Raw genomic sequence first — 51,339 nt, 5'->3', positions numbered from 1 at the left:
CGGATGCTGGTCGCCCACCAGGACCTCGTAGACGTCGTCGCACCCTACCAGTAAGATGAGTGCACAGTACAATCGCTACGAGAAAGCCCGCATCATCGGTGCGCGCGCGCTGCAGGTGTCGTACGGCGCGCCCGTGCTGGTCGACACCGACCAGACGGAGCCCATCCTCATCGCGGCCGAGGAATACGACGCGGGTGTCCTCCCGTTCACGGTTCGGAGGCACGACTAATGGGGCTCGTCGAGTCCGTGTCGCTGCGGAGCGTCCTCGACTCTCGGGGGAACCCGACGGTCGAGGCGAGCGTCTACACGGAGTCCGGCGGTCACGGCCGCGCGCTCGCGCCCTCCGGGGCGTCGACGGGCGAGTACGAGGCCATCGAACTCCCCGCTGAGGAAGCCATCGCCGCCGCGCGCGAGCACGCCGTTCCCCGACTGGAGGGGCGGGTGTTCGCGGGCGACCAGCGCGAGGTCGACTCGGCGCTCCGTGCCGCGGACGGCACGGACGACTTCTCGCAGATCGGCGCGAACTCGGCGGTCGCCATCTCGATGGCTGCCGCGAAAGCTGGCGCGGACGTCGCCGGACTCCCGCTCTACCAGCACCTCGGCGGCGCGTTCCGCGGTCGGAACTTCCCGGTTCCGCTCGGAAACGTCGTCGGCGGTGGCGAGCACGCGCAGGAGGCGACCGCGATTCAGGAGTTCCTCGCCGCCCCCGTCGGCGCGCCGAACGTGCGCGACGCCGTGTTCGCGAACGCGGCCGTCCACCACGAAGTGAGCGAGATCCTCGAAGACCGCGGCATCGCCGCGGGGCTCGGGGACGAGGGCGCGTGGGCACCACCGCTCTCGGACGCGGACGCGCTCGAACTCGTCGCGGAGGCCGTGGAGACGGTCGCCGACGACTTCGGGTTCGAGGTGAAGTTCGGCCTCGACATGGCCGCCGCGGAACGCTACGACGCGGAGAGCGAGACGTACGTCTTCGGGGACGAAACCCGGAGCACGGCCGAACAGGTCGACTACGTCGCGGGACTCGTCGACGAGTACGGGCTCGCGTACGTCGAAGACCCGCTCGACGAGGACGACTACGAGGGGTTCGCCGCGCTCACGGAGCGCGTGGGCGACCGCACGCTCGTCTGCGGCGACGACCTCTTCGTGACGAACACGGAGCGCCTCCGCACGGGCATCGAGCAGGACGCCGCGAACAGCATCCTCGTGAAGCCGAACCAGATCGGCACGCTCACCGAGGCGTTCGACGCCATCGAACTCGCCGTCTCCAACGGCTACGGCCCTGTCGTCAGCCATCGGAGCGGGGAGACGGAGGACACCACCATCGCTCATCTCGCCGTCGCGACCGACGCGCCGTTCATCAAGACGGGCACGGTCGGCGGTGAACGCACAGCCAAACTGAACGAACTCATCCGAATTGCCGACGAGGCATGACTGAGAACGAAACCGAAACCCAAGACGAAGTGGTCGACGCGGACGTCGACGCCGACGCCGAACCCGAGGAGTCCGAGGTGGCCGAGGAGGCCGCCGCGGAGCCCGAGGAGGAGGTCGAAGCGCCCGCCGCGGGGACCGAGGACGTAATGCCCGACGAGGACGCCGACCTCCTGATTCCGGTCGAGGACTACCTCGCCGCCGGGGTCCACATCGGTACGCAGCAGAAGACCAAGGACATGGAGCGGTTCATCCACCGCGTCCGGACCGACGGTCTCTACGTGCTGGACGTCTCGACGACGGACGACCGCATCCGGACGGCGGCGGACTTCCTCTCGAACTACCGCCCCGACCAGGTGCTCGTCACGTCGAGCCGCCAGTACGGCCGGTTCCCCGCGGAGAAGTTCGCGGACGCCATCGGCGCGCGCGCCCGCACCGGCCGGTTCATCCCCGGGACGCTGACGAACCCGAAGTACGACGGCTACATCGAGCCGGACGTGCTCGTCGTCACCGACCCGATCGGTGACAGCCAAGCTGTGAAGGAAGCGATCACGGTCGGCATCCCCGTGATCGCGATGTGCGACTCGAACAACTCCACGAGCAACGTGGACCTCGTCGTCCCGACGAACAACAAGGGGCGGCGCGCACTCTCCGTCGTCTACTGGCTCCTCGCCAACGAGACGCTCGACCGCCGCGGCGCAGAGCCGACGTACGCGCTCGAGGACTTCGAGAGCGAGATCTGAGCCGACGACGCTTTTCATCCTTCGCGCCAGTCGCCGAGCGGTAGCTACATCCGGCCGGGCGTCGACGAGGCGGACATGCAGGTCGCTGGGAAGTGTCCGCCGACGCGGGAGGCGCTCCGCCGGTCGGCGGACCGGGGGTTCGACGCGGTGGAACTCCACTTACCGCTCGACGTCGTCGAGGAGGGCGCGGAGACGCTGGCGGCGCGCGTCGAGGCGTCGCCGGTGTCGGCGGTGTCGGTACACACGCCGCACGTCCTCCCGGGCGAGCACGGGCCGCTCCGAGTGGCTGACGCGCTGGCGGTCGAGCTGGACGCGTACCTCGTGGTCCACACGCAGTATTCGAACCTGACGCACGTTCCCGAGCTCGAAGGCGCGGGGTTCGAGGCGGCGCACGGTTACGAGAACCCGCCGGGGGCGAGCGTCCGCCACCTGACGAACCTCGTCCTCGACCAGGGACACGGTCTCGTTCTCGACACGGCACATCTCTTCATGGCGCACCCGGACTACCTGACGGAGTTCCAGATGCTCCTCGACCGACACGGCGGCCGTATCGACGTGGTGCATCTCACGGATTCGACGGCGACGCGCGACGGCGTACCGTTCGGCGAGGGCGACATCGAGATGGCGACGCTCTGTCGACTCGTGAAGGGCTCCTTCGACGGGGCGGTCGTCCTAGAGGTGATGCCGGACCACCAGCGAAACGCCCTCCGGCGGTTCCGAGAAGCCTGACTCGTGCCGGTCGACCTCACCATCCCCACGCATCCGGTCGTCCTCGCTCCCGTGCTTCTTTGTCTCAGCTTCGCGCTCGGCCTCCTCGTGCTCGCGCTTCGCCGACGCATTCGCCGGCCGGTCCGCGAGCTCCGCGCGGACGTCGAGGCGTTGCACGCGCGCGTCGAGGAACTCGAAGCCCGACTCGACGACGAGGAGGAGTGAGAGAGCGGGATGTGACGCGGCCGGTCGCCTCGTGGCTTAGTCCGTGAGACGGCGGGCCGCGGGTTAGCGGTCGACGACGGCGAGTTCGCGGTCGAAGCCGTCGACGTAGCGGACGCGGGAGTCGAGGATGGTCGTCGCGTCGCCGAGGGAGTATGAGTGGCGAGCGCCGTCGACGTCGCCGCCGAGGAGGACGGTCGCGGGGACCGCGCCGAAGGCGTCGACGCGGTCGTCGAGGGGGCCGCGGGCGGGTTCGGCGAGGACGACGTTCTCGCCGGGGAAGACGGCGAGGTCGCCGTAGTAGTCGTCGTGGCCGGTGCGGGGTTCGGGGAAGCGGTAGAGGCGAGTGAGCGTTCGGGAAGCGGCGTCGAGGTCGGGGACGGCGATGACGACGTGGGAGATGCCGGAGATGGGCGCGCCGTAGAGGTCGCTGTCGGGGACGCGGAACTCGCGGGGGGTGCGGTCGGCGATGGTGAACGGGAGGAGGCCGTCGTCGCGCGGGCCGAGGTAGGCCATATCCCACTCGGCGCGCTCGCCGGCGGGGGTGTCGCGGGTGCCGCGGAGCGGGCCGTGGACTTCGATGTCCTGCGTGATGGCGCGCTGGCAGGTGGCGTGGACGCTGCCGGAGTCGACGCACCACGCGCAGGGGCCGGCGTCGGCGGCGAGGTGGTCCGGCCAGTAGCCGGGGTCGTCGGCGTCCTCGGCGGGCGCGATAATCTCGAGGTAGGAGCCGTCGGGGAGGACGACCATCGACATCTCCGTGCCCTGCTCGGGGTGACGGCCGCCGTAGGTCGTCGGGAGCCCGGCGTTCTCGAAGCGCTTCACGGCGGCGTCGTGGTCGTTCGCGGCGAACGGCACGTGGTCGATGACGGGCATGGCTGAGTTTGCGCGGCGACGCGGAAAACCCCCGCGAAGCCGGTGGCACGGCGGCAGAGGGTGATGCGTCGGAGCGCCGACGTTCGAGCGCGCGACGTGAGCCGCTGGCGTTCCAGCGGGCGCGGCCGGACGCGTGGCACGACGGACCCAGAGATGACACGTATTAAGTAAATACTCGCGGATAGCTTCTCGTGTCGATGTCGCCGCTCGAATCCGGGAAGTTCCCACCATGACTGGTCCGAATAGCCCCGGTCTGCTCCGCCGAATCGCCGCCGCCGTCGAACGGGTATACCGCTCCGACCACGGGGTCGTCGTGTTCGCTCGCGAGGTCCTCTCGAGTGCGCTCGTCGTCGCCGTCGTCGGCCTCCTGCTCTTCGGGGTGAGTGGGCTCTGGCCGCCGCTCGTCGCCGTCGAATCAGGAAGCATGCAGCCACATATCCAGAAGGGCGACCTCGTCTTCGTCACCGAGGAACACCGGTTCAGCCCGGATTCGGCGTACGGCGACACCGGCGTCGTCACCTATCGGGTGGGAGAGCGAGCGGATTACCGGACGTTCCACGAATACGGGGACGTCGTGGTATACGAGCGCGACGGCAGGAGTCGAACGACGCCGGTGATACACCGCGCTCGGTTCTGGGTGAACGACGGCGAGAACTGGTACGACGAGGCCGACGCGCGGTACGTGGAGGGCGCGCGCAACTGCTCGGAGCTCACGTACTGTCCCGCGCCACACGCCGGCTTCATCACGAAGGGCGACCACAACGGCTACTACGACCAGGCCGACGGCATCAGCTCTCCGGTGAGGCCGTCGTGGGTTCGCGGAACCGCGGAGCTCCGCCTCCCGTGGCTCGGACGGATCCGGTTGCTCTTCTCCGGTGCGACTCTGTCGGCTTCGACGCCGGTCTGACCGCGAGATGTGACGTCGGTCGCTCGCACAGTGAAAGAGACAACACTGAAAGGCGGTGGCGTCCGTCTATGCGGGTATGTCGAGTACGTCGAGCGCGCCGGGGAAGGTCTACCTCTTCGGCGAGCACGCGGTCGTGTACGGGGAGCCGGCGGTTCCCTGCGCGATAGAGCGCCGCGCGACGGTGACGGTGTCGGAACGCGGCGACGACCGCCTGCGGGTGAGTTCGAGCGACCTCTCGCTGGACGGGTTCACCGTGGAGTACGCGGGGTCGGACGGCGGGAAGCCGGACGTGGACGTGCCGACGCCGCTCATCGAGGCGGCGATGGGGTACGTGGACGCGGCGGTCGAGCAGGCGCGAGACGCGGCCGGGCGGCCGGACGCGGGGTTCGACGTCGAGATCGAGAGCGACATCCCGCTGGGCGCGGGGCTCGGGTCGAGCGCGGCGGTCGTGGTGGCGGGTATCGACGCGGCGACGCGCGCGCTCGGCGTCGAACTGGACGCGCGAGAGGTCGCAGAGCGCGCGTACGCGGTCGAACACGAGGTGCAGGAGGGGCAGGCGTCGCGGGCGGACACGTTCTGCTCGGCGATGGGCGGCGCGGTGCGCGTGGAGGGCGGGGACTGCCGGACGCTGGACGCGCCCGCACTCCCGTTCGTCGTCGGGTACGACGGGACGAGTCACGACACGGGCGCGCTCGTCTCGGGCGTGCGCGGGCTCCGCGAGGAGTACGATTTCGCGGCGGACACGGTCGAAGCAATCGGCGACCTCGTGCGGCGGGGCGAGGAGGCGCTCGCCGACGGCGACGTCGAGGAGCTCGGCCGACTGATGGATTTCAACCACGGCCTCCTGTCGGCGCTCGGCGTGTCGGCGCGCTCGCTCGACACGATGGTGTGGGCGGCGCGGGACGCGGGCGCACAGGGCGCGAAGCTGACGGGCGCGGGCGGCGGCGGCTGCATCGTCGCGCTCGACGAGGACGGCGACGCTCTCACGGCGCTCGGGCTGACGCCGGGCTGCGAGCGGTCGTTCCGCGCGGCGCTCGCCACCGACGGCGTCCGCCGGGAGGACGCGTCGTGACGACGCTCCTCTTGAAGCTCGGCGGGAGCGTCATCACGGACAAGGACGAACCAGAGACCGTGGACGAGGACGCGCTCGAAGCGGCGGCGGCGAGCCTCGGAGCCGTCGACTTCGACCGGCTCGTCGTCGTGCACGGCGGCGGGAGTTTCGGCCACCACCACGCGAGCGCGCACGGCGTCTCTCGAACTGACGGGAGCACGGACGCGGGGGCGGTGCGGGACATCCACGGCGCGATGTGCGAGCTGAACGACGCCGTCGTCGACGCGCTCGCCGACGAGGGCGTTCCCGCCGTGCCAGTCCACCCGTTCTCGGCGGCGTATCGCTCGGACGACGGCCACCTCGTCCACCCGACGACGCAGCTCGCGGCGATGCTCGACCAGGGCTGGGTGCCCGTGCTCCACGGCGACGTCGTGACGCACGACGACGCCGGCGCGACCATCCTCTCCGGCGACGAAATCATCGTCGCGCTCGCGGGGAACCTCGGCGCGTCCCGCATCGGCCTCTGCTCGACCGTGCCGGGCGTGCTCGACGACGACGGCGACGTCGTCCCGGAGATCACGGCGTACGAGGAGGTCGCGGACGCGCTCGGCGAGAGCGAATCGACGGACGTGACGGGCGGGATGGCGGCGAAAGTCGAGACGCTCCTCGCGCTCGACTCGGACTCCTACATCTTCGGCCCCGGCGACCTCGACGCGTTCCTCGCCGGCGAAGCCGCCGGTACGCACGTCCGAACGTAGCCGGTCGAATCGTCCGCGTTAGAAGAGGAGGCCGGACTGGATGGCGACGACGAGCGCGGTGAGCGTCGCGACGCTGAGCACGGTCGTGACGAAGATGACCGAGGACATGTAGTCCGCGGTGGAGACGGCGTCGTCGGGCGTGCTGTCGCTGTACGCGATGACGATTGCGAGCGGGGTGACGGCGGCGGGCGTGGCGCATTCGAGGACGAACGTGTTACTGATTCGGGGGTCGGCGAACCCGGCGGCGAGCGCGATACCGACGCCGACGAGCGGCGCGACGACGAGTTTCGTCGCGGTCGGGAAGGCGACGCCGCGGAGGACGCTGAGGTCGACGTTCGAGAGCTGGATGCCGACGACGGTGAGCATCAGCGGGACGGCCGCGGAGCCGACCATGTCGATCGTCGTCATGGCCGTGCCGTCGACGGGCGGGACGAGACCGAGGACGCGGAGGGCGACGGCGAGGAGGACGGCGTAGACGAGCGGGAGGCGGAAGACTTCGCGGACGGCGCTCGCCGCGCCCGCGGTCTCGTCGGCGTCCGCGGAGACGACGTAGACGCCGAGCGTGTAGAGGACGACGCTCTGCACGGTGAGGAAGATGGTGGCGACGGTGCGGCCGAAGTCGCCGAAGAGGAAGCCGGTGAGGGGGATGCCGACGAACCCCGAGTTCGGGAACGCGCTCGCGAGCACGGTGCCGGAGCGCAGGGAGTCCGGAACGTCGAGGAGGCGCGTGCCGGCGAACGCGAGCCCCATCGTGACGGCGAGGTAGGCGACGACGGCGAGGACGAAGACGACCGCGGTGCTGCCGGTGAGCGCGGTCGTGGCGATGCCGTAGAAGACGAGCGCGGGCAGGAAGAACTGGAGAGCGATCGTGTTGAGCGGCTCGATGCGGAGGTTCGTTCGCTCGCCGATGACGTAGCCGACGGCGGCGATGGCGACGATGGGGAGGATGGCCTCCGTGAACGCGCCGGTGACGCTCACGGCCGCGCCTCCGCGCTCACGCGTGAGTGGGGTGCGCGCATGGCGGCTACTGCTCGGCGGAGACGAATAGTGGTTGTGTCACCGGCAGGTCGACGCCGAGCGCGACGACGGCCGCACCGAACGCGAGCGCGGACGGTCGCGGGGCGGAGACGACGAGCGGTCGCAGGGCGTCGGAGGCGGGGACGGCGAACGGTCGCGGCGAGGTGGCGGAGAGGTTCGCCGTTGAATCCCGGGCGTTTTTTCCGGCTCAGGTTTACAAGCCCACCGGTCGTGGGGTGGGTATGGTCGGCATCGACGACTTTCAGGACTTCGAGGGGAGGCTCAGACGCGAGATCGATAAGATCGACCAGTACCAACCGGAGGACCAACCCGCCGTCCGCCGGTTCATCGCCGCGAAGGACGGTCGCATCGAGACGTCGACGCTCGCCGAGTACCTCTCCGAGCTCCGCCTCGCGAGTAGCGTCGCGACGAAGCCCATCAGTGAGTTCGACAAGTTCGACCTCGACGACTTCACGTTCCAGATTCGCCACGACCCAGACCTCGGGCATGGTGGCGGCGGTGTCGCGGACTCGACGGCGCGGAACCGCCAGAAGGTCATCCGCATCTTCCTCAAGACGATTCGAGACGGGGGCGAAGGCACTGACTGGCTGGACGACTACGAGCCGATCCGGGTCAGTGGCTCGACCGTCTCCGAGGAGGATATCCTCACGTCCGAGGACATCAAGGCACTCCGCGACGGCGCGAACAACCTCCGGGACGTCGCGCTCATCGAGTTCCTCGCTGACACCGGGATGCGGATCTCTCTGGCGGCGAGCCTCCGCGTACGCGACGTCGATCTGGAGGGAGACGCGGCGACCTTCCGACCGAACCCGAACGCGAGCGGGCTGAAGGGAGCCGACATCAAGGACTACCCCCTGATCGACTCGCCGGCCGTCCTCCGGACGTACCTGCAGTCGACGCATCCGCGCCCCGATGACTCGGACGTCGCGTTCTTCCACAAGATTCCCGGGCATGGCTACCGGCCGACTGAGGACGACGACGGCGCTCCGGGGCCGACGACGATCAACGAGCAGCTCACGCGAGCCGCCGAACTCGGCGGCGTCGACAAGCCCGTCAACCCCCACAACTTCCGGCACTCCGCTATCACGCGGATGAGCCGGGAGGGGTACACGCGCAGTCAGATCGAGCATCGCGTCTGCTGGACCATCGACTCCTCGATGTGGAGTAACTACGAGCATATCTCCAGCGCCCAGCATAACGACGACATCTTCGCCGCGGCCGGCATCATCGAGTCCGACGACGGCCCCGACTCCGAGCGGCATCCGTGCGGGAATTGTAAGGAGACGCTCGCTCCCCACCACGAGTACTGTCCGCGGTGTGGGCAGCCGGCGACTCCCGAGACGCGGAACCTCCAGCAGGAGGCTGTCGGAGACGTCACGGCGGACATCCCGACGCTCGAAGACGAGGCCGCGCAGGACCTCGCGGTTCGCGTCGCCCAGGAGCTGAATATCGACGCGCGCCATATTCAGCAGTCCCCCTCGTCGAGTGAGTAGGTCGCGACGATCCGCTCGTAGACCCACGCGGACTCGATATCGCTCTCGGCGAGCTCCCGAATCTTCCCGGCGTCCTTGCGGACCCAATCCGGGACGTCGCCGGTGCTCTCCGCCTCCTCTGGTTGTTTCGTGGTGCTCATAGCTGCCTCCGGATGTGCTGTTGTTCGTCGGCGGTGCGATGCCAGATCGGAATGACCGTCGTGATGAGGCCGAGGCGCGCGATAAGTATCGCGCCACTTGGTTTATGGAGTCGGCAGTAGCCGTCAAACCACGGCGCGTCGACGGGGATGCCGTCGGCCCACGCGCCACGGACGTTCTCGCCCTTCCACTCCTCGGGGAGACGCTCGTCCCAGCGCCGGCGGGCGTGCGGGTGGAGCATCTGCCCGTCCTGGTCGCGGTAGGCGTTCGGATCGGCGACCATCACTGACCACCACCCCGCTGGGCCGCGGAGCGTTCCTGGCCGATTTCGAGCGCGGTTTGGAACGCGGAGAAGTCCTGCTCGATGCCGGCGCGCGAGTCGTCGCCCGCGCAGACCGAGCAGTGGTCTCGGTCGGACGTGATGACGTCCACGATCTCGGGCTCGTCCTCGACGTCGACGACACGGCAGCGCTCGGCACGCTCGACGTACCGGCACGCCGGGTCCGTGTGGTAGACTTTTGAGGACGCCGACGTGTACGAGCTGGTCGTGACGTAGATGCGGTCAGACACCCTCGCTCACCTCCGACGGGTCGGCGTCCGCGAGACGGCGAGCGAGCCCCTTCAACGAGTCTCCACCTTGCTTTCGCTGGCGACGGTGAGCGTCGTCGAATCGAGCGCCGCAGCGGCAAACCCAGTTCGACGTGCTTCCCGTGTCACGGCCGCGATTGTTCAGCCGATTGATTTGACTGCTCTCACAGTCAGGGCAGACGAGGATGTCGTCCGAGGAGGGACGCTGCTCACTCATCGCCAGCCTCCTGGACCGCACGGCGGAGGCAGCGACGCCCACAGTAGCGGCCGTCCGTCGAGCCGCGGGCCGTCGCGATGCCGAGACCCGACATGATGTGCGCTCCACAGTGCTCGCACTCAGCGGCCGGCATCGCCTGCCGGAGCTGGGTCGAGATATCGGTCGTCGTCATGGCCGACCCCCGAAGCAGAACCGGCAGTCGTCGTGGAAGATGGTGTGCTCGGGGGCCTTGACGCGCCAGGATGAAGCGGCCGCGCCGTGGTCGCCCTTGCAGTAGGCCTCCGGGTCCTCTGGAGTCGAGTCTGGGTGGAGGCGGTGGACGACTCCCGTGCGCGACGTCGAGAGCAGGACGGCGTCGAGGTCCATCCGGTCGATATCGATAGGGCGGCCCGTCATCGCGTCGAGCCCCTTCGCGCGAGCGCAGTTACTGCAGAGCGGGCGATCAGTCCGTCCTGCGTGCGCCCGGGTCGCGTCGGCGATGGACAGATTGCAGAGTACCGCGTCCGGGTCGGGGTCGCTGTGGTCGCGGAGGTGCGCGGTCGTTCCGTTCCGACTGGCCGCGCACACGACGATGTGGTTGTGCTTGAGGAGCTTCGACACCGGTGGCCGCCCGCCGTCGGACTGTTTCGAGGCTGCCATCACTCACCGCCTCCGAGGGTCTGCTGGTCGTCTGTCGCGTACTGGAGGTATGGCTCGACTTCTTCGGCGACCCAGCGAGCGAACGCTTCGGTCGCCCACGCGTCCGAGTAGACCGCGACGTAGCCGGACTTCGCGAGCATCGCATCCACGAGGAGACCATCCCAGTTGTACGTCACCGCGAGCGCGGACACGCCTTCGGCGGGGATGTCGTCCGTATCGACGGCGTCGTGCCATGCGGAGCCGGCCGCGTCCTCCGGGTAGCCGTCGTCCATCGGCTGGCTGTAGACGACACCGTTGACGCGCGCTGATTCGGTGAGATCGCCGACGAACTCGTCGAGTCGAATCTCGGAGTCCTTGGGGATGACGCCCGCGCTACTGATGAGGTAGTCAGCAAGAAGGCGCGTCCCGTCGCTGGAGTCCGCACCAGCCCAACCAGCTTCGAGGTCGGCGTGGTACGATGCCTTAACGCGGCGAGTAACCTCGTCGCGCTCGGTGTGGATGTCCTCGCTGCCGACGACGGGGACGTCCTTCTCGTCGGTGATCTCGCCGGCGAGCACACCGTAGTTGATGGTGCGGCCGTCGAGGTAGCGTGTCTGCCCCGCGGTCGCGCCAGGGAGTCCGTTCCCGAGACGGTTCGGGAGCTCGGTGACATCCGGATCGCCGTGGAGGATGTGGAGGAGCGCAGCGTGCATCACGCACCACCCTGGTCAAACTTGCGTACGCGGTCGAGGTCGCCGCGGGCGTCGTCGAGGATCGCTTCGATTTCGTCGGCGTCCATCCCGGAGACGAGCGCCTGCCGGATCGCTTCGCGGACGCGTTCCTTCGTCTCCTGCTTCGACTCACTCATCGCCGACACCTCCCTGCCGCTCGTCGGCGAGTCGTTCCGCGACGATTCGCTCGGCGTACGTCCGGACGGCGTCGGGGTCGGGGTAGCCGTCGGCCTGCGTGAGGACGCGGCCGATGAGGAGATCCATCGCGTCCTCGCCGTCGAGCGCGTCGGTGTCGATCTCGGCGTCGAGGATTTCGTCGGCGAGGTCCTTCCACGGTTCACGCTCGTCCTCGCTGACCGAGAGGATATCCGAGTAGCGAGCGTCTGCATCCGGTGTTCGGGGATTTCGACTTCGATGTCGAGTTCCGACGCGTCGATTTTGGGGACGCGGAACGTCGCGGAGACGTCGATGACGTGCTGGTGCATCCCGATATCGTCGGGCTTCGTCTTCCGCGCGCGGACGTCTTCGTCTCGCCAGTCGTAGACGAGGTAGCCGGGGATCGTTTTCTCGATGAACTCCGTCATCACCACCACCCCTCATCTTCGAGGTGGTTCGTGTGGGTGTACACGCCCTCGATAGCGTGCGGCGGGTAGACCTCGAGGCTGTACGACTGCTTGTAGATCGCCTTGACGAACCCGCCGGGAAGGAACTCGATCCGATCGGGGACGTGTGCGTCGCGGTCGTCAGTGAAGTGGATCTCCGCCCCGTCGGGTAGGATGGTCGGGTCGTACTCTTCGTCCGCCATCACTCCTCACCTCCGTCGGTTGCGACCTTCTGGTACTGCTCGACCATCTGCTCCGCGTCGATGGTTTCGTCGAGGAGCTTCCTCGCGGTCGCGCGGCGCTCGTCGTCGGTGACGAACTTGTCGAGCGCCCACGCGAGGTCGTCGATGACGGCGTCGAGGCCGTCGTCGGTGAGTCCGTACTCGTTGGTGCGTTTGTCGAGCTCGCGTTTCTCGACGTAGCCCTTCTGGATGAGGTCGTCGAGGTTCGGGTAGAGGCGGCCGTGGTTGACTTCCTCGCCGTAGTAGTCTTCGAGCGCGCGCTTGATGGCGAGGCCGTAGCGGGATTCCTCTGCGAGGACGTAGAGGATGTTCTTCTGGAAGGCGGTTAGCTGGCGGTGCTGCTGTCGTTTCGTGGTGGTTTCATCTGTCATGCTGGGATGACCGCAGGGCCGACCGGGGCGCTGTCACGCCCGCGTCGTGGTCGGCTGGTTACTGCTCGGTCTCGATCTCGACAGGGTCGTCGGCGTGGAGGATGGCGTCCACGCCGAGTGCCTCGACATCCTCACAGCCGAGCGTGAGTAGCCGCCGGATGACTTCGGGGCGGCGGAGGCCTGTCGCGTCTGCTATCGCGTCGATATTCCCGTCGTGGGTGTCGGTGACGCGAACTGTGATTTTGTTGTCGACTGCCATCCTACACGCTCACTGATGCAGTGCATCAGTATAAACGTTGGGTCGCTGATGCTCCGCCGCGTTGTATCGCTTGACCATAACTATATGTGGTGCAGTGCAATCTGTGCATATATGAAGCGCAGCGAGAGGATTCAGACGAGCGTCACAGAAGCCGAGAAACGGAATTTCCGCGTCGAAGCCGCCACCCGAGACCAAGAAATGGCGGACCTCCTCCGCGACCTCGTCTACCTCTTCCTCGACGTCGAAGGCCACGAGACCAGCAGCGACGCCGACGACCTCCTCGCCGAACTCCTCAACGACTATCTCTCCAGCCAGGGCTACGACGTCGACGCCGACCCCGAAGACCTCCTTCACGACCTCACTGAGTGACACGGCTACCAGACCTCCGACTCCTCGACGGCGTCGAAGACCTCGTCGAGCCACGGCGGGTCGGGCTGCAGTCGCTCCTCAGGCGGGCACCCGCGCTCGCCATCCGAGTATCGCGTCCATGTGTGCCCGCGGAGATGGAGTTTGATGCAGACGCCCGGGACGATCTCCGCCTCCACGATCTGGTGCTCGCGACGAACGTCGAGGCCGAGTCGGTCGAGGTCGATATCCATCGTGACGCGCGTAACCCGTCGCGCTTCAGCCGAGTTATGTGTTCGAGATGCCACGGCAACACGGTCTGACGCCCCACGAGAACTTATGTAGGGGCTGTAATGCCGGAAAATCTACGGACTTCTCAGCCGCTCGTATTCCTCGCGGGACGTCGCCCACTTGTGCTCGACGCCGGGAACTGGGTCGCCGATCCACGCGAGCCAGTTGTCGAGATCGTCGCTCGTCAGTTGGACGTAATTGTGCCAGCGGTCCGCGTCGACGCCGACGTCGCCGAGGAGACGCACGACCCATACGGCCTTCGGGTCGGCTTCGGCGGAGATGCGGCCGATGCGGTACGCGCCGTCGTCGGCGAACTCCAGGTGGCCGCCGTGCGCCCACCAGACCCGACCCGCTCGCGAGGAGAGTTCGTACTCAACGGGCGGGCCGCGGCCACCGGTCCAGTCCTCGTAGCGCTCCAGCTGCCAGTGCGTCGGCGTCTCCAACCGATACATCGGCTGATGCATGGGGTTGTCGTCGGTGACGCGGGTGAGGCTGCCGGCGAGCCACCCCAACGCGTCCACCGTCCACTCGGCGAGGTCGCGGCGGACAGTCTGGATGATGAGGCCGCCGCGATCCGAGACGTGCGCGCCAGCGAGCACCACCCCCTCGACGACCGCGCGCTGCTCGCCGGAGAGGACGGGGTCGCAGCCACTCATCCGCCAGTGCTGCCCGAGCCGACTATACTCGCTGTCGCACTCGCGGCAAGAAAACGGCGGCTCGCGGAGGGTCTCCCGGTCCGTCATGCGCCGTAGAGTGTGAGCGCCTCAAAGACGTGCGTACAGTCGCGACGGCACGCCTCCGGGTCGTCTTGGTACTCGTTGATGTACTCCGCGAGCGATTCGAGCGCGGTCTCCCGGAGTTCGTCGGCGTCGATGCTGACGTCGAACGACTCGACGATAGTGTGCGGGTCGTCGGCTGCCGCAGTCTCCTCGTAGACCGTCGTTTCGCCGTCTTCGTGCTCGCGCACGCGATATTGGAGTTTTGCCTGATTCGCGAACCAGATGATGACCGCCTCATCCTCCATCGGCGTGACGCGGGCGTGCGTCTCGATCTTCGAGACTTCGGGCAGCCGCGCCTTCTTTTTCGCTCTCGACGCCTGGTTGTAGACCGTCTGCTCGCTCTTGTCGAGGCGGTCCTGCGTCTCGGCGACGGTAAGCCCCTCCAGATAGCGGCAGATGTAGACTTCGGCTTCCGAGGTTGTCATGTCACTGCTCTCGACGAACGTTTCGACGGCGAGGTCGAATCGGGATTTCTGAGTCATTGTGGGGTTAGTTGAGGTAGTCGTCGAAGCGGGGGTTGACTGAGCGGCCGTGCCCGCGGAGGACGTTCTCGACGAGGTCGGCGAGCGCCGCGACGATGTCGGCGAACTCGTCGAGCGTGAGCGTCTCAAGGCCGTACTCCTCGACGTTGTCGCGGTTGACGCGGAGATGCGGGACGATAGCGCTGAAGTCGGAGAGGTCGGCTTCGACGACGTCGAGAGTGGTCTGCTCTTCGACCATGAACGTCCAGGCGCGGCCGATGAGGCTCTTGCCGATGCCGAGGTCCTCGCGCTCCTCGACTTTACCGAAGCGGACGGCGGCCTCGACGACGCGGTCGTCGTTGTCGACCATGACGCAGCTCTGGATTTCGTAGTCGGTGTTCGCGTCGATGTCGAAGTCGATGATGCGTTCGTCGCCGAGGGCCTGTTCGTCGATGTTCGTCGCGACCGTCTGGAGTTGGGTGGTTGCCGTCATCGTCCTTCTACACTACTACGTAATACTGGTAGCTACTTATAGTTTACTGTTGTTTTGTGGTAGCTGGTGTGGTTGGTAGCAGCCCCGAACCGTCACGCCTCAACCACGGGCTCGACGAGCGGCTCGACCTCGCCGTCGACGAGCGCATACGACCGGCCCTTACCCTGTCCCTCGCCAGCGAGGAGGTCGTAGTCGATGAGCTTCTGGAGCTTCTTCCGACGCTCCCGCCGCTTAATCGGCGCGAGCGTCCGCCCCTCATAGTACGCCGGTGCACGCTCGTCGTAGTAGTCGTGGAGATCGCCCGCAGACGCGTCGCCCAGCTCGTACATCAACGCATACAAAACCTGATGATGGAACGGAAGCGACTCCAGATTGCTCGCTCGAATCTCCTCCCGAGCGAGCGCATAGCTATCCCGGACGTCCGCGCCGAGAATCCGCGTGTGACCGCGGTTGACAGCGAGCCGCGCGGCCGCCAGAAGCGACTGGATGCCGTAGCGGGCGACGCCGGCAACCTCGTCGGCGATACTCTCTAACTGGCGGTCGTCGACGGCCCCCGGCTCCAAACCGCGGTCGGCGCGCTCCCGAAGGATATCTACGAGCTCGTCGACGTGGTAGCGGTCGAGGGCGACGTGCTCGGCGGCCTCCCAGTGATCGACCCGCGCCAGCCACTCGTCGGGATGATGGACAATCGCGACCGTCGCGATGCCCGCGACACCCGCGAGCGCCTGGAGGACGTCCGTCTCCGGGAGGTCATCGGATTCGTCGAGGATGACGACGTAGGGGTCGGTGACGACGTCGCGGAGCGTCCAGACAAGGTCGTCGACGGGCTCGTTCCCGTGGATTTGGACGCGGGCGGGATAGGCGTCGAGGACGTTCCGGAGGACGTCACCGGTCGTGTCCCCCATCGTCTTCACGTGCGTCCACGGGATGCCGTGCGCGTCTTCGAGCTCGGTGAGCGCGTACCGCGCAAGCACGGTCTTCCCGACTCCGGACGGCCCGGAGATGAGGACGTCCTTAAGCGACTGCCCGTAAGGCGTCGGCCGCCACGCTTGTTCGAGGGCGGCGAGCGGGCCGCCACGGTGGGCGAGCACCCGCGGCAGGTGCTCGTCGGTGAAGACCTGCGGGTGCAGTATCATGACGGCGACTGACGAGAAGGAGGTATAAAAAGAGGGGGTGGAATGCCGGAAAACGAGCTAGTCGTCGAGAACGTGCGCCCGCCACCAATCCGACCGGACAAACCGCTGCGGGCAGTCCTCGGCGTGCGGGATCTCATCGATATTGAGATGGCTGGCCCCACACTCACAGCACCGGACCTCGCCGGTTGGCTCGCCCATCGCGAAGCCGTCGACGGAGACCGGCGTCTCACTCTTGATGATCTGGTAGCGAGTGTCCGGGTCCGAGAACGAACTCACGCTGAACCCCCCTGTTGCGTGTGGAACTTGAGCGTCGGGTCGAGCCGGACGTCCGGGACGTCGCGCTCGCCGAGTCGCATCTCGACACGCCGCACGTGCTTGCAGCCCTCGTCGGGCGCACGATACTGCGCATCCGGACACGTGCACGCACTGAGGTCGACTGCGACCATGTAGACCTCGTCCGTCGTGTAGACGTTCCAGAGGTCCTCCGCGATCTCGACCGCGACCATCGCCTCCCGGGCGGCCGCGACCGTCCGCTTCCCGTGCACGGCTTCCGCGAGCTCCTGTCTCATGCGTCCACACCCTCTTGGATAACGGTCTCAAGAAGGTCGTCGAGCGTGTCTGGGTCGTTCCCGAACGCGTCGAGCGTCGCCTGATCGGGAGCCCTCAGATCGTGGCGCTCCCGGAACCAATCCGGATGGTTGACCCGGCCGGGCTTCGCTCCGATGTGGAGCTGTGGATTCCCCTCCTCGGGCATCCCCATGATGTCCACGCGCTTCCCCATGAGTAGGACGCGCTTCCGCTTCTGGGGGACCCCGTAGTCTGCGGCGTTGACCTTCTCCCAGGTGAGGTGATAGCCGACGTCCGCGAAGGCGTTACAGACCTCGCGGATAGCCTTCCCGCCCTTCATCGTCGCCAGCCCCGAAACGTTCTCCATAACGAAGGTGAGCGGCTTCGCCTGCCCGACGATTCGAACCATCTCCCGGTAGAGTTCGTTCCGTGGGTCGTCTTCTTCGCGCTGTCCAATATGCGAGAAACCCTGGCAGGGCGGGCCACCGGAGATCGTCGTGAGTCCGCCGACACCGACGCCGGCAGCTTCGAGGATCTCCCACGTCGCGATCTTCCGGATATCGCGCTCAAGAAGGACCGGCGGTTCATCCTGATCGAGGTGGTCGCCTTCGATCAGGTTTCGGCGGTAGGTGTCCGCGGCATCCTCGTCTTGCTCGACCGCAGCGAGCGTTTTGTAGCCCGCTCCATCGAACCCTAAATCGAAGCCCCCCATCCCGGAGAAGAGGGAGACGTGGGTTGGCGGTGACGCGTAGCCGATTCGCTCGCCAATCTCGCTCGCGTCCCCGTACGGCATCGTCCCCATGAAGCGACTCGATTCGAGGAGTGACTCACTCATCGCAACCACCCCGTTCGGTGCCCGCAGAGACTGAACGACCTCCGTCGGTCTGGGCGAGCGTCGCCTGCGCCGTCGACGCGTTCACGAACCGTGGAGCATTCGTCGGGTCGTAGGAGAAATACAGACGTTCCGGTCGAGTGCTGTTGTCGAGCGATGCAGACCGGCTGTAGTCGCGCTCGACGACTGCCGTGGCGAGGTCCGCGAGTCCCGCGGGCGGCTCGGAGTACGAGACCGCCCAATGACCGTCGACGGCGTCGAGCGCTTCGACGAACGCGGCGTGGTCGAAGAGCGGGCCGCGGTAGTAGCCCGACTTCTCCTCAACGTACGGTGGGTCGCAGTAGAAGAGCACGTCCGGGCCGTCGTAGCGCTCGAAGAGCGTCGAGTAGTCACCGCACTCTATCGCGACGCCCTTGAATCGGTCTCGGACGAGCTGGATGCGGTCGGGGACGCGCGCCCAGATCTCCGACTTCTGCGGTCCCTTCCGCGGCGTGTCCGTCGCGAAGCCGGCGCGCTGGCCGTACCGGCCGCTGAAACTCGCGTATCGGAGGAACACCCAGCGGGCGGCCTCCTCGACGCGGTCGTCGGCGAGGTCGCGCTCCGGGTCGCGGAACCGTCGCGACCACTCGTTGTAGAGGCCACGCGAATATGGGATGTTCTCGACCGCCGACGCGAGCGCGTCCGGCTCCGTGCGGACGACGTCGAAGAACTCGGCCACGTACTCGTCGCGGTCGTTGAAGATCTCGGCGTGACTCCGCGGCTTGTTCAGAAGCACGCCTGCCGCGCCACCGAACGGCACGACGAACGTCTCGTGGTCGCGCAGGTGCTCGACGACCCACGGCGCGAGGTACGTCTTGCTCCCGATGTACGGGAACGCCGAGAGCTTCCGGCCCGACCGTTCGGTATCGTCCTCAGAGTGCACGCCACTCACCTCCGGGACCCTCGGCCATGACACGGCCACCGTGACAGGCCGTCCCGTCGTCGATGTGGTCGGCGAGAGCGTCCTCGCACCGGTCGTAACCCTCGGTCGTGCCGTCGGTCGAGAGGAGGACGCGGTCGCACGTCCCGCACTCCGCCCAGTACCGATTCGCTTCGCGTTCAGTATCGCTCCCAAACTGAACGTCGTCACTCATGCGACGACCACCTCGGGGGTGCCGGTGACGCCGATCCAGGTCTTCGGGCGGAGCTCGCGTTCGGTGAGTCGGAGGCCAGCCTCGTCGATGACTTCGATGCGTTCGACGCCGTCGAGATCGCGAAGCCGACTCTTCACACCGGACACCACGGTCGCGCGCTCGATCCGGTGGAAGCACCGCGTTCCACCTCGCTCGCTCGGGTGTTCGACGTGAATCGTGTAGCGCGAGTTCGCACGGTCGTCGTCGACGCGGACGACCACCGTCTCTGGGGAGAGGTCGCGACCGGTGCGCTTGTTCTCACGGTCGATTTCGTCCCAGACGCCCCACCGGAGTCCATTACTCATCGTCGCCCTCCTCGTTCGCGGCGAGCATCTCGTTCACCGCGCTGGCGTGTGCGTTCGTGCTGTCTCGCTCGTCGCCGTTGTGATCGACGCGAGTGAACACCTCGGTGTCTCGGTCTAGCCGCCAAGAGGTGAGGCGTTTGGTCGCGTCGCCTGTCTGGAGGATGACGCCGCAGTGTCCACACACCCACTCGTCGAGGACGATGTCGCCGCGGGAGGTGGTCCCGATATGGTAGGCCTCGATGTTCTCGCTACAGCTCGGGCAGTCCCGCCTGATGGAGTGACGGAGGTCGACGCGGTGGCCGTGGACGTCGACGCCCTGGACGGATTCGATGGCTCGCTCGCGGCCGTAGTCTTCGGCGAGGTCGAGGACGGCGTCCCGCCCGTCGTCAACGTGTGCCGCCATGCCGCCTCGTCCCTGTTCGTTGAGACACCACGACGCCGTCCCGAGGTGGTTCGCGGTGGTGATGAGTGCTTGGTAGGCTTCGTCGCTGTGGCCGAGCTCCTCGGTGGCGTACTGCGCCGCGTAGTCTTCGAGGCCGAGGTCCTCGCGGACGAGATCGTCAGCCATCGAGCTGGCGCGGAGTGGCGACATCACGCACTCGCCTCCTCGTCGCCCTCGATGTCGTGGATGCGCTCGACGACCTCCAGCCGCGAACGAGGGAACGAGTAGCGTGTCCCGTCGGAGACGTCCATGTCGGTTCGCTGGACGTACTGGACCTCGATGACGTGGTCGTCGCTCGGGTAGTCCTCATTGAACTCGGCGACGGTCTTCGAGGTCGTGCCGACGCGGTGTTCGCCGGCTCGCTTTGCGGAGATGCCGACGACGAGCAGTCGGCCACTGTCGTCGTCCTCTTTGTCGCGGACGTGGTCGCCGACGTGGAGGCCGACGTTGTCGCCAGCGGCCGCCATCACGCATCGACCTCCTCGGTGACCTGGAGTCCCCAGTCGGTCTGGAGGACGCGGATGTCAACCGGGCTCGGCGTAATCTCGTCGATGAGCTCGCGCGGGTCGTCTTCGTCGACGGCGAGTACGACCGGGAACGCTCCGGGGCCGTCCTCGACGACGCAGTCGGGGAGGACCGTTCCGTCGTCGGTCTCGACAGCGTCGAACTGGCGAACGACGACAGCGCGTCCGTCCCGGCGGACGTAGCGCGCTTGGACCTTGTGACGCTCGACGGTCTGCCGCTGGGTGGGAGTGATCCAGAGCTCCTTGATGGTGCTCTCGTCGGCGATCTGCGTGCAGTAGAACGCGGTCTCGTCTTCGCCGACGTCTTCGTGGCCGCCGTGCTGCCGCCAGCTCTCCGGGAGCGGGCGGTGGTCGCGCGTGTGGTGGAGGATGCGCGGTTGTGTGACTCGGTGCTTGGCGTTTCCTTTATCAGCGGTGGGGGTGTCTGTTGACATGGTTGTCCTTGCTGGGATGACCACCTGGCCCGGTGCTGTCACACCGGGCCGACTTCTTCGCGGCGTCGGCGTACCAGGTTGGTCTATTTCAGTGTACACTCCGCACCGCCTTATAGCTTTGTATTGCAAAGTGTATTGCAGTGTGCGTAGCAAACTATAATGCAGACCGCAACCTACTATGCTCCATGAGCGCCGAGCCAAGCATAATGGCCGACGTCAACCCCGACTTTGACGCCACCGACGACACCGACGAACTCCTCGACGCCCTCAAAGACGGCCGCGACACCGACGACCCCTGGGGGAGAGCCAACCCCCGCTACCTCATCGAACACACCTCACTCGATAAGGGGAACGTCGAGTACCAGCTCCGCCGCCTCACCGACGCCGGCTGGGTCCGCAAGATCTCCCGCGGCCTCTACGAGTTCGTCGACGACCCACGCGAGAGCGCACAGTAAAGTGAGTATAGGCGGTTCGAGTTTGCACTTACGTTTATGACGCTGCTCGTGAATGAACGTGTATGAGACGGCGCACGTTCCTCGCCACTACCGGACTCGCATCGACAGGCCTTCTTGCGGGCTGCTCTGGAGACTCCACCGAATCCCCTAAAGAATCCAGCAGAGAAGCCGAACAGACGACTGAGCCGACCACAACGACGACTACAGCACAGTCAGAAGCCCAGCAGAAGGTCTCCGAGTACGGAGCCATTAGTCCCGACGGAAACCTCGTCATCACGTCTATCGACTGGTTCCAAGACGAATATCAGATTGGTGCACAGGGAATCGTCGAAAACATCTCTGATAGAGATTACGAGTACGTCCAAGTGCTGATTAACTTCTACGACAAGGAGCAGATCAAAATCGGGGATGGCCTCGACAACACCAGTGGTCTCGAAGCAAACTCGAAATGGCGGTTCAAGGCAGGCTATCTCGGTTCAGATACCGGGACGGTCGAGTACTTCAAGGTGAACGAATTGACCGGATACTGACTCAAACGACGTCCTTCACGTCGCGGACGTCGACGTGGATCTGCCGGAAGACGTCGGCGAGGTCGTCGGGCTCGCCGAACTCCAGACTCCCGCGGCCGCTCGACCGGTCGTCGACTTCGGTACGCCAGAGGACGACCTCCTCCCCGTCGAGGCACGGAACCTCGTAGGCGTAGCCGGGCGCGATGGCCTGCGGGGCGATATCGACCGACGCGCTCGGGTCGCGCTTCGCGATGAGCTTCGACAGCTCGACGCGCACGAGATTCTTCAACTGCTGCTCGTTCGAGATCTCCGGCTTGAAGAGCGCCTTCCCCTCGCGTTCGCCGTACTGGTCGACTTCGGACTGCGAGCGCGCCGCCGCCTCCAGCCGGGTTCCATCCTCCTGCTCCGCGCCGAACGCTGAGAGGACGTTCGCGTACTTGCTCCAGTCGTTGTCTCGCGTATAGTCGAGGCGCTCCCAGTCGGCTGTCTTCGTGACCGCGCCGGGCTCCATTACGACGACGTCGATCTGGTCGTCATCCCGGTACTCGGCGGTCGCGAGCATCCCCGCGTCCGAGCACATCCGCTGCAGGTTCTCCCACGGCGTCCCGACGTACTCTTCGTCGTCGAAGACCGCGATAGAGTTCGTGTCGATGGCGAGCTCCCACGACGAGATCGTCTGCGCGTCCACGCCCTGCGTCGGCGTCGACGAACTCGTCCCGGTCGGGCCGAGCGTCACGCGTCCCTGGATGGTCGTGCCGAGCGTGTCGAACGAGAGGTCGGCCGACGCACTACCCGACGCCGATACCCACGTGTCGCCGCCGTCGTTCGTCGCCGCGAGCGCGAACGCCCCGTCCGTCGACGACGCATCGGTCGTAACGTGTGCGACGGTGATATTGTAGGACTGCGAGAACGCCGTCGTCGGGATGTCGACCGCCGGATACTCCGCCGGCCCGGGAAGCTGCTGGTTGCTGTCCGTCGCCTCCGGGAAGTCCTCGATGTCGTAGTAGCGCTTGTCGTAGAGAACAATCCAGTCAACCGCCATCGCCTCGCCGCTCCCAACCGACGTCGCCTCAACCGAGATCGAGACCGACCCCGAGAGATCCCCGCCAGTATAGCCGGAGCCGTTCGAGTACGCGCCGGTCGCGACGTCCGTCCAGTTAAACGCGATCCCGCTTGCGCCCTGTGGGATGGTGTCGACAACGTTCCCATCCACGGTATACTCCATCCCGGCCGTATCGTCCGCTGCTTGCCGGACTGCCAGCCCGACCGCACTCTCCGGGATGGTGTGGTCGAGGACGGCCGTCCCGTCGACGTGGTCACCACTATTTGCGAGGTACGCAGCAAACCCGTCGACGTAGTCCCCACTCCCGCCGAGCGCCGCGTCCGTCTGCGTGTGCACGCCACCGGCGTTTCGCGCGTCGACGTGGAACGCCGTCTGGAGGGGCGTGACGACGCCGTTCGAGACCTCGGCGGGAAGCGTGCCGTCGCTCGTGTCGAAGATGCTCGACAGACTCGACTGGTCCGCGCCATCCTGCACGACGAGGCCTTCGTCGACGACGCTGGACGTCGGCGGGTGGACGGTCGGGTTGACGCGGTCGAGAGAGTTGAGGTACTGCTGGATGCTCTTCCAGCCCTCGATGCTGTCCGCGGTATGTCGGTTGCCGCCTCGGTCGAGTTTCGCGAGCACGCCTGAGCCGTGGAGCGTCATCTCGACATCCGACCCCCGGCGTGAGTCGCGCTCGAACTCGCCCTGGAGAACGAGAGCCCCGTTGAACCAGAGGTAGGCGTCGGCGAGCTTCCACTCCTTGATCCAGTCCGCTTCTGGGACGTCGAGGCTCCACGACGCGAGCGCGGTCGGCTCCCGGGAGATGGATGGCGCGCCGATGTCCTCGGAGAGCGTGACGATCTCCCCGCCCTTCCGGAGTTCGAGCTGCCAGCAGTCGGGGTGCTCGACGAGCGTCGTAGTGTCGACGACGACGGAGTCTGCTTGCGCGTCCTCCGTGAACGCGCGAACGTAGACCTCGTAGTCGTGGTTCGGCTGCAGGCCCGTGAGCGTAATCGACGTCTGATTCGGGTCCGCCACCGCGTGTTCTTGCCAGTCGCCGAAGCCGGTGTCGAAGCGCGGGTCGAGCTCCTCGCGGAGGAAGACCTTGAAGCCATCCTCGTTGTCGGAGTTGTCCGTCCACTCCAGGGTGAGCTCGCGCTCGGCGACGTCCGTGATCTGGGGGTTCGTCGCACCCGGGAACTTCGTGACGATACTCGTCGGCGTCGTCCACGCTCCCGCGCCCGCATCGTTACTCTCGGTTCGGAGGCGGACTTCGTACTTCTCGCCGTCTTCCCGGCCGCCGAACGTCGTCGACGTCGTCGAGTCGTTGACGATCTGCTGCGCGTAGCCGGTCGCCGATGAGTCCCACGCGGACTGCCCGGTCTCCCGGATCTCGACGCGGTATCGGCCGTTGTTAATCGTGTCCGGCCAGTCGACGGCGACCTCGTCCTCGACGCCGTTCCCGAGCGTCGGCTGCTCTGCGTCCGGTAGTAGGGTAGTGAATGTGACAGGCATCTATACGTCCTCCACAGGTCCGGCATCCGACGTCTCGATGAGCACGCGAGCGTCGTATTCCTCGCCGTGCAGGAGCCCGCTCAGCGAGTAGGCTTCGTCGCTCCGAGGGATTCCACTCGCGACGGTGGTCCACGACCCACCGTTATGCCGGATGTCGACGCGATAGCTGCCGTTATTCGCGTTATTCGTCCACGAGAGGTCTGCACCATCCTCGTCGACGGCAGCGTAGGACAGATTGGTGGGTGCGGGGAGGATCGTCGTCGCGGAGAGCTCCCCGGAGTCCGTGTAGGCGTCGTTGGTATTCCGGGTGATCATGTAGTGATAGGTGACGCCGTCGAGGCGTCCGGTGTCGGTGTAGGACGTCGTGGTGTCGTCGACGTCCGTGAAGTGCACGCCGTTACTGCGGACGCCGGACTGGGTCGCGCGCCAGATCTCCAGCACGCCCTCCGGATTGTTGTCGTTCTTCGCAATCGAGAGCGTAATCTCCCGCGGGGTGCTCGCATCGAGCGACTCCAGAGTCGGCGCGGGCAGATCCGTCGTCGCCGACACCTCGTTACTGAGCGGGCTGTTGGTGCCGCCATCGTACTGCGCGGCCACTCGGACGTAGTAGGTCCGGCCGTTCACGAGTCCCGTGATGGTCGCGGACGTCGCCGACGCCGATGTCGTCTGGTCAAGAGAGTAGTCACCGGTAGACGATCCGGAGGATTCCGCGATGTAGACCGCTGCGCCGTCCTTCTGCGGCGCGTCGTCACTCCACGAGACACTCACTGAGCCCGCGCCAACCGACGTCACAGAGAGCCCGTCGATATCCGTCGAGACAGTTGCGCTGTACCCCCACGAACTCGACCCGGAGTCGTTAACCGCTCTCACACGCCACCGGAACGTGTCGACTCCCGGGGAGACAGACACCGCGGTCGATGTCCCGGCGACGTTCCCGTCGACGAGCGACCATGATCCGCCGTCTTCGCTCTTGGCGAGCTCGTAGTGGTCGGCCACGCCGCCTGACCCCGCGGACCACGACACATCGATGGTGCCGTCGCCGACGACCGTCTGCGAGACATCTTGGGGAGTTCCAGGCGGCGGGACCTCATACGTAATCGACGCGGATCCGTCGACAGAAGAGACAGATGGGTCCGGTTGAGCACCGCCTTGGTTATTTCGAGTGCTTGTTGCGATGCCCGCAACGTAATTACTCCCACCGCCACCCGCCCCGATCTCCTTGTTGGTTTTTGCGCCGCCGCCGCCGCCGCCGTAGTAGCCGCCACCACCGCCACCAGCCCCCAATTTATTTGGGTCGTATGAGTCGCTATCTCCGTCGCCACCAGCTCCCAGAGACCCAGCTTCGCCGCCGTTGTCTCCGCCCTTCCCGCCGGCAGACTGTGTGCCCCCTTCTCCTGCAAACAGGTTGTTGTACGATGCGTATTCCCCGTCGTCGCCGGTATCGCCACCACCGTCACCACCAGCGAGTTCGACGCTGTAGTTGTCGGTCGCGATGCCGCCGCCGCCGGCGGCGACAAGGACGCGGTCGGACAACGATGTTCCGTTAATTCGGATATCTGTTGCTCCACCGCCCCCACCGCCGACTCCGTATGTCTCGTACTGCCCACCGTCTCCGCCACCATTCCATCCCCCCCAATGATCGTAATCATTGTCGTACGTCGGGTTGTCTCCGCCGCCACCGACGTAGACTTCGATTGTATCTCCTCCAGATACCGGCACTGTTGCTTTAACAAGTCCCCCCACCCCACCGCTGACGTCGCTATTAGAACCACCCGCTGCCCCTTCCAGAGTGACATCTATCGACGAGACGCCTTGCGGGACTGTCCACGTGTAATGGCCCCACGAGTCCCACGAGATGGTGTCTGTAACCATCTACATCACCTCCGTCTTAAACGCGGTCTCAACGGCCTCATCGTCCGCGTACTCATCGAGTGGTGCGAGCACAAACACATCCAGTGAGAGCGTACGCTCGCTGGCGGGCGGCCGAGAGTCATCCGACCCGCCCGTGACCACGCCCCAGAACCCTTCGGCCTCGACGTCCGCGCCGGGGTCAACGGCGACGACGAACGTGTCGAAGCTCGCGCCGGCCGGGACGCGCTCGCGATAGGACGGATCGCCGCCGTCGCTCACCCACGTCCGCACCGGGTCGCCCGCCGTCCACTCGATGTACTCGCGGAGGTCCTGGTAGCGAACGCGGTAGTCGTCGACGGCGTCTGTGAGGAACTCGTGGAAGTGGAAGGTCAGCGAACGCGTCCCTCCGGGGCTGACGACGGGCGTGCTCCCGACGAGGCCGTCCGTTACGATACCACCAACTGTCCAAGATGCGTCTGTCATATCTGGTTAGCCGCGGAGTCCGCGGTTCTCCTGCTTCAGCTTCTCTTTCTGGAGCGCTTCGTCGACGGCGAGGTCCGCGCGGTCGTCGATAACCTCGTCGAGCGTCGGGTCGTCCGTCTTGAGGAGGACGGCGAGTCCATCGAGCGCCGTCTGGATCGCCTCCGCGATCTCCGACGCCGATAGCGACCCACTCCCAGTGGCCGTCGACGTCGACGAACCACCGGAGAACGCATCGGTCGCCGCCGACGCCGTCCCCGACGTCCCGCCCCCGCTGTAGCGCTGGGCGAGCGCTTGGAACTCGCTATTCGAGATGCCGAGCTTCGACGGACTCACACCGCCGTGCTCGGCCATCCCTGTCCAGAGGCTCTCCGACACCGTCATCGGGGTATCCTCCAGATTCGACGTCTTAAACCCGTACTCGTCACCGTGACTCTTCATAAACTCCCGCATCGCCGGCGTCAGCCCGCTCGTCTTGATCGCACCGCCGGACGCGCCGGTCTGGACGCCCTCGCTGAACGCCTTCCCGGCAGTAAGTCCGGCCTGCTTCGACGCGCTCGCCGACGGGAACGGCGACGCCGACGACTTCGAGATCGAGTCCTTGTACGCCGCGACGGTCTGCTCGCCCGCGGCCTGCCCGCGCGCCTCGGCCTCACCGGGCTTCGGCGGGAAGAGGTCGTTAACGGTGACGCCCGGGATGGAGTTGATCGCGGACTTCACCGTTCCCGGGACCTTCTCGATCTGCTGGAGCATCCACTGGATGCCACCAACAACAGCGGACGCGACGGAGTTAGTGATGTCACGAATCCCGCCAAGGTTGTTCTTCCACGCAAGATAGAGCCAGCCGACCGGTCCAATCAGGAACATCGCGGCGTCCTTGATGAGACCGAAGTTGTTCGTCACCCACTGCTGGGTCTGGGCGACACGGTTCTGGATGCCGAGGAGGTTCTTATCCCACGCAGTGTAGAGCCAGCCAATCGGCCCCATGAGCGCGAGGATAATCGCGCGGATGGTGCTCCAGTTCTTCTCGATGAAACCGAAGGCGGCCTCGGTCTTATCGCGGATGCCGAGGAAGTTCGTCGCCCACGCACCGCCGAGAACGGCCGCGCCGCCGGCGAGGGCGAGGAGGATCGGGAGGACGGGGGCGGCGGCGACGTCGACGGCGAGGAAGGACGGGACGACCGCGCCCGTGTTGATGGCGGCTAAATAGCCCATCGCACTCGCGAGCGCGCTGGCCCCCGCAGAGGCCCCTGCAAAGAGCGATAAGGATGTCCCTAAGAGGAAGATAAGCGGCCCCATCGCCGCGGCGACCGCGGACAGCCCGATGACGACCTGCCGCTGCCTCGTGGAGAGACTCCCGAACCACTCGGTGAGCCCGCGGGTGGTCGTGACGAGTGTCTTCGCGGTCGGTATTAGCATCTCCCCGTAGATTGCGGCGGTCTCCCGCGCCTGCGCTTTGAGGGATCGGAGTTGGTTCGCGAACTCCTCGGACGTCCGCGCCGCATCGCCCTGCGCGTCGGACGCGCTCCGCTGGATGAGGCTCATCCGCGCGAGAATCTTCTCCTGCTCGGTGAGTTCCGCGCCGGTCGCCGCGATCCCCGCCCGGTAGGCCTCCTGCTTGAGGCGGGCCTCCGTGATGGCGATCCCGAATTTGTCGAGGGCTTCGTGGTTGCCGACGAGGCCGCTCCGGAGACGGTTGAGCGCGTCGCTTGTCGAGACGTTGTAGAACGAGGAAAGGTCGACGGCGAGCTGGGAGAGCTTCTGGCTCATCGAGATGACGCGGTCTTCCGCGAACCCCATTGAGGAGAACGTCGTGCCGAGCGTCGTCGCGAGTTTCTGCATCTGATAGCGACTCCGGCCGGTTTCTCGCGCGAACGTCTTCGACCACGAGACGATCTGCTGTGTCGACTCGCCGAACGTGACCTCCATCCGGTTCTGGAGCTCCTGGATATCGGACGCGACCTTGACTGAGGCCGCGCCGGCGGCGAGGAGTGGGAGGGAGACGAACATCGACATCTGCGCGCCGACGTCCTGCATGGACGCCCCGAGTGACCGGGCTCGGTCTTCGAGGGAGTCCATCGACTGCTCGGCTCGCGTCGCGCCGGCGGTGAAGCCCTTGGAGTTGAGCGTGAGACCGGTGACGAGACTGTCAAACATAAGTTAGGTGTTGGGCATTTCGGACTGCATTTGTTCGCTCGCTTCGAGGGACGCGACCTCGAGGTACTCTCGCTCCTCGCGTGGAAGCTCGCCCCACTCGCTGGGGGTCATCCCGAAGTCGCGGAGGAGGCCGAACCACCACTGGCCGACGTCACTCCGAGCGAAACTGCTCGACCTCCTCCGCCGTCATCGGGTCCTCGCCACCGGCCATGAGGCGTTGGCTCATCTCGATGCGCTCTGCGGTAGTGTACGTCTCCCGCCAGAACGCCGTGTCGAGGTCGGGGTCGGTGCTGCAGTCAGCGAGGATCTCCGCGAGCTCCCGGCCGTACTCGCCGACCTTCTCGGCGACCTCCTCGCTCTGCTCGCGGACGTCGTCGAGTTCCTCCTCGCTCTCGGGGAGGTCCTCGTCGAGACCGTCGAAGAGCGTCATCCACTCCATCCCGATCTCCGTGAGGCGCTCCGACTGCATCCCGCCGGGCGGCGCGAACTCCAGCGAGATGCCGTCGACGTCCATCTCGAAGGATTTGCGTTCGCGGCGCGCCTGCTGGAGGCGTTCCTTCGTCGAGAGGTTCTCCTTCAGCTCGGTCTCGCGCTCGTCCTCGATGGAGGTGCGACGCTCGCGGAGCTCCTGGGCGACGTCGTCGTTCTCGTAGTCCGGTGCGTTCGGAGTGGTGGGGTTAGCAGACATGGGTCATCTTACGAGGTCGCGGTTTTTCCGCGCCGCCATGCGCCGTGGACCCAGCCGGTGAACGAGATCTCGCCGTAGTCCTCGGGGAGGCTGATCTCGCTCCAGTCCCACTCGACGTTCTCGAACTCGAACGTCTGCGCCGGGCTCGACGCCGTCGCCGGCTCCTTGTCGTAGATGTGGATGCGGCAGGCGTCCCAGACATCGCCGTAGATCTCCTCGCCGTCGGAGTCGACGACGCCCATCGTCTCCAGCTGGGACGCGCCCGGGACGAGGAGTGCAGGCACCTCGATGTCGAGAGTGTTGTAGGTCTTCGTTCGGACGCTCCGGCGCTGACTGTGCTTGTTCGTCTCGCTATTCGTCTGGTCCTTGCTGATGCTGACGTCGGCGGTCGTGTTGCCGACGACGGTCTCCGATTCGCCGGTTGCTCCGAGGTCGGTGACTTTCGCGATCTCGATGAACGCCCCGGTCAGTTCGCTCGGTGCTTCTCCTGCTGAGCTCATGGATTATCTGATGTGGGTTGTCTGGTAGCGCCAGCGCGCCGCGATGGTCGTACGCTGCCCCTCACTCATCTCCGGACCGCCGGTGCCGCCGGGGCCGCGGGGGACGAGCCAGGAGACGCCGCCCCCGATGTCGAGGACGTCGCTGGCGTGGTCGAGTATTTCGCGCATCGCGAGGATGCCGTTCGATTCCCGCCAGTCGCGCGTCGCGATGACGGATGCTTGGACGGTGTGGCGGTGGCGGGTCGCTCCCGTCCCGCGGTGTGTGCCGTCGCCGTCGAAGAGGCTGAGCCGGAGGACGACCGGGTCGTCCTGCTCGTCGGCGGGACTCCCGATGCTAATCCGGCCCGCGTCGCCGAGCGCGTCGACGACGTCCGCGTCGTTCTGGAGCGCTTGGATGAGGCCGACGAGCACCTCACTCGACTTCGGCGCGCTCTCGCTGCTCACTTCCCGCCACCCCCGTTCTTCTGCACAGCCTGCCAGGCGTCGCGAGCGGCTGGGCCGAACGCCCAGAAGTTCGCGCCGAGCACGAGGGCGAGAAGCCCCATCCACGCCATCGCCGGGATGTCGCCGAGGGCCGCATGGTCAAGCGCGTCGAGGTAGATCAGGCCGATGAACGCCGCGTTCAGACCGAGAGTGACAACGTCGTTCGTGAGCCACCAGCGGTCGTCGACGGAGTTCGTCGCCCCGTCACCATCATTCGACTCGTCGGGTTTCTCCGCGTAGTTGCCCTCCTCGTCGCGCGGCTGCTCGTCAGTCACGAGCGGCTCACCTCGCCGCAGACCTCGCTGACGACTCGCTCGAAGTGATCGCGAATCTCGACGACGTGCGCTTCGAGGGCGGGTCCGAGGTAGGGGTTGTAGACGTACTCCTGGACGGGCGCGTACTCGACGCTGTTCCCGACGCGGCCGCGGACGGCGTCTCGGGCGATACGGTTGACGGCGTTGTTGATATCGGAGCGGAGTCGGCCGGTGTCGACCGGGGCGAGCTTCTTCGCCGTCGCCTCGATCTTGTCGACCGCCCACTCCATCGCGCCCTTGAGTTCGGACCGGAGCTCCTCGACGAGCCGGCGGAGACGCTGCTTGACGTCCTTCGGTGCGTGGCCGTTCTCCCACTCGATCTTGATCGGGCCGTTAGCCACTGCGCTCCACCTCCAGTTCGAGGTGGTCGACGCCGGCGCGCCCGTACCGTGGGTTGATCTTGACGACCGTGAACTCGCGGCCGTCGGAGAGCGTGATCGTCTGCCCCTCGTTGAGGTCGTCCTGGTAGGTGGCTGGGACCTGCATCGAGGGCGCTTCGCGGACGCGCTCGCCCGCGACCTCGCGCACCCAGCCCTTCCCGGCGGCTTGGTAGCGGACGGGCATCCCGGCGACGACCTCGACGTCGTCGTAGAGTGGCTCGCCGGCCGGGTTCGTGCCGGTCTCCTGGCGTTCGGTGACGGTCGCGTTGTGCGTCGCCTTCGCGCGGATACGGTTCCGTGCCATCTTAGATGACCTCCGCCGCCGGCGAGTACCGTGGCGGCGCGTAGCGAGCGACACTCGCCCGGACCTCCTGGCGGACGTCAGCGGGGACTTGGTACGTCCACGACCCGTCGCCGACGGACTCCTGCTTGAGGCCGTCCTCCTCGATCATCGCGAGGCGCTTCCGGACGAGCCGGATGACGCCCTCGCGGACCGGGCCGGGGACGGTCTCGTAGCCGTATGTCCACTCAACGGATACCGAGCGGCGGCCGTCGGGGAACGCGTCGACGTCGGCCGACGGGAGGAGTGCGATGAACGCCTCCTCCACGACGACGTCCTCGACCGGAACGGTCGTGTCGCCGTCCTCCGTGTGGATGGTGACGGACGCGACCGACTGCACGGGACGCTTCGGAAGCGGGAGTTCATCCCCATCGGTTCCGTCGAGCGTCGCGGTCGTGGTCGTGATCTCGAAGGTCGTGCCGAGCCAGTCGTCGACGCGTTCGCACTCCTCGCGGAGGAGGCGTTCGAGGAGGTTAGTCCACTGGGGGGTGCCGTCCCCGTCGGTGTCCGTGGTCGGGACGCCGAGGTCCTCGGCCGTCCACGACAACTCGGCTTCGAGCTCCTCGACGGACACGTACGGGGCGGGCATCGTCAGTTAGCCTCCTCTGCAAGGTCTCGGGCGCGCCCGTGGATGGCGTCCACCGCGCCCTCGCGATCCTGATGCGCGACCTCGTAGTCCTGGGCGAGATCGAGGACGCCGTCGTACTCGCCCGTCGCGAGCGCGTCCTCCAGATCCCCGATAGTACCGTCGTCGAGGACGTCAACGAGATCGTCCGGGAGCGCCTCCGCGGGTGTCGCGTCCGTCGGCTCGTCGGTGGGCTCCTCCGCCGGCTCGCCACCATGCTCCGCCGGGATGATGCCCGGGCCGCAGATGTCGCGGATGTCGTCGAGGCCGCGGGCCTTCACGAGGAGGGGCTTGCCTTCGAGCCAGTCGTCGAGGCCGTCGTGGTCGACGAACGCATCTGGGTCGGTCTCGGAGACGTCGACGCCGTCAGCAGTTCGGTAGCGCATCGGGCCACCATCTTCGCGGTCCTTGAGCGTCACCACCGCGTAGGTCATGCGGACCCCCTCCCGTAGACGGTGAGCGTGACGGTTTCGCCGGAGAGGTCGGCGGCGTCCGCGACCTCCTGCAGTGGGTTCCCGGCAGTCCCGGAACTTGCGTAGGCCTTGAGCACGCCGGCGCTCTCGTCGTAGCCGACGACGTAGCCGGATTCGGTGACGGTCTCCTCGACGACGACGCGCTCGATGCTCGCCATGTCCGCGTCGCTCGCGGCCAGGGCCTCGCCGCCGTTCGTGTAGCTCGCGTCGAACGCTGCGAGAACGCGCACGAGTCGAGAATGCGCGCCGTCCCAGTCATCGTCCTGCTTCGTGTAAGTGATTCCCATCAGTGGTACCTCACGGAGCCGCGATGTTCGTGGCGAGTGCGACACCCTCGGCTTCCTCGATCTGGAAGTCGGCGCGGGCGATCATGTTGTAGATCGCGTAGAGGTCGCGGCGGACGATGGCCTCTCCCTCCGTCGTCATGTTGACCTTCTGCCGGCGCTGGGGGATGAAGAGGAGGTTCTGCGGGTCGACGAACATGATGGTGTCGTCAGGCCACGACGGAGGAGTGATCCAGTCGTAGCCGAACGGCGTCGGGTCGTCGCCGTTCATCAGCATCGCGTCCCCAGCCGCCGTCGACCGGTCGGTGACGTACTCCTCGAACTCCTCCTTCTGCGAGCCGGACCCGACGAACACGAGGTTCTGAGTCCGCTTGTACTTCTGATCGAGGAGGTGACGGACGTTCGAGAACACCGACTTGTCGATGGCGGCGTTCTGGTGATCGTAGGTCGGGCTCCCCTGGTCGGTCGCGAGCTTGATCCAGCCGTCTTCGATGCCGATGAAGGAATCGCCGCTGGATTCATCGCCGTTCGCGCCGAGGTCCTCGATGTCCACACCGAACTGGCGAGTGAACTTGTTGAGGAGGATGTTCGCCGTGTTCTCGTGCTCGATGGTGTCTTCGAGGGTCTCGTTCGAGAGCTCCCACGGGAGTTCCACCTTCGTCACCGAGTAGTCGATCTTCCCGGTGTTCGGCGAGTTCAGGCCACTGTCGCCCGAGGACTCCCCCTCGGTTGCCTCGCGGAGGAGGCGTTCGCCGACGCCGATCTTGTCGATCTGGCCCTTGGGAGCGTCGACGGGCTGGATTCGGATACGAGGCATCAGAACCGTCTGGTCCTGGACCTTTTGGTAGAACTGCTCGAACTGCTTGTCGCTCAGCAGGCCGCCGCCGGCGAAGTCACCCGTGGTGACCTTGTCGAGGGCGTCGCGGTTCGCGCTCGACATCAGGCGTCACCCGGGATGCCGAACGTCTTCTCCCAGCCATCCGCTTCGGTTTCGTCGCCTTCGCCGCCGATCTGCTGGCTCTTCCCGCGAGCTTCGGCGAGGTCGTCGAGGTCGCTCTTCGTCTCGTTGATGTCTTCTTGGAGGCTCTTCGCCCATTCGGGCATCTCCTCCTCCTCCCCGTCGGTGGACTTCTCCTCGCCCTCTTCGGGTTCGGTCTCGGTCTTCTCTTCTGCGATATCGTTCTTCAGCTCTTCGACGTCGTCGATGAGGCTCTTCGCCCACTCAGGGGGTTCGTCCTCGTTCTTGTCACTCATGTCGGGTTCTGTAGAGTTAGTTTGCTTGCTGCTCGTCCCGCTGCCGTCGTAGGAGACACTCGGGTCGTCGGCGAACGCCTGGTAGTCACTCGTGTCGACCTGACTCGATGACTTGACCATCGCGAGCGCTTCATCGTGGATCGTCATCGCGCGTTCGCGGTTCGCCTTCGAGAGGACGCGACCGGCCTTCTCCGCCTCGGCCTCTGCAGCTTCGACGGCTTCCTCGGCGGATTTCTCGCCGCCGAAGACGGCGCGGCCGACGCGGGCGAAGAGTCCGGCCTCGTCGGCCGACTTCTCCGGCCCGCCATCCGAGCCGGCGTCTTCGTCCACGTCTTTCTCGGGTGTCTCCCCGCCGGCGTCGTCGCCGTCGGGGTCGTCGGTCATCTTGGTGTTGTCCTGTAGGTAGGTGCAGAGTTCGGTCGCTTCCGTCTCGCCGTGGCCGCGATCTTGGAGGACCGTGACGCACGCCTCCATCCCCTCGGTGAGCGCGTCCTGCGCTTTCGCGAGGTCATCCGCGCTCTTGAGGGAGACCATCTGGGCGTCGGGAACCGCCGGGATGTCCACCGAGGACACCTCGACGATCTTCCCGCCGACAATTTCCTCGACGGGCTCGCCGTCCGAGTGGTAATCGGGGACGACGACGCCAGCCGGGACGCTGTCGGGCGAGTACTCCTTCGCGAGCACTTCGCGCGCGCCGATACTGTAGCCAGCGAGCGTGCCGGACTTGACGAGTCGCCAGAGGCGGTCGTCGTGGAACTTCCACGACTGCAGCCAGGTGCCAGCAGGGAACGTTTTCCCGCCGACGGTCCGAGCTTCGTCGAGGACGTCGTTTTCGGCGAGGGTGACATCGTCGCTGCCGGGGAACGCGGCGTGCATCACGCCGCCCTCGGCGTCGCCGCCGGTTTGGAGTCGGCGCATGAAGTCATCCGCGAGCGCCTGAATGGTCTCAGGTCGGACGAAGTCGCCTTGGAGGTCGACCTTGTTCGGGACGAGCACCCCGCCGACAGCGATCTGCCGCTCGTCGTCGACGGCCTTCATCTCGACAGTCTTCGATAGCGACTGTCGGGACTCGGTGCTCATGCGTCTAAATCCACGCACTGGACGCTGTAAAGGCCTTTATCGCGTTATATCGTGTTCTCTGAAGAAACCTTGTGACTACTCGTCGCCGAAAGTCTCGTGACCATCGGCGAGCGAGATGATCGCTTGCGAGAGTGACGGCTCGAAGCCGTAGCGATCCTCGAAATCTGACTGGACGTCGTCGAGCACTTCGAGCGCGCGCTCACTCAGGTAGACGTTCTCGCCGGTCATGCTCCAAGCCTCGCGGGGTCGCGGACGGGCGCGACCGTGCATCGACAGTTGATGAGCTCGTCAAGCGGCAGGCTCGCGTCGCCGGGGTGGTCAGCCTGCGCGCCGCCGACAACGAACGTCCCGTCGATGGGGACGACCTGACCGTCGGCTTCGCGATGCGTCTTCCGCGTCCGCGGCCCGGACGTCGCCACCCACTCCTTCCCGACCGCCCCCGAGTCACGGTAGGCTTCGGTCGCCCCCTTGTTGCTCCCACTGACGACGTTCGTCCGAGCGATCCGCTCCGACTCCCACCCCCGCATATCCTCAAAGACCTCGTCCTCAAGGACGTCCGCGATATCGGGGATACTCATCCCCTCGCGGTACCCGCGGGCGAGCGCCTCCGAGAGGTCACCGACGATGCGCTGGGTGGTCGCTTCACTCATCGCGAGCGCGTTCGACTCCAGTACCCGAATGACCTCGTCGCGGGTGAGGTCCATCGAGATATCGAGGGCGTGCCGCTGGATGGCGACCTCCCGGCCGGCGTCCGCGCCGTCGATATGCATCCCCTTCACGACGGCGTCGTACTCGGCGCGGCCGTCGACGAAGATCTCCCGGACCTGCCCGTGGAGCGCGTTCTCGTTGAGGAGTTGCAGCCGGCCATCCCGAAGCGCTTCGAGGAGCTCGACCTCGGACTGCTTCAGCTCGCGAGCGTACTCCCGGGAGTACTGCTCGATGAAGCGCTCGACCGACGGCGCGTACTTGGCTCGGCGGTGGACATCGCCGGGACTCTTGTGGAGGACGTCCTGGCTACCCGCACGCCGGCAGGCCTGGCACACTACCCCTCACCCCCACCGTCGGAGCGGGCTTCCACGTCGTAGCCGAGGTCTTCCGCGCGCTGCTCGCGCTTCGCTTCCTCGATGGCATCGTCGACGGCCGCCTGGATGTCGCCGCGGGGGCCGGACGGGACGCTCCCGACCTCGGTGAGGAGGAGCTGCCCCATCGGGAGCGGGTCGCCGGCGTCATCTGTGAGGGGCGGGAGGTCGAGGTACTCCGTCCGCAGTTCGTTCACCGTGATCGCGTTCGCAGAGTTCCCCTGCGCGACCGTCGACGCGATCTCCACCTCCTTCTGCCGGTTCGACGCGCCGCGGAGCTTGAACTCAAGCGTCCAGCCGTCGACGTCGAGGCCGACCTTGTGGATGGTCTCGTAGAGGCGCATCGCGAGGGCGCGCTGACGCGGCTGGATGACGTCCTCCGCGAACTGCTCCCGCTGGGCCTGCGAATCCTGCGCGAAGTTCGCGGAGTCCGTGTAGCCGGCGACGGCCGGCGGGACCTCATGGACCTTGAGGATTTCGTGCTCGTTATGCCGGCGATACTCCGTGAAGCTCGCGTCCTCTTCCACGCCGACGGTGAGTGGCTCGACCTTGATGGAGACGTTCTGCGAGGAGCCATTTCCGGAGAGGTCGTCCATCGGGTTCGCCGTGGGTTCGACGTCGATAATCGCCGTCCGATGCGATTCTTCTGCGCCCTTCGAGGCCATGAACGTATTCCGGATGTCCTCACGCGTCCGGTCGGAGACGGTTCCTCCCTCGACCATCACGGCGATTCGGGGGACGCCGTCGTTCTCGAAGAACGAGACGTTGAACGTCTTCGCCGCCTGGTCGCCCTGGATGGTCTGGATCGCTGAGGCGTCGTCGGGGAGGCCGTAGTAGACCGAGGAGATCGCAGGGTTGTGCAGGACAATCAGTTCGTTCGCCGCGCCATCCGCATCCGGTTGGCGTTCCCCGGTCTCGGGGTCGATGAAGTACTGCTCCTCGCCCTCGTCGGAGTACCGCGCACCGAACGGCGCGAAGTACTGCGTCTCTCCGTTCCGGATCTGCACCCAGCCTTCCGACGTCTCCTGCCGACGGCGAAGCGTCTGCGCGGGGACGTGCGCGAGACCGATGGGCGTGCCGTCCCCCTGAACGAGCACCTCTAAGCCGAAGAACCCGATGCCCTCGTAGTCCTGCATCGCTCGTTCGAGGAGCGCCGTTGACGTCGTCGCCATCGCGTCCGGCCCGAGCGTAAATTTCCCTCCGTCCCAGAACTCGCGAACGACGTCCTCGCCGGGTGGGTCGTCGGCGTCGGCGCTGTCGGCTGGGACGATGTCGAAGCCGTAGCCGGCGGTGTACTTCGCCTTCTTTCGGACGGCGACGTCCCGCGTCTCGTTGATCTCGGAGAGTTGGGCGAGCTTCTCCAGCGGGTAGGGCGGGTTGATGGTGTCGTGCGGCCCTTCCTCCCACTTCGCCGCCTCTTCCTGCTGGCTCGTCGTCGACTTCTCCCGACCCTTCGGCGACGGAACACCGCGCTCGGTCGACGCTCGGAGTTCGATGGTCTCCGTGTGCTCGCCTTCGTTGTCTCCGTCACTCATCGCCACTCACCTCCTGAGACTGCGGACCGAGTTCGTCCCAACAGGGATGGCAGACGTCTGCAACGTGGATGACGTCGGTCCCCTGCCTGTCGATGTGTTCTTTCCGGAAGAGTTCCTCGGCGGGCTCGCCTTTTTTGAACTCTTCGCAGAAATCGCACTTGAACGCCTCACTCATCGTCGTCCCCGTCGGTCGCGTGCTGGAGTTTGTCGACGACGTCCTCGCCGCCGGCGATAGCGTGCTTCGTCTGTTCCTCGCTGTCTTCGTCCTTGCTGGGATGTTGAGTCATAGTGTGTTGATGCCGAGGCCGGTGTTCGCGTCTCGATGCGTGTCGTCGTCGCCGTCAGCGCCGGGGTCCGTCTCGTCAAGGACGCCCGCCTTCTCCAACGCCTGGATACCCTTCTCCGCCATGTACCACGCCGCGACGAGGTCGGGCGTGTGGCCCTTCAGCTTGTTATCCTCCATCTTGAGGGAGAGCATCGCCTGGATGAGATCCTCGACCCCGTCGTCACCGCGATGGAAGAGGATCCCACCGTTCTCGACAAGCGTCTGCAACCGGGGGATGCCGTTCTCCCACGAGTGCTTCTGGCCGGACGTCGACATGCCGCGGACCTTCCCGCGCAGGCTCGCGGAGAACTCGATGGCGTCGTTCGCGACGTACGTCTGCATCCCGTTCGATTCGATGACGACCATCGCGGGGTCGTAGCGTTCGTCGAGGTCGGTGAGTGTCGCCTTGACGTCCGAGGGCTGGAGGCCCTTACCGTACTGGACGTCGAGGGGGACGCGGCGACCGTCCCGGCGGACGAGCTCTGTCACGAACGCCGCCCGGTCACCAGTCTTCGACGCCGCAGGGTCGTGTGCCACGATGACGGCCTCGCCGGCCCCCGCCGTGTACTCGCGTGGGGGCTGGCGGCCGCGGATACTGCAGCCGCCGTCGTCGACGAGCCGGTTCACCGCGCTGGCGTCGAGGAGATCGCCCGCCGCGCCCCGAAGCACGAGCGAGTATTCGCGCCAGAAGCGGTGGTCGCTCATCTTCGTGCGCTTGTCGGCGAGCCACTCCGGCCCGCGGGCGTCTGGCCAGAGGACCTGCATGGTCTCGCCCTCGTGCCAGGGGTCATCGACCTCGCTGTAGAGTCCGGGGTCGGGACGCCGCGCCTCCCAGTCAGCGTCCTCACGGAACTCTTGGTCCCAGACGTCGAGGACGGCTGGATACTCGCGGACGGCGTACCCCTCCTGACTCCTGAAGTGCGCGTAGATGTCGTCGGGGCGTTTCCGCGTCCCGATGATGACGGTGTGGCCGCCGTCCTTGACCATCGGGACGGTGACGCCCTCGATCCAGTCGAGGATGCGGTCGGTGTCGCCGTCGCCGTGCTCCTTGATGACGTCGTCGAGCACCAGGAGGTGGCTGCGGTCGCCCTCGATGCCGCCGAAGAGCCAGCCGGCGTTCAGCTTCGAGCCGTTCGCCCACGTCTTCGACGTCTTCGAGTCCTTCTCCATCGGCTTGTTCAGCTCGACGAGCCAGGGGTTCCGCTCGATGAAGTTGGAGAGTTCCTCGTCGGCCTTCTTGTACGCCTGCTCCTGGTTGTTCGCGATCCAGTGAGCGCGGAAGCCCGGTTGGTACTCGAGGTGGGCGATGAGGACGACGATGTTGATGGTCGTCTTCAGGCCGTCCCGATGGCACATGAGGACGAGGTCTTCGTCGGCCTGGAAGTCCTCGATCCACTGGCGGTGATGGTCGCCAAGGAGGTGGTAGTCGTCGAGCTCCGCGCCCATGTAGCCGCGGGTGACCTCGTTCGCGAAGTCCATCCAGCGGTCCGGGTTCTCGATGGGGTTGAGAACGTCGCGCTTCGCTCGCCGCATCGCTGCCCCGGATTCGACGTCGCCAGTGGACGCCATCACACGCCACCTCCGTCTTCGCCGTCTCCGTCGCCGGCGTCGTGATCGACGGGGACGTCCTCATCATCGAGCGCTTCATCTGGGGACGTCGGCGGCGGGCTGCCGGTCTCGATGGTTACCGACCAGTCCTGCTCGGCGAGCGCCGCGAATTTATCGATCTCGATCCCGTAGAAGCGGCCGACGAGCACCCAGATGATCGCGGACAGCGGCCCGTAGAGTGAGGTGGGAACGAACTGGTGGGAGAGCTGCCGCCAGGACATATAGAGCCACCCGGCGACAAGAACGAGCGTCACGGCTTTGCGCTGGTAGGAGTTGCGGGAGTGGGGGACGAACGTGATCACCAAACAGTAGGCTTCGGCGCGGAGTTTCGCGACCGGATGCTGCCAGGTCCGGGCGTTCTCTGGGTTGGGCTGGAGGGCCCAGCGGACGGCCTCTTCGATGCTCACACCGATTGCCTCCAGACTCCTCGGCGGGTCACTCTGCGGCATCCTCCTTCTGAGCCTCCCGGACGGCTTCAAGCACCCCCTCTTCGAGGTCTTCGTCGAGGGAGATCTCGGTCTCGGTGTCGAGTTCGCCCGAGATGTTGATGTTCTGCTCGTACGCGCCGAGGATCTCGCCCTTCGCCTGGAGGTGCTGGGTCTGCTCTTGGCGTGCCGACTGCTTCGCGCGGAGATCGGGTTCGTCTCGGTCGAGGCCGGCGAACGACGTCGTGTACTTTGGGGAGCCGTCGAACTCCCGGATCGGGTACTTCTCTCCCGGATCGAGCATGACCTCCTCGTCCTCGTCGAACACGATGATGATGTCCTCCGGTGTCGCCCACTCCGGACGGCGGTCATCGTCGGCGTCGAGAACCTCCCACGGGTTCGTGTAGAACGGGGTCTGCTTCTGGGACACGCGACTTGTCGCAGGGACGACGCGCTTCCGCGGTTGGTCCTCGACGGCCTGGGATTCGGCTTCCCGAGCTCGCTTGTACATCTCCTCTTCGCGTTCGGCGATCTGGAGGCGGACGTCGGCGTGCTTCTTCTCGATCTGCTCGATGACCTCCTCCTTCGGCTGCTCGTTGAGGTACTTCCGGATCGTCGACGGGGCGTAGTCGCCGTAGCCGTTCTCGCGGAAGCGGTCTTGGATTTCGTCGACGTCGAGGTTGTCGAGGTACCGCCATTTGAGGGCGAGGTGGACGCGTCGGTCGCGGGGTTTGGTCATGGGTGTGGGTGTTCTGCGCCGTTCGTCTGCTTCATGGTATTTAAAAGGATTCGTGTGTGCGTGCTGGTATGAAACTGGGCCGTGGGAAAGTCGTATCAGAAGGCGCGATCCCCGAGTTGTCCCCAGGGGCACGCGCCCTGACTACGACGGCATCGACGTGGTCGCGCGCAGGCGCGAGTTCTCGTTCGAGAGGCTTCCAGAGAGCGGTGCAATCCGTAGGTCATCGTCTCTCGCCCGAAACCACCGAACGGGGTCACCGAGACTTCCTACACTCACTGCATCACTGCATAGCTGGTTAAGCTAACCGGTTGCTACCGTCTCCAGACAGTAGACCGTCTTCCGAGCGTCCCAGAGACAGGGCCGCGCCTCGATTTCGTCGGCGTTCCGGAGCCGACGAACGCTCTTGTACACCGACGTCCGGGGGATGCCGGTGTGCTCCGCGATCTCGGCCGCCGTGAGCGCGCGGTCGGCGTCGTCGAGCACGGCGAGTATCCGCTCGTCATTCGGCGTCATGGCCGGTCGCCTCCAGCGAGGGCGTCGGCGAGCATCGCTCCGGTCCAGTCTTCGGGGCGTCGGCCAGCGAACGCCGCCCCGGGTTCGACGACTATCGCGGCGTGCGTCCCATCCTGTGGGTTGAGGCGGTAGTTCCCACCGTCCGTTCGCTCGACATCGTTTGGGTTCCAGATGTAGTAAGCGCGCTCGCCCTTCCAGCGGCCGAGGAGGCACGCACGCATCCCGTAGGCCGCGGCATACCGCTGGAGTGCTCGGACTTCGTCGGCGTCGACGTACGCCGTCGGCCTCGACGTCGTCTTCAGCTCGCCAGCGAACCCGATACCGTCGTGCGCGAACGTGACATCCGGGAGGTCAGCGTCCGTCGCCGATCCCGAGGCCGCCGCGCGCTGCGCCCACCACTCGCCCGTCGAGAACATCCGGACGAACCCGCGCTCGTAGCGACTCCCGCTCATGCGAACCACCCCCTGATGCGCTCGTAGATCTCGTGGGGACGCCGGCCGTGCATCCACGGATGAAGGACGCGGTCGTAGGACTCGAGGACGGTCAGACCCTTGATTTCGACGCCCTCGGCCGCCATGTGGGTGGACGCCGCGTTCATCTGCTGGCCATACTCCCAGAGCAGCCCGGAAATCGCCCTGGACGGCGGTTCAGTCTCTTCGTCTCGATCCGTTCGTTCCCGAGGAGCGTTCGCGGGACAGTCACTAACACCGCAGTCGTGCCATGTCCCCATCTCGTAGACGTGGCCCGACGGCGTTCGCATCAGGTCGCCGTCCGGTTTATGGGGGTCCGCAGTGTCACCCCTCAGGTAGACGTCGTCGATCACGTCGACCACGCTCCGAGTTCTGCCTGTGCCGTGTCCGGCGTCGGCGTGTGGGTTTCGTCGGTCGCGGCTTCGAGCGCTTCGAGCCAGCCCCAGGATTGGTTCTGGAAGATGCTCGTGGTGTCGACGCTGTCGAAGCCGACACGGTACGCCCAGACGAGACCCTCTGCGCTCCCTGGGTTCCCTAAGTGGACGCGAAGCCGGCTCGTTTCTTTGACTCCACGGCAGCCGACGTCCTTCGCGCGGCGGACGATCTCCGCTCCCCGGGAGCGCTGCCAGCGTGACGGGCCACCCACGAAGACACCGTCGGCACCGAGGGAGAGGGCGCGGTCGAACTGCTCGTCGAGTGGGAGGCCTGGATGGAGTGCGATGAATCGGTCGAAGTCCCTACGGCGGGCGAGGAGTGCTCTCCCCTCTCGGTTGAGCTCGACGTTGAAGAGTCGGTCGCAGAGCTCGAACGTCGCCTCGGCGTCACCGTGGACATCGGGCCAGACAATGAAGTCCGGGAGACGCGGCATCTCCACCTTTGCCTTCTCCAGCGCATCGAACCACGACTCCCACTCGAACGAATCCGTGAACGCGCCGTTGTCGACGAAGAACGGGACGTCGTGCGGCGTCATCTTGTCGGGCGTCCACCCAGCGCCATGAACGTGCGACGGCGCGTGCTGCCGCGCCTTCCGGAGATTATCCGGGGACGCCCCAGTGTAGTAGAGCCTCACGAGTCAGGCTCACCCCGTTCGGCTTCCGTGTCTACAGACCACTCAAGCGGTTCATCGAATTTACCCGATTCATTCAGCGCCTCGAAACGCGCTTTCAGGCGTCTTTCATACGCCTCGGGATTGTCGTGGTACGTCTCTCCATTCCAACCTTCGGCGGACTCAAGATACCCCGCACGAAACACCTTCCACAAGCGGTCAGTATCGCGCTCAGACATCGCGATCACCGTCCTCGACGACGTCGAACGCTCGACTGACCTGCTCCTCGGTGAGGACCTCGGTCGCCGGGTTGTGCCAGTCTTCTCGGAGGCGGTACAGCGTCTCGCCGGTATCCACGTCGATCATGCGGTTCGTGACCACCCAATTCGACGAATCCAGCTTCCGAAGGACGTCGCCGACTTCATTCTCGTGTTCGACTTCGCGGGCGGACTTATCGCTCACGACGACCAACTCCGTTCAATCTCGACCGTCTCGTCTCGCCACTCGTGGGTGAACTCGTGCGCACCAACGGCGGACTCGGCGATACTCCGGTTGTTTTCTCTCGGGAGGTTCGCGGCGTCGGCATCGCGCTCGACGACGACCTTCCCGCAGGAACACGTCGCTCGATAGACCTCGCTCGCAGGCTGAACGTCGTTGCGGGTCATGTCGTCCGCACCTCCCCGTGAGCCGGGAACATAACCTCGCCCTGCCCTCCGAGTTTATCGATATCGTGCTCGGCCTGCGAGCGACCGATACCCTCGGACTGTGCGGCATCGAGGACGTCCTCCATCTTCGCACCACCCCCAGACCCGGCGTCATCGAGGTCGTCGATGAGGGCCTTGATGCGCTTCCGGCGTTCCTGCTGGCTCTTCGGCTCTCCCTCATCAGTGCGGCCGGCGTCGAACTCCCCGGTCTCGGGGTCGTAGTTGAGACCGATGACGCGCTTCGACACACGGATGGCGCGCTCGGCGTGCTCCGGTTCGACGGTGTCGGAGAGGCAGGCGCGAGCGAACGCGGTCGCGATGCGGATACCGGCCTCCAGCTTCCGCGGGGTCGCCGGGATGGCTGCATCGTCGTCCTCGGCGTGCCCGCCGTTGAGATCGCGGACGTCGACGTAAAAGTCCTCCAGCATCTCGGCGGCCTCGTCGCTGAGGACGGGGAAGACGTTCTCGCGAGCGTAGAGAATCATCGCCTTGAACACATCGTCGGCGACGGGCTGGTCGACCGTCTCACGGTCCCGGGGGGCTTCGCTTCGAGCGCCACGCTCGTAGACCTCCTCCTCGGAGAGTTCGCGGTAGCTCCCGATGATGTGGGAGGCCTTCGAGCGGTCGCGCTCCTCGTTGACGACGTCGGTGAGCGCGAAGAGGAGGTCCATCCGGTCGATGAGCGCGTCGTCGAGGTCGACCTGCTCGGCGACGGGCTCGTAACGGTCAAACCGCCCGTGGGTCGGATTGCCGAGTGCGAGGAGTGCCGTGCGCGTCGGGAGGTTCGCCTTGATGCCGGCCTTGTCGACCTTGAGCATCTGCTCGCCCTCCAGGGCGTCGTGGAGACTTTTCGTTTCAGCGTCCATTACGGCGTCCACCTCGTCGATGATGCAGTGCCCCTCGTTCGCTCGTGGGAGGATGCCGGGCTGGAGTGTCCACTCGGTCTTCCCGGCAAACTCCTCCTGGACGGCCGCCGAGGTGAGGCCGACCTTCTTCAGACTCCCCCCGCTCCGGTACTCGCACTTCGGCGAGAGGTGGGACAGTCGGGACGCAGCGGTCGACTTCCCCTTCCCGGGATCGCCGATCCACCCCATATGGATATTCCCACGGAATGAGCCGCCGTCCTGCTCGATCCTGTAGGAGTCGAAGAGCCAGGCGACCGCGCCCTCGAACGCCGCCTCGACGTCCTCGTCGAGGTCGAGTTGTGGGGCGATGGAGTCGCGGAGTTGCTCGATGGTGTCGTCGGCCGCGGCGACCGCCTCGAACTCCTCGCGGTACTCCTCGACGTCGATGTCGCGCGCGGCATCCTCCGGGAAGTGGAGTGCGCCGCCGAGGAGCCAGCCGTCGAACTCCCCGTTGTCGTTGGTCCCGGACTCGTCGAGGACGTACTGTCCGAGGGCGACGATCTCCTCGCCGGCGCGGTCGGGGAGGCCGTTTTCTCGGGACCCCCAGTCGGCGAGGTCGTCCTCGACGAACACCGCGATATCCTCGCCTTGCGCGTTCGACCGCTCCTCAGGGAGTTCGGTGACCTTCAGCTTCCGGAGGTTCACGAGCTCCGAGCGTTCTGGGTCGAGCTTGAACGGACCCTGTCGCTCACAGGACGCGCACTGATAGGGCTCCTGGAACTCTCCGTGCTCCTGGGGGACGGTCGTCTCGTGCCCGCAGCGCTGGCAGACGAACACCGCCTCCACCACGCGGTAGAGTTTGTCGGTGACCTTCTCAAGCTGGCCGCGGACCGCGACGTAGTCGCCAATGCTCTCCGCGCCCAGGTCGCCGATGGACTCACGCTCCATCGCTCCCCGCGTATCGGTCAGGCGGACGTGCGCACTCCCGAGGCTGATGTCAATCGGGAGATCGTACAGCCGGAGCGCCTCCTCGGCCGCGTCCCGGACGGTGCTCGGGTGGGTGAGCCAGTCGTCCGCGACGTCCGTGTCGAACTTGTAGATGTCCCCGAACTCGACGATGAGCGACTTCTGCTCCTTCGGGTAGAGCCGCGCGAGTTCGCCGACGTCGTCGCTGTAGTAGCGGCGGAAGAACTCCTCGAACTTCTCGACGAGCTCGCTATCTGGGTTCGGCCCCGTCATCAGAGACCCTCCCCGTAGTCGTCCGTCCAGCGGTCGGCGTCGATCTCGACGTCCTCCTCGTCGGCGAGATGGCGGAGGTCCTGCTCGATTGTGGCGAGCGTTTCCCCGTGTTCCTCGGCGATGTCGCGAGCGTCCGACCGGAACCGCGGGAGCACGGCACGTGACTCGGCGAACTCCTCGAAGAGCGCGCGGAGGTCGTCCTCGTACGTGCGCTCGTTGTCGAGTTCTTGCCGCCGGTCGACCAGGGCTTCCCGCTCGTTCTTCTCGCGGTCGAGTTCGGCCTGGAGCTCCGATATCTCCTGCTGGAGGAGGTCGATACGGCGGTCCTTCTGCTCGATGCGGACGTCGATGGCCTGCTTCCGCTCACCACCGTACTCACGAGTGAGTGCGGTCTCGACGGCTTCCTTCTTCGTCCGATTGTCAGCGTCGAGGAAGCTATAGAGCGTCTCGTCGAGGTCGCGGACGAAGAGGTCGGACCCGTCAGACATCGCGACCACCTCCGAAACCGCACCATCCCTCTCCGAGATATCGAGATATCTTCCCGATATCAAGATATCTTCCTCCTAGAGAGGGGTTGTTCTGTAAGACGTACGTCGAGCTGTCACTCGTGGTGGTTGTTGCTGGGATGTCGTTAGACATGGCGGATCACCGGGTAGCCGCGGATGTGTTGCTCGCAGACGACGCGCTCCCCGTGGTCGGGGTGGTCGATGACGACGTCAGCGGAGTCGGTGCAGCCTCCACACCCGCAGAAGGGTCCGGAGGGAACGAGCGAACTGCTCACAGCCATCCCTCCGCGAGAGCGATGAGGGCGATGGCGAGCGAGTTAGCGACGACGGCGATGACGTCGACGGCGAGCCAGACCGGGCCGGGTGCTGTCGCCGCGGCCGCAGCAGAGACGATAAGTCCCAGGGCCGCGATGGACAGACACACGACGGGGGCGCGCTTCACGCGACCCCCTCCTGAGACGCGATGGATGTTCCGGCTCGGAGCGAGAATCCCGGGCGTTTTTAACCGGTGACGCCCTACGACCGGTAACGGGAGTTCCGGCCGTGTTGACGCGGCCGGGGGCCGACGGCTGCAAGACGCCGCGGTCCTCGACGACGAGCGGCCGGGAGTTTCAGTACTGAACGGTTCCGCGAAACGCGGCTTTCAGTGATACAACTATGGAAATCGAAATCGCGACAATCGGCGGCTACGAAGAAGTCGGCCGTAACTGTACGGCAGTCCGCGCAGGAGACGACATCGTCATCTTCGACATGGGGCTGAACCTGTCGAAGGTTCTCATCCACGACAACGTCGAAACCGAGCGCATGCACAGCCTCGACCTGATCGACATGGGCGCAATTCCGGACGACCGCGTCATGTCCGACCTCGAGGGCGACGTGAAGGCCATCGTGCCGACGCACGGCCACCTCGACCACATCGGCGCAATCAGCAAACTCGCCCACCGCTACGACGCGCCCATCGTCGCGCGTCCGTTCACTATCGAGCTCGTGAAAGGCCAGCTCGAAGGCGAGCAGAAGTTCGGCGTCGACAACGAGCTCGTCAAGATGGACCCCGACGAGCGGATGGCGATCGGCGACGAGTGCGAGCTCGAACTCGTGCACGTCACGCACTCCATCATCGACGCGAGCAACCCCGTCCTCCACACGCCGGAGGGCTCGGTCGTCTACGGGCTCGACAAGCGCATCGACCACAATCCCGTCATCGAGGAGCCGTTCGACATGCAGCGGTTCCGCGAGATCGCGAACGAGGGCGAGGGCGTTCTCGCCTACATCGAGGACACCACGAACGCCGGCCGGAAGGGCCGCACGCCGAGCGAGTCCCACGCCCGCAATCACCTCAAGGACGTCATGTACAGCCTCGAGGACTACTCGGGCGGAATCGTCGCGACGACGTTCTCCAGCCACGTCTCCCGCGTCACCTCGCTCGTCGAGTTCGCGAAGGATATCGGCCGACAGCCCATCCTCCTCGGGCGCTCCATGGAGCGCTACTCCGGTACGGCTGAGCGCATGGGCCGCGTGAACTTCCCGGACAACCTCGGGATGTTCGGCCACCGCAAGAGCGTCGACCGCGCGTTCAAACGCATCATGAACGAGGGGAAGGGGAACTTCCTCCCCATCGTCACCGGCCACCAGGGCGAGCCGCGCGCGATGCTCACTCGGATGGGACGCGGCGAGACGCCGTTCGACTTCGACGACGGCGACAAGGTCATCTTCTCCGCGCGCGTCATCCCCGAGCCGACGAACGAGGGCCAGCGCTACCAGTCCGAGCAGCTCCTCCGCATGCAGGGCGCACGCATCTACGACGACGTCCACGTCTCCGGCCACCTCAGTCAGGAAGGCCACTACCAGATGCTCCAGGAGCTCCAGCCGCAACACGTCATCCCCGCCCACCAGAACCTCGAGAACGTCGGGAAGTACGTCCCGCTCGCCGAGAGCCAGGGGTACAAGATGGGGCGTGACCTCCACGTCGCCCGGAACGGGCAGACCATCCAGCTCACCGAATAGATGTCCCAGGAGTCCCGCGAGGAAGCGGTGCTCGACGCCATCGGGGAGCGTCGCGAACTGGTGAACGACGCCATCGACGAACACCTCCCGATGGCGGAGCCGAAGCGGCTCTACGAGGCCTCCCGCTACCTCCTCGAAGCCGGCGGGAAACGCCTCCGGCCGACGGTCACGCTCCTCGTCGCCGAAGCGCTCGCCGACGTCGAACCGCTCAGCACGGACTACGCGGCGTTCCCCGCGCTAGATAGGTCCGGAAGCGACGGGTCCGGCGATGCGACAGCCGCTGGAAGCGACGACGCCGGCGAGGTCGACGTGATGGCGTCCGCCGTCTCCATCGAGGTCATCCAGTCGTTCACGCTCATCCACGACGACATCATGGACGACGACGACCTCCGGCGCGGCGTCCCCGCCGTCCACCGCGAGTACGACACGGAGACCGCGATTCTCGCGGGCGACACACTCTACTCGAAAGCGTTCGAGATTATGCTGCGCACGCAGGCAGCGTCGGAGCGCGAACTCCAGGCGCTCGAAACGCTCGCCACCACCTGCACGAAGATCTGCGAAGGCCAGGCGTACGACGTCGGCTTCGAGGAACGCGGGAACGTCGACCTCTCAGAGTACCTCGGGATGGTCGAACTCAAGACCGCCGTCCTCTACAGCGCGGCGTCCGCCGTCCCCGGGATGCTCCTCGGCGCGGACGACGACACGGTCGACGCGCTCGCGCGCTACGGCCGCACCGTCGGGAAAGCCTTCCAGATTCAGGACGACGTCCTCGACCTCACCGTTCCCTCCGAACAGCTCGGTAAACAGCGCGGCAGCGACCTCGTCGAAGGAAAGCGCACCGTCATCACGCTGCACGCGCGCGACCAGGGCGTCGACGTCGACAGCCTCCTCGACGCCGACACTCCCGAAGAGGTCACCGAAGCCGAAATCGACGAAGCCGTCGGCGTCCTCGAAGACGCCGGCAGCATCCAGTACGCCGAAGACCTCGCCGAAGAACTCGTCGAAGAAGGCAAAGCCGAACTCGACGTCCTCCCCGACAACGAGGCCCGGCAGACCCTCCGCGACATCGCCGACTACCTCATCCACCGCGGGTACTAGAACCCACCTTTTTATTGCGAGCAGTCGGCTTCGCCGACTGCTCGATAAAAATCTGGACCAAAAGCCTCCTCACCCCCTTCGGGGGTTCGTCGGCCCGAGCGCTCCTTCGTCGCGCTCGGTGAATCGCGACCCTCCCGGGCTCTTCGAGCCGCTCGGGTCACGAACGCAGAGCTCGTCTCTGTCTCCTCAAGCTACGCGCCGCCGGCTCTGGTGATTTTCTCGACGTTGAGTGAGGCGATGGTGTTGTCGCGGACGTGGAGTGTGAAGCCGTAGAGCCAGGCGGTCGAGGTTGCGTCGTCGTAGTGCGTGCCGCGGCTGACGCGGGCGGCGTGCTCGGCGAGGTAGTCGCCGTCCGGGAAGCACGCGCCGTCGCCGGACGTGTAGACGTCGTAGGTGACGCTCGCGGACTCGCCGGGGGAGAGGGTGAGCATGCGGGCGATTCCCGCGACGGCGTAGCTTCCGTCGAGCCGCCAGCAGCCGTTCGTGCGATTTGACGGCGGTGCGCTGCTGTTCGCGCCGACGCGCTGGACGTACTGGCGGGCGTCCTCGTCGATGGGGTAGAGCGCGAGCGCGGCGTCACCCGCTCGCTCGCGGGCTGCAGATGCGGAGAACGGCGGCGCGTAGCCGCCCGAGAGCGTGAACGCCGCGTCACTCTCGTTCGTGAGCGTCGCCTCGACGCGCGGCGGGTGGCTGTCGGTCGTGTCCCGGACGAGCGTCGCGTCGAACGAACCCGCGGACGCCGGAACTGGCTCGGCGGTCGTCGTCTGCGTCGCCGTCGTTCGGTTCGTGCCGGTCGCCGGAGCGGCAGTTTCGGCGATCGTTCCGTCAGCGGTCGGCCCACTACTGCAGCCGGCGAGCACGCTCGCGCTCGTGGCCGTCGCCGCGAGGAACGCCCGTCTGGACGGCATACTGACACGTGGCCATCACACACGCATAAGTCTCGTGGCGGAGGCGTGACGAAAGAGGAAAGGACGTGAGAACCGGGGAGGTGTGAGAACTGGGAGGGTGCGTTAGTCGAGTTTCGCGCGGTCGTCGTCGGTGAGTTCGAGCTGGCTGGCGGCGACGTTCTGTTCGAGGTGGTCGACGCTGGAGGTGCCGGGGATGGGGAGGGTAACGGGGGAAGTGTCGAGGAGCCAGGCGAGCGCGACTTGGTAGACGCTGGCGTCGTGTGCGTCGGCGACTTCTTCGAGAGCGTCGCCGGTGTCGCCGTCGAAGCCCGCGCCCCAGCCGACGGGCGCGTAGGGGATGAAGCCGATGCCGTAGTCCTCGCAGGCGTCGAGGACGTCCTGGTGTTCGCGGTTCCCGATGCTGTACTCGTTCTGTACCGTCGCGACGTCGACGATCTCCCGTGCTTCTTCGAGCTGGTCGACGGAGACGTTAGAGAGGCCGACGTGCTCGACGAGGCCTTCGTCTTTCAGTTCGGCGAAGGCGTGAACGGAGTCCTCGAAGTCGGTGTCCGGGTCGGGGCGGTGGAACTGGTAGAGGTCGATGGTCTCGACGCCGAGGCGGTCGCGGCTCGCGAGCACCTGATTGCGGATGTAGTCGGGGTCGCCGTGCGGGAGCCAGTCGCCGGACTCGTTCCGGAGGAGGCCGGCTTTCGTGGCGACGACGAGGTCGTCGCGGGTGGCGTCGAGCGCGTCGCCGAGGAGTCGCTCACTGACGCCGGGGCCGTAGGAGTCGGCGGTGTCGATGAAGTCGACGCCGAGGTCGTCGGCGCGCCGGACGACGTCCCTCGCTTCGGTTTCGTCGTCGGGGCGGCCGATGATGTCGTCGCCGGTGATGCGCATCGCGCCGAAGCCGAGGCGGTGGACGGTGCGGTCGCCGCCGATGTCGAAGGTGTCCGAGGCGTTCGTGAGGTCGGGCATTGTCGGTTCGGTGTTACTCGCGGGAGTCGTGTAAACGACGGGGGAGGCGGCAGGGAACACGGCTTCCGCGGTGAGTCGGGCCGGGGCCGATGGTTTCATGCGGGCGTCTCGGTTACCCCTCCGGGTGTGAACGGG

Annotated in this window: 75 protein-coding genes and 1 pseudogene (1 of these 76 only partly in view); 15 read left to right on the top strand and 61 right to left on the bottom strand. The window is 66.1% G+C overall.

The window, feature by feature from the left end:
- From IEY26_RS06050 to IEY26_RS06025, 6 genes are all read left to right on the top strand, one after another.
- Positions 1-54 carry the 3' end of a DNA-directed RNA polymerase subunit N gene (locus IEY26_RS06050; protein ID WP_188976852.1) on the top strand. The gene continues 147 nt to the left of window position 1, outside the view, so the window shows 54 of its 201 coding nt (coding positions 148-201); the start codon falls outside the window, past its left edge; the stop codon is at positions 52-54.
- A gap of 1 nt (position 55) precedes the next feature.
- Entirely contained in the window at positions 56-229 is a 174-nt protein-coding gene (locus tag IEY26_RS06045) for a DNA-directed RNA polymerase subunit K (protein ID WP_188976850.1), read from the top strand.
- Positions 229-1,431 carry a phosphopyruvate hydratase gene (gene eno, locus IEY26_RS06040; RefSeq protein WP_188976848.1) on the top strand — a complete coding sequence of 401 codons (1,203 nt, stop codon included), beginning with the start codon at positions 229-231 and terminating at the stop codon, positions 1,429-1,431. Before IEY26_RS06045 ends, eno begins: the two co-directional genes overlap by 1 nt.
- Positions 1,428-2,171, top strand: coding sequence for a 30S ribosomal protein S2 (gene rpsB, locus IEY26_RS06035; RefSeq protein WP_188976846.1), 744 nt, complete (start codon positions 1,428-1,430; stop codon positions 2,169-2,171). Before eno ends, rpsB begins: the two co-directional genes overlap by 4 nt.
- Before the next feature lie 75 nt (positions 2,172-2,246).
- Entirely contained in the window at positions 2,247-2,900 is a 654-nt protein-coding gene (locus IEY26_RS06030; RefSeq protein ID WP_188976843.1) for a sugar phosphate isomerase/epimerase family protein, read from the top strand.
- 3 nt (positions 2,901-2,903) lie between these two features.
- Positions 2,904-3,104, top strand: a complete 201-nt coding sequence (locus IEY26_RS06025; protein WP_188976841.1) for a hypothetical protein — start codon at positions 2,904-2,906, stop codon at positions 3,102-3,104.
- A gap of 63 nt (positions 3,105-3,167) precedes the next feature.
- On the opposite strand, the gene IEY26_RS06020 is transcribed toward IEY26_RS06025, so the two are convergent.
- On the bottom strand, positions 3,168-3,977 hold the full coding sequence (locus IEY26_RS06020; protein WP_188976839.1) for a VOC family protein: 810 nt from the start codon (positions 3,975-3,977) through the stop codon (positions 3,168-3,170).
- A 229-nt stretch (positions 3,978-4,206) separates the two neighbouring features.
- Here IEY26_RS06020 and IEY26_RS06015 point away from each other — a divergent pair, with 229 nt between their 5' ends.
- From IEY26_RS06015 to IEY26_RS06005, 3 genes are all read left to right on the top strand, one after another.
- On the top strand, positions 4,207-4,884 hold the full coding sequence (locus IEY26_RS06015) for a S24/S26 family peptidase (RefSeq protein WP_188976838.1): 678 nt from the start codon (positions 4,207-4,209) through the stop codon (positions 4,882-4,884).
- Between the two features lie 76 nt (positions 4,885-4,960).
- A complete protein-coding gene (gene mvk, locus IEY26_RS06010; RefSeq protein ID WP_188976836.1) occupies positions 4,961-5,956 on the top strand; it encodes a mevalonate kinase in 996 nt (331 codons plus the stop codon).
- Complete coding sequence (locus tag IEY26_RS06005) at positions 5,953-6,693, top strand: isopentenyl phosphate kinase (RefSeq protein WP_188976834.1); 741 nt, start codon at positions 5,953-5,955, stop codon at positions 6,691-6,693. The genes mvk and IEY26_RS06005 overlap by 4 nt, the downstream gene beginning before the upstream one ends.
- An 18-nt stretch (positions 6,694-6,711) precedes the next feature.
- Here the strand turns inward: IEY26_RS06005 and IEY26_RS06000 are convergent, their stop codons facing one another.
- Positions 6,712-7,671 (bottom strand): AEC family transporter, encoded by a 960-nt coding sequence (locus IEY26_RS06000; RefSeq protein ID WP_188976832.1) that lies wholly within the window; start codon positions 7,669-7,671, stop codon positions 6,712-6,714.
- A 281-nt stretch (positions 7,672-7,952) separates the two neighbouring features.
- Here IEY26_RS06000 and IEY26_RS05995 point away from each other — a divergent pair, with 281 nt between their 5' ends.
- Entirely contained in the window at positions 7,953-9,224 is a 1,272-nt protein-coding gene (locus IEY26_RS05995) for a tyrosine-type recombinase/integrase (protein ID WP_188976830.1), read from the top strand.
- Here IEY26_RS05995 and IEY26_RS05990 read toward each other — a convergent pair.
- The 10 genes and pseudogenes from IEY26_RS05990 to IEY26_RS05950 all read right to left on the bottom strand — a co-directional run bounded on the left by IEY26_RS05990 (position 9,197) and on the right by IEY26_RS05950 (position 12,990).
- Positions 9,197-9,364 (bottom strand): hypothetical protein, encoded by a 168-nt coding sequence (locus IEY26_RS05990; RefSeq protein ID WP_188976827.1) that lies wholly within the window; start codon positions 9,362-9,364, stop codon positions 9,197-9,199. The genes IEY26_RS05995 and IEY26_RS05990 overlap by 28 nt on opposite strands.
- Positions 9,361-9,645 (bottom strand): hypothetical protein, encoded by a 285-nt coding sequence (locus IEY26_RS05985; RefSeq protein WP_188976825.1) that lies wholly within the window; start codon positions 9,643-9,645, stop codon positions 9,361-9,363. The genes IEY26_RS05990 and IEY26_RS05985 overlap by 4 nt, the downstream gene beginning before the upstream one ends.
- A complete protein-coding gene (locus tag IEY26_RS05980) occupies positions 9,645-9,932 on the bottom strand; it encodes a hypothetical protein (protein ID WP_188976823.1) in 288 nt (95 codons plus the stop codon). The genes IEY26_RS05985 and IEY26_RS05980 overlap by 1 nt, the downstream gene beginning before the upstream one ends.
- A gap of 403 nt (positions 9,933-10,335) precedes the next feature.
- On the bottom strand, positions 10,336-10,806 hold the full coding sequence (locus tag IEY26_RS05975; RefSeq protein WP_188976821.1) for a hypothetical protein: 471 nt from the start codon (positions 10,804-10,806) through the stop codon (positions 10,336-10,338).
- Positions 10,806-11,498 (bottom strand): hypothetical protein, encoded by a 693-nt coding sequence (locus tag IEY26_RS05970; protein ID WP_188976819.1) that lies wholly within the window; start codon positions 11,496-11,498, stop codon positions 10,806-10,808. The genes IEY26_RS05975 and IEY26_RS05970 overlap by 1 nt, the downstream gene beginning before the upstream one ends.
- A complete protein-coding gene (locus tag IEY26_RS05965; RefSeq protein WP_188976817.1) occupies positions 11,498-11,653 on the bottom strand; it encodes a hypothetical protein in 156 nt (51 codons plus the stop codon). Before IEY26_RS05965 ends, IEY26_RS05970 begins: the two co-directional genes overlap by 1 nt.
- Positions 11,646-11,780, bottom strand: a complete 135-nt coding sequence (locus IEY26_RS17650; RefSeq protein ID WP_268239800.1) for a hypothetical protein — start codon at positions 11,778-11,780, stop codon at positions 11,646-11,648. Before IEY26_RS17650 ends, IEY26_RS05965 begins: the two co-directional genes overlap by 8 nt.
- Before the next feature lie 319 nt (positions 11,781-12,099).
- Positions 12,100-12,321 carry a hypothetical protein gene (locus tag IEY26_RS05960; protein ID WP_188976815.1) on the bottom strand — a complete coding sequence of 74 codons (222 nt, stop codon included), beginning with the start codon at positions 12,319-12,321 and terminating at the stop codon, positions 12,100-12,102.
- Between the two features lie 62 nt (positions 12,322-12,383).
- Positions 12,384-12,731 (bottom strand): annotated as a pseudogene (locus IEY26_RS05955) (PadR family transcriptional regulator); the annotation flags it as partial.
- A gap of 58 nt (positions 12,732-12,789) precedes the next feature.
- Positions 12,790-12,990 carry a hypothetical protein gene (locus IEY26_RS05950; protein WP_188976811.1) on the bottom strand — a complete coding sequence of 67 codons (201 nt, stop codon included), beginning with the start codon at positions 12,988-12,990 and terminating at the stop codon, positions 12,790-12,792.
- A 111-nt stretch (positions 12,991-13,101) separates the two neighbouring features.
- Between IEY26_RS05950 and IEY26_RS05945 the strand changes: the two genes are divergently transcribed.
- Positions 13,102-13,359, top strand: a complete 258-nt coding sequence (locus tag IEY26_RS05945) for a hypothetical protein (protein ID WP_188976809.1) — start codon at positions 13,102-13,104, stop codon at positions 13,357-13,359.
- A 5-nt stretch (positions 13,360-13,364) separates the two neighbouring features.
- On the opposite strand, the gene IEY26_RS05940 is transcribed toward IEY26_RS05945, so the two are convergent.
- The 14 genes from IEY26_RS05940 to IEY26_RS05875 form a co-directional block, all read right to left on the bottom strand.
- The gene (locus IEY26_RS05940) at positions 13,365-13,589 is read right to left on the bottom strand and encodes a hypothetical protein (protein ID WP_188976807.1); all 225 of its coding nucleotides are present in this window, start codon (positions 13,587-13,589) and stop codon (positions 13,365-13,367) included.
- Positions 13,590-13,700: 111 nt separating this feature from the next.
- The gene (locus IEY26_RS05935) at positions 13,701-14,282 is read right to left on the bottom strand and encodes a hypothetical protein (RefSeq protein WP_188976805.1); all 582 of its coding nucleotides are present in this window, start codon (positions 14,280-14,282) and stop codon (positions 13,701-13,703) included.
- Between the two features lie 83 nt (positions 14,283-14,365).
- Positions 14,366-14,887: a sigma factor-like helix-turn-helix DNA-binding protein gene (locus tag IEY26_RS05930; protein WP_188976803.1), complete on the bottom strand. Its 522-nt coding sequence runs from the start codon at positions 14,885-14,887 to the stop codon at positions 14,366-14,368.
- A 7-nt stretch (positions 14,888-14,894) separates the two neighbouring features.
- Positions 14,895-15,359 (bottom strand): hypothetical protein, encoded by a 465-nt coding sequence (locus IEY26_RS05925; RefSeq protein ID WP_188976801.1) that lies wholly within the window; start codon positions 15,357-15,359, stop codon positions 14,895-14,897.
- Between the two features lie 92 nt (positions 15,360-15,451).
- Positions 15,452-16,495: a Cdc6/Cdc18 family protein gene (locus tag IEY26_RS05920; protein ID WP_188976799.1), complete on the bottom strand. Its 1,044-nt coding sequence runs from the start codon at positions 16,493-16,495 to the stop codon at positions 15,452-15,454.
- 57 nt (positions 16,496-16,552) lie between these two features.
- A complete protein-coding gene (locus IEY26_RS05915; protein ID WP_188976797.1) occupies positions 16,553-16,771 on the bottom strand; it encodes a hypothetical protein in 219 nt (72 codons plus the stop codon).
- Positions 16,768-17,064 carry a hypothetical protein gene (locus IEY26_RS05910; RefSeq protein ID WP_188976795.1) on the bottom strand — a complete coding sequence of 99 codons (297 nt, stop codon included), beginning with the start codon at positions 17,062-17,064 and terminating at the stop codon, positions 16,768-16,770. Before IEY26_RS05910 ends, IEY26_RS05915 begins: the two co-directional genes overlap by 4 nt.
- Positions 17,061-17,897 (bottom strand): DNA cytosine methyltransferase, encoded by an 837-nt coding sequence (locus IEY26_RS05905; protein WP_188976793.1) that lies wholly within the window; start codon positions 17,895-17,897, stop codon positions 17,061-17,063. The genes IEY26_RS05910 and IEY26_RS05905 overlap by 4 nt, the downstream gene beginning before the upstream one ends.
- Positions 17,890-18,816: a DNA adenine methylase gene (locus IEY26_RS05900; protein ID WP_188976791.1), complete on the bottom strand. Its 927-nt coding sequence runs from the start codon at positions 18,814-18,816 to the stop codon at positions 17,890-17,892. The genes IEY26_RS05905 and IEY26_RS05900 overlap by 8 nt, the downstream gene beginning before the upstream one ends.
- On the bottom strand, positions 18,806-19,027 hold the full coding sequence (locus IEY26_RS05895; RefSeq protein WP_188976789.1) for a hypothetical protein: 222 nt from the start codon (positions 19,025-19,027) through the stop codon (positions 18,806-18,808). Before IEY26_RS05895 ends, IEY26_RS05900 begins: the two co-directional genes overlap by 11 nt.
- Complete coding sequence (locus tag IEY26_RS05890) at positions 19,024-19,371, bottom strand: hypothetical protein (protein WP_188976787.1); 348 nt, start codon at positions 19,369-19,371, stop codon at positions 19,024-19,026. Before IEY26_RS05890 ends, IEY26_RS05895 begins: the two co-directional genes overlap by 4 nt.
- Positions 19,364-19,963 carry a hypothetical protein gene (locus IEY26_RS05885; RefSeq protein ID WP_188976785.1) on the bottom strand — a complete coding sequence of 200 codons (600 nt, stop codon included), beginning with the start codon at positions 19,961-19,963 and terminating at the stop codon, positions 19,364-19,366. Before IEY26_RS05885 ends, IEY26_RS05890 begins: the two co-directional genes overlap by 8 nt.
- Positions 19,963-20,280: a hypothetical protein gene (locus IEY26_RS05880; RefSeq protein WP_188976783.1), complete on the bottom strand. Its 318-nt coding sequence runs from the start codon at positions 20,278-20,280 to the stop codon at positions 19,963-19,965. Before IEY26_RS05880 ends, IEY26_RS05885 begins: the two co-directional genes overlap by 1 nt.
- Positions 20,280-20,771 (bottom strand): hypothetical protein, encoded by a 492-nt coding sequence (locus IEY26_RS05875; protein ID WP_188976781.1) that lies wholly within the window; start codon positions 20,769-20,771, stop codon positions 20,280-20,282. The genes IEY26_RS05880 and IEY26_RS05875 overlap by 1 nt, the downstream gene beginning before the upstream one ends.
- A 185-nt stretch (positions 20,772-20,956) precedes the next feature.
- Here IEY26_RS05875 and IEY26_RS05870 point away from each other — a divergent pair, with 185 nt between their 5' ends.
- Both IEY26_RS05870 and IEY26_RS05865 read left to right on the top strand, forming a co-directional pair.
- A complete protein-coding gene (locus IEY26_RS05870; protein WP_229773937.1) occupies positions 20,957-21,226 on the top strand; it encodes a type IV toxin-antitoxin system AbiEi family antitoxin domain-containing protein in 270 nt (89 codons plus the stop codon).
- A 62-nt stretch (positions 21,227-21,288) separates the two neighbouring features.
- Entirely contained in the window at positions 21,289-21,756 is a 468-nt protein-coding gene (locus tag IEY26_RS05865; RefSeq protein WP_188976779.1) for an FxLYD domain-containing protein, read from the top strand.
- Between the two features lies 1 nt (position 21,757).
- Here the strand turns inward: IEY26_RS05865 and IEY26_RS05860 are convergent, their stop codons facing one another.
- The 33 genes from IEY26_RS05860 to IEY26_RS05700 all read right to left on the bottom strand — a co-directional run bounded on the left by IEY26_RS05860 (position 21,758) and on the right by IEY26_RS05700 (position 46,679).
- Entirely contained in the window at positions 21,758-24,295 is a 2,538-nt protein-coding gene (locus IEY26_RS05860) for a fibronectin type III domain-containing protein (RefSeq protein WP_188976777.1), read from the bottom strand.
- On the bottom strand, positions 24,296-26,167 hold the full coding sequence (locus IEY26_RS05855; RefSeq protein WP_188976775.1) for a glycine-rich protein: 1,872 nt from the start codon (positions 26,165-26,167) through the stop codon (positions 24,296-24,298). It abuts the gene before it with no gap.
- The gene (locus IEY26_RS05850; RefSeq protein ID WP_188976773.1) at positions 26,168-26,629 is read right to left on the bottom strand and encodes a hypothetical protein; all 462 of its coding nucleotides are present in this window, start codon (positions 26,627-26,629) and stop codon (positions 26,168-26,170) included.
- A gap of 6 nt (positions 26,630-26,635) precedes the next feature.
- Positions 26,636-28,783 (bottom strand): phage tail tape measure protein, encoded by a 2,148-nt coding sequence (locus IEY26_RS05845; protein WP_188976771.1) that lies wholly within the window; start codon positions 28,781-28,783, stop codon positions 26,636-26,638.
- 151 nt (positions 28,784-28,934) lie between these two features.
- Entirely contained in the window at positions 28,935-29,471 is a 537-nt protein-coding gene (locus IEY26_RS05840; protein ID WP_188976769.1) for a hypothetical protein, read from the bottom strand.
- A gap of 8 nt (positions 29,472-29,479) precedes the next feature.
- Positions 29,480-29,971 carry a hypothetical protein gene (locus tag IEY26_RS05835; protein ID WP_188976767.1) on the bottom strand — a complete coding sequence of 164 codons (492 nt, stop codon included), beginning with the start codon at positions 29,969-29,971 and terminating at the stop codon, positions 29,480-29,482.
- Positions 29,972-29,974: 3 nt separating this feature from the next.
- Entirely contained in the window at positions 29,975-30,415 is a 441-nt protein-coding gene (locus IEY26_RS05830) for a hypothetical protein (protein ID WP_188976765.1), read from the bottom strand.
- Complete coding sequence (locus IEY26_RS05825; protein ID WP_188976763.1) at positions 30,412-30,729, bottom strand: hypothetical protein; 318 nt, start codon at positions 30,727-30,729, stop codon at positions 30,412-30,414. The genes IEY26_RS05830 and IEY26_RS05825 overlap by 4 nt, the downstream gene beginning before the upstream one ends.
- Positions 30,726-31,109, bottom strand: coding sequence for an HK97 gp10 family phage protein (locus IEY26_RS05820; RefSeq protein ID WP_229773936.1), 384 nt, complete (start codon positions 31,107-31,109; stop codon positions 30,726-30,728). Before IEY26_RS05820 ends, IEY26_RS05825 begins: the two co-directional genes overlap by 4 nt.
- A complete protein-coding gene (locus tag IEY26_RS05815) occupies positions 31,102-31,452 on the bottom strand; it encodes a hypothetical protein (RefSeq protein ID WP_188976761.1) in 351 nt (116 codons plus the stop codon). The genes IEY26_RS05820 and IEY26_RS05815 overlap by 8 nt, the downstream gene beginning before the upstream one ends.
- A 1-nt stretch (position 31,453) precedes the next feature.
- Positions 31,454-32,077, bottom strand: a complete 624-nt coding sequence (locus IEY26_RS05810) for a hypothetical protein (protein ID WP_188976759.1) — start codon at positions 32,075-32,077, stop codon at positions 31,454-31,456.
- Between the two features lie 2 nt (positions 32,078-32,079).
- Positions 32,080-32,547 (bottom strand): hypothetical protein, encoded by a 468-nt coding sequence (locus tag IEY26_RS05805; protein WP_188976757.1) that lies wholly within the window; start codon positions 32,545-32,547, stop codon positions 32,080-32,082.
- A complete protein-coding gene (locus IEY26_RS05800) occupies positions 32,544-32,873 on the bottom strand; it encodes a hypothetical protein (protein WP_188976755.1) in 330 nt (109 codons plus the stop codon). Before IEY26_RS05800 ends, IEY26_RS05805 begins: the two co-directional genes overlap by 4 nt.
- Before the next feature lie 10 nt (positions 32,874-32,883).
- Entirely contained in the window at positions 32,884-33,810 is a 927-nt protein-coding gene (locus IEY26_RS05795; RefSeq protein ID WP_188976753.1) for a phage major capsid protein, read from the bottom strand.
- Entirely contained in the window at positions 33,810-35,204 is a 1,395-nt protein-coding gene (locus IEY26_RS05790) for an XkdF-like putative serine protease domain-containing protein (protein WP_188976751.1), read from the bottom strand. The genes IEY26_RS05795 and IEY26_RS05790 overlap by 1 nt, the downstream gene beginning before the upstream one ends.
- Before the next feature lie 75 nt (positions 35,205-35,279).
- On the bottom strand, positions 35,280-35,432 hold the full coding sequence (locus tag IEY26_RS05785) for a hypothetical protein (RefSeq protein ID WP_188976749.1): 153 nt from the start codon (positions 35,430-35,432) through the stop codon (positions 35,280-35,282).
- Entirely contained in the window at positions 35,429-36,247 is an 819-nt protein-coding gene (locus tag IEY26_RS05780) for a phage head morphogenesis protein (RefSeq protein ID WP_188976747.1), read from the bottom strand. The genes IEY26_RS05785 and IEY26_RS05780 overlap by 4 nt, the downstream gene beginning before the upstream one ends.
- Positions 36,247-37,818 (bottom strand): phage portal protein, encoded by a 1,572-nt coding sequence (locus IEY26_RS05775; protein WP_188976745.1) that lies wholly within the window; start codon positions 37,816-37,818, stop codon positions 36,247-36,249. Before IEY26_RS05775 ends, IEY26_RS05780 begins: the two co-directional genes overlap by 1 nt.
- Positions 37,811-37,993, bottom strand: coding sequence for a hypothetical protein (locus IEY26_RS05770; RefSeq protein WP_188976743.1), 183 nt, complete (start codon positions 37,991-37,993; stop codon positions 37,811-37,813). The genes IEY26_RS05775 and IEY26_RS05770 overlap by 8 nt, the downstream gene beginning before the upstream one ends.
- Positions 37,994-38,101: 108 nt before the next feature.
- Entirely contained in the window at positions 38,102-39,712 is a 1,611-nt protein-coding gene (locus tag IEY26_RS05765; RefSeq protein WP_188976741.1) for a phage terminase large subunit family protein, read from the bottom strand.
- A complete protein-coding gene (locus tag IEY26_RS05760) occupies positions 39,712-40,158 on the bottom strand; it encodes a hypothetical protein (RefSeq protein WP_188976739.1) in 447 nt (148 codons plus the stop codon). The genes IEY26_RS05765 and IEY26_RS05760 overlap by 1 nt, the downstream gene beginning before the upstream one ends.
- A gap of 28 nt (positions 40,159-40,186) precedes the next feature.
- Complete coding sequence (locus IEY26_RS05755) at positions 40,187-40,915, bottom strand: hypothetical protein (protein WP_188976736.1); 729 nt, start codon at positions 40,913-40,915, stop codon at positions 40,187-40,189.
- Between the two features lie 300 nt (positions 40,916-41,215).
- Positions 41,216-41,428 carry a helix-turn-helix transcriptional regulator gene (locus tag IEY26_RS05750; RefSeq protein ID WP_188976733.1) on the bottom strand — a complete coding sequence of 71 codons (213 nt, stop codon included), beginning with the start codon at positions 41,426-41,428 and terminating at the stop codon, positions 41,216-41,218.
- Positions 41,425-41,880, bottom strand: a complete 456-nt coding sequence (locus tag IEY26_RS05745) for a hypothetical protein (RefSeq protein WP_188976731.1) — start codon at positions 41,878-41,880, stop codon at positions 41,425-41,427. Before IEY26_RS05745 ends, IEY26_RS05750 begins: the two co-directional genes overlap by 4 nt.
- On the bottom strand, positions 41,877-42,260 hold the full coding sequence (locus tag IEY26_RS05740; protein WP_188976729.1) for a hypothetical protein: 384 nt from the start codon (positions 42,258-42,260) through the stop codon (positions 41,877-41,879). The genes IEY26_RS05745 and IEY26_RS05740 overlap by 4 nt, the downstream gene beginning before the upstream one ends.
- Positions 42,248-42,868, bottom strand: a complete 621-nt coding sequence (locus IEY26_RS05735; protein ID WP_229773934.1) for a hypothetical protein — start codon at positions 42,866-42,868, stop codon at positions 42,248-42,250. Before IEY26_RS05735 ends, IEY26_RS05740 begins: the two co-directional genes overlap by 13 nt.
- A gap of 95 nt (positions 42,869-42,963) precedes the next feature.
- Positions 42,964-43,182 (bottom strand): hypothetical protein, encoded by a 219-nt coding sequence (locus tag IEY26_RS05730; protein ID WP_188976724.1) that lies wholly within the window; start codon positions 43,180-43,182, stop codon positions 42,964-42,966.
- Positions 43,175-43,405, bottom strand: a complete 231-nt coding sequence (locus IEY26_RS05725) for a hypothetical protein (RefSeq protein WP_188976722.1) — start codon at positions 43,403-43,405, stop codon at positions 43,175-43,177. The genes IEY26_RS05730 and IEY26_RS05725 overlap by 8 nt, the downstream gene beginning before the upstream one ends.
- A complete protein-coding gene (locus IEY26_RS05720) occupies positions 43,402-43,608 on the bottom strand; it encodes a hypothetical protein (RefSeq protein ID WP_188976720.1) in 207 nt (68 codons plus the stop codon). Before IEY26_RS05720 ends, IEY26_RS05725 begins: the two co-directional genes overlap by 4 nt.
- Positions 43,605-45,731, bottom strand: coding sequence for an AAA family ATPase (locus IEY26_RS05715; RefSeq protein ID WP_188976718.1), 2,127 nt, complete (start codon positions 45,729-45,731; stop codon positions 43,605-43,607). The genes IEY26_RS05720 and IEY26_RS05715 overlap by 4 nt, the downstream gene beginning before the upstream one ends.
- On the bottom strand, positions 45,731-46,219 hold the full coding sequence (locus IEY26_RS05710) for a hypothetical protein (RefSeq protein ID WP_188976716.1): 489 nt from the start codon (positions 46,217-46,219) through the stop codon (positions 45,731-45,733). The genes IEY26_RS05715 and IEY26_RS05710 overlap by 1 nt, the downstream gene beginning before the upstream one ends.
- Before the next feature lie 143 nt (positions 46,220-46,362).
- On the bottom strand, positions 46,363-46,512 hold the full coding sequence (locus IEY26_RS05705) for a hypothetical protein (protein ID WP_188977150.1): 150 nt from the start codon (positions 46,510-46,512) through the stop codon (positions 46,363-46,365).
- On the bottom strand, positions 46,509-46,679 hold the full coding sequence (locus IEY26_RS05700; RefSeq protein ID WP_188976714.1) for a hypothetical protein: 171 nt from the start codon (positions 46,677-46,679) through the stop codon (positions 46,509-46,511). Before IEY26_RS05700 ends, IEY26_RS05705 begins: the two co-directional genes overlap by 4 nt.
- A gap of 215 nt (positions 46,680-46,894) precedes the next feature.
- Here IEY26_RS05700 and IEY26_RS05695 point away from each other — a divergent pair, with 215 nt between their 5' ends.
- The gene (locus IEY26_RS05695) at positions 46,895-48,241 is read left to right on the top strand and encodes a ribonuclease J (protein WP_188976712.1); all 1,347 of its coding nucleotides are present in this window, start codon (positions 46,895-46,897) and stop codon (positions 48,239-48,241) included.
- Entirely contained in the window at positions 48,242-49,339 is a 1,098-nt protein-coding gene (idsA3, locus tag IEY26_RS05690; protein WP_188976710.1) for a geranylfarnesyl diphosphate synthase, read from the top strand.
- Between the two features lie 191 nt (positions 49,340-49,530).
- Here the strand turns inward: idsA3 and IEY26_RS05685 are convergent, their stop codons facing one another.
- Both IEY26_RS05685 and IEY26_RS05680 read right to left on the bottom strand, forming a co-directional pair.
- Entirely contained in the window at positions 49,531-50,247 is a 717-nt protein-coding gene (locus IEY26_RS05685; RefSeq protein ID WP_188976708.1) for a hypothetical protein, read from the bottom strand.
- 102 nt (positions 50,248-50,349) lie between these two features.
- Positions 50,350-51,204 (bottom strand): aldo/keto reductase, encoded by an 855-nt coding sequence (locus tag IEY26_RS05680; protein WP_188976706.1) that lies wholly within the window; start codon positions 51,202-51,204, stop codon positions 50,350-50,352.
- Between the last annotated feature and the right edge of the window lie 135 nt (positions 51,205-51,339).

Origin of the sequence: Halocalculus aciditolerans (assembly GCF_014647475.1) — an archaeon.
GTDB lineage: Archaea > Halobacteriota > Halobacteria > Halobacteriales > Halobacteriaceae > Halocalculus > Halocalculus aciditolerans.
The sequence above is the reverse complement of the archived record's forward strand: the minus strand, read 5'-3'. Positions and strand labels throughout refer to the sequence as shown.

Excerpts from the sequence above, each read along its gene's own strand:
- IEY26_RS06015 (WP_188976838.1), top strand. The coding sequence starts at position 4,207 with ATGACTGGTCCGAATAGCCCCGGTCTGCTCCGCCGAATCGCCGCCGCC.
- IEY26_RS05785 (WP_188976749.1), bottom strand. The coding sequence starts at position 35,432 with ATGACCGGCGAGAACGTCTACCTGAGTGAGCGCGCGCTCGAAGTGCTC.
- IEY26_RS05680 (WP_188976706.1), bottom strand. The coding sequence starts at position 51,204 with ATGCCCGACCTCACGAACGCCTCGGACACCTTCGACATCGGCGGCGAC.
- IEY26_RS05920 (WP_188976799.1), bottom strand. The coding sequence starts at position 16,495 with ATGATACTGCACCCGCAGGTCTTCACCGACGAGCACCTGCCGCGGGTG.
- IEY26_RS05865 (WP_188976779.1), top strand. The coding sequence starts at position 21,289 with ATGAGACGGCGCACGTTCCTCGCCACTACCGGACTCGCATCGACAGGC.
- IEY26_RS05975 (WP_188976821.1), bottom strand. The coding sequence starts at position 10,806 with ATGGCAGCCTCGAAACAGTCCGACGGCGGGCGGCCACCGGTGTCGAAG.
- IEY26_RS05730 (WP_188976724.1), bottom strand. The coding sequence starts at position 43,182 with ATGTCTGAGCGCGATACTGACCGCTTGTGGAAGGTGTTTCGTGCGGGG.
- IEY26_RS05985 (WP_188976825.1), bottom strand. The coding sequence starts at position 9,645 with ATGGTCGCCGATCCGAACGCCTACCGCGACCAGGACGGGCAGATGCTC.
- IEY26_RS05775 (WP_188976745.1), bottom strand. The coding sequence starts at position 37,818 with ATGAGTGACGGAGACAACGAAGGCGAGCACACGGAGACCATCGAACTC.
- IEY26_RS05815 (WP_188976761.1), bottom strand. The coding sequence starts at position 31,452 with ATGGCACGGAACCGTATCCGCGCGAAGGCGACGCACAACGCGACCGTC.
- IEY26_RS05990 (WP_188976827.1), bottom strand. The coding sequence starts at position 9,364 with ATGAGCACCACGAAACAACCAGAGGAGGCGGAGAGCACCGGCGACGTC.
- IEY26_RS05935 (WP_188976805.1), bottom strand. The coding sequence starts at position 14,282 with ATGAGTGGCTGCGACCCCGTCCTCTCCGGCGAGCAGCGCGCGGTCGTC.
- IEY26_RS05695 (WP_188976712.1), top strand. The coding sequence starts at position 46,895 with ATGGAAATCGAAATCGCGACAATCGGCGGCTACGAAGAAGTCGGCCGT.
- IEY26_RS05910 (WP_188976795.1), bottom strand. The coding sequence starts at position 17,064 with ATGAGACAGGAGCTCGCGGAAGCCGTGCACGGGAAGCGGACGGTCGCG.
- IEY26_RS05745 (WP_188976731.1), bottom strand. The coding sequence starts at position 41,880 with ATGAGCGGGAGTCGCTACGAGCGCGGGTTCGTCCGGATGTTCTCGACG.
- IEY26_RS05845 (WP_188976771.1), bottom strand. The coding sequence starts at position 28,783 with ATGTTTGACAGTCTCGTCACCGGTCTCACGCTCAACTCCAAGGGCTTC.
- IEY26_RS05940 (WP_188976807.1), bottom strand. The coding sequence starts at position 13,589 with ATGGATATCGACCTCGACCGACTCGGCCTCGACGTTCGTCGCGAGCAC.
- mvk (WP_188976836.1), top strand. The coding sequence starts at position 4,961 with ATGTCGAGTACGTCGAGCGCGCCGGGGAAGGTCTACCTCTTCGGCGAG.
- IEY26_RS05790 (WP_188976751.1), bottom strand. The coding sequence starts at position 35,204 with ATGAGCACCGAGTCCCGACAGTCGCTATCGAAGACTGTCGAGATGAAG.
- IEY26_RS05800 (WP_188976755.1), bottom strand. The coding sequence starts at position 32,873 with ATGGGAATCACTTACACGAAGCAGGACGATGACTGGGACGGCGCGCAT.
- IEY26_RS05885 (WP_188976785.1), bottom strand. The coding sequence starts at position 19,963 with ATGTCGCCACTCCGCGCCAGCTCGATGGCTGACGATCTCGTCCGCGAG.
- IEY26_RS05850 (WP_188976773.1), bottom strand. The coding sequence starts at position 26,629 with ATGACAGACGCATCTTGGACAGTTGGTGGTATCGTAACGGACGGCCTC.
- IEY26_RS05875 (WP_188976781.1), bottom strand. The coding sequence starts at position 20,771 with ATGTCAACAGACACCCCCACCGCTGATAAAGGAAACGCCAAGCACCGA.
- IEY26_RS05765 (WP_188976741.1), bottom strand. The coding sequence starts at position 39,712 with ATGGCGTCCACTGGCGACGTCGAATCCGGGGCAGCGATGCGGCGAGCG.
- IEY26_RS05855 (WP_188976775.1), bottom strand. The coding sequence starts at position 26,167 with ATGGTTACAGACACCATCTCGTGGGACTCGTGGGGCCATTACACGTGG.
- IEY26_RS06030 (WP_188976843.1), top strand. The coding sequence starts at position 2,247 with ATGCAGGTCGCTGGGAAGTGTCCGCCGACGCGGGAGGCGCTCCGCCGG.
- IEY26_RS06020 (WP_188976839.1), bottom strand. The coding sequence starts at position 3,977 with ATGCCCGTCATCGACCACGTGCCGTTCGCCGCGAACGACCACGACGCC.
- IEY26_RS05805 (WP_188976757.1), bottom strand. The coding sequence starts at position 32,547 with ATGACCTACGCGGTGGTGACGCTCAAGGACCGCGAAGATGGTGGCCCG.
- IEY26_RS05945 (WP_188976809.1), top strand. The coding sequence starts at position 13,102 with ATGAAGCGCAGCGAGAGGATTCAGACGAGCGTCACAGAAGCCGAGAAA.
- IEY26_RS05810 (WP_188976759.1), bottom strand. The coding sequence starts at position 32,077 with ATGCCCGCCCCGTACGTGTCCGTCGAGGAGCTCGAAGCCGAGTTGTCG.
- rpsB (WP_188976846.1), top strand. The coding sequence starts at position 1,428 with ATGACTGAGAACGAAACCGAAACCCAAGACGAAGTGGTCGACGCGGAC.
- IEY26_RS05890 (WP_188976787.1), bottom strand. The coding sequence starts at position 19,371 with ATGAGTAATGGACTCCGGTGGGGCGTCTGGGACGAAATCGACCGTGAG.
- IEY26_RS05770 (WP_188976743.1), bottom strand. The coding sequence starts at position 37,993 with ATGAGTGAGGCGTTCAAGTGCGATTTCTGCGAAGAGTTCAAAAAAGGC.
- IEY26_RS05795 (WP_188976753.1), bottom strand. The coding sequence starts at position 33,810 with ATGTCGAGCGCGAACCGCGACGCCCTCGACAAGGTCACCACGGGTGAC.
- IEY26_RS05960 (WP_188976815.1), bottom strand. The coding sequence starts at position 12,321 with ATGGCGGACGAAGAGTACGACCCGACCATCCTACCCGACGGGGCGGAG.
- IEY26_RS05905 (WP_188976793.1), bottom strand. The coding sequence starts at position 17,897 with ATGAGTGAGTCACTCCTCGAATCGAGTCGCTTCATGGGGACGATGCCG.
- IEY26_RS05880 (WP_188976783.1), bottom strand. The coding sequence starts at position 20,280 with ATGGCGGCCGCTGGCGACAACGTCGGCCTCCACGTCGGCGACCACGTC.
- IEY26_RS05950 (WP_188976811.1), bottom strand. The coding sequence starts at position 12,990 with ATGGCAGTCGACAACAAAATCACAGTTCGCGTCACCGACACCCACGAC.
- IEY26_RS05925 (WP_188976801.1), bottom strand. The coding sequence starts at position 15,359 with ATGACGGCAACCACCCAACTCCAGACGGTCGCGACGAACATCGACGAA.
- IEY26_RS05860 (WP_188976777.1), bottom strand. The coding sequence starts at position 24,295 with ATGCCTGTCACATTCACTACCCTACTACCGGACGCAGAGCAGCCGACG.
- IEY26_RS05720 (WP_188976720.1), bottom strand. The coding sequence starts at position 43,608 with ATGACCCGCAACGACGTTCAGCCTGCGAGCGAGGTCTATCGAGCGACG.
- eno (WP_188976848.1), top strand. The coding sequence starts at position 229 with ATGGGGCTCGTCGAGTCCGTGTCGCTGCGGAGCGTCCTCGACTCTCGG.
- IEY26_RS05970 (WP_188976819.1), bottom strand. The coding sequence starts at position 11,498 with ATGCACGCTGCGCTCCTCCACATCCTCCACGGCGATCCGGATGTCACC.
- idsA3 (WP_188976710.1), top strand. The coding sequence starts at position 48,242 with ATGTCCCAGGAGTCCCGCGAGGAAGCGGTGCTCGACGCCATCGGGGAG.
- IEY26_RS05840 (WP_188976769.1), bottom strand. The coding sequence starts at position 29,471 with ATGTCTGCTAACCCCACCACTCCGAACGCACCGGACTACGAGAACGAC.
- IEY26_RS05995 (WP_188976830.1), top strand. The coding sequence starts at position 7,953 with ATGGTCGGCATCGACGACTTTCAGGACTTCGAGGGGAGGCTCAGACGC.
- IEY26_RS05715 (WP_188976718.1), bottom strand. The coding sequence starts at position 45,731 with ATGACGGGGCCGAACCCAGATAGCGAGCTCGTCGAGAAGTTCGAGGAG.
- IEY26_RS05735 (WP_229773934.1), bottom strand. The coding sequence starts at position 42,868 with ATGACGCCGCACGACGTCCCGTTCTTCGTCGACAACGGCGCGTTCACG.
- IEY26_RS17650 (WP_268239800.1), bottom strand. The coding sequence starts at position 11,780 with ATGGATCTCCTCATCGGCCGCGTCCTCACGCAGGCCGACGGCTACCCC.
- IEY26_RS05835 (WP_188976767.1), bottom strand. The coding sequence starts at position 29,971 with ATGAGCTCAGCAGGAGAAGCACCGAGCGAACTGACCGGGGCGTTCATC.
- IEY26_RS05755 (WP_188976736.1), bottom strand. The coding sequence starts at position 40,915 with ATGACCAAACCCCGCGACCGACGCGTCCACCTCGCCCTCAAATGGCGG.
- IEY26_RS05685 (WP_188976708.1), bottom strand. The coding sequence starts at position 50,247 with ATGCCGTCCAGACGGGCGTTCCTCGCGGCGACGGCCACGAGCGCGAGC.
- IEY26_RS05895 (WP_188976789.1), bottom strand. The coding sequence starts at position 19,027 with ATGAGTGACGACGTTCAGTTTGGGAGCGATACTGAACGCGAAGCGAAT.
- IEY26_RS05710 (WP_188976716.1), bottom strand. The coding sequence starts at position 46,219 with ATGTCTGACGGGTCCGACCTCTTCGTCCGCGACCTCGACGAGACGCTC.
- IEY26_RS05750 (WP_188976733.1), bottom strand. The coding sequence starts at position 41,428 with ATGACGCCGAATGACGAGCGGATACTCGCCGTGCTCGACGACGCCGAC.
- IEY26_RS06045 (WP_188976850.1), top strand. The coding sequence starts at position 56 with ATGAGTGCACAGTACAATCGCTACGAGAAAGCCCGCATCATCGGTGCG.
- IEY26_RS05930 (WP_188976803.1), bottom strand. The coding sequence starts at position 14,887 with ATGACTCAGAAATCCCGATTCGACCTCGCCGTCGAAACGTTCGTCGAG.
- IEY26_RS05870 (WP_229773937.1), top strand. The coding sequence starts at position 20,957 with ATGAGCGCCGAGCCAAGCATAATGGCCGACGTCAACCCCGACTTTGAC.
- IEY26_RS05965 (WP_188976817.1), bottom strand. The coding sequence starts at position 11,653 with ATGAGTGAGTCGAAGCAGGAGACGAAGGAACGCGTCCGCGAAGCGATC.